This window comes from Micromonospora sp. NPDC004704 (assembly GCF_053601675.1).
The window spans coordinates 56,616-114,286 of record NZ_JBSGCD010000019.1 but is presented as its reverse complement, the minus strand read 5'-3'; the positions used below and the strand labels follow the sequence as shown (position 1 = coordinate 114,286).

General features: G+C 70.7%; 49 protein-coding genes (2 of these 49 cut by a window edge). 27 read left to right on the top strand and 22 right to left on the bottom strand.

What is annotated here, in order from left to right; genetic code table 11:
- Positions 1–196 carry the beginning of a hypothetical protein gene (locus ACWEFB_RS24205; RefSeq protein ID WP_452288880.1) on the bottom strand. Its footprint begins 686 nt before the window's first position, so the window shows 196 of its 882 coding nt (coding positions 1–196); the start codon lies at positions 194–196; the stop codon falls past the left edge of the window.
- Positions 197–366: 170 nt separating this feature from the next.
- Between ACWEFB_RS24205 and ACWEFB_RS24200 the strand changes: the two genes are divergently transcribed.
- The 6 genes from ACWEFB_RS24200 to ACWEFB_RS24175 all read left to right on the top strand — a co-directional run bounded on the left by ACWEFB_RS24200 (position 367) and on the right by ACWEFB_RS24175 (position 9,316).
- Complete coding sequence (locus ACWEFB_RS24200) at positions 367–1,347, top strand: TIGR03621 family F420-dependent LLM class oxidoreductase (RefSeq protein ID WP_452288878.1); 981 nt, start codon at positions 367–369, stop codon at positions 1,345–1,347.
- A gap of 356 nt (positions 1,348–1,703) precedes the next feature.
- Complete coding sequence (locus ACWEFB_RS24195; RefSeq protein ID WP_452288876.1) at positions 1,704–2,951, top strand: cell division protein DivIVA; 1,248 nt, start codon at positions 1,704–1,706, stop codon at positions 2,949–2,951.
- 282 nt (positions 2,952–3,233) lie between these two features.
- Positions 3,234–5,474 (top strand): hypothetical protein, encoded by a 2,241-nt coding sequence (locus ACWEFB_RS24190; RefSeq protein WP_452288874.1) that lies wholly within the window; start codon positions 3,234–3,236, stop codon positions 5,472–5,474.
- A gap of 12 nt (positions 5,475–5,486) precedes the next feature.
- Positions 5,487–6,671: a low temperature requirement protein A gene (locus ACWEFB_RS24185; RefSeq protein ID WP_452288872.1), complete on the top strand. Its 1,185-nt coding sequence runs from the start codon at positions 5,487–5,489 to the stop codon at positions 6,669–6,671.
- Positions 6,672–6,850: 179 nt separating this feature from the next.
- On the top strand, positions 6,851–7,870 hold the full coding sequence (locus ACWEFB_RS24180; protein ID WP_452288905.1) for an AI-2E family transporter: 1,020 nt from the start codon (positions 6,851–6,853) through the stop codon (positions 7,868–7,870).
- A gap of 117 nt (positions 7,871–7,987) precedes the next feature.
- Positions 7,988–9,316 carry a hypothetical protein gene (locus ACWEFB_RS24175; RefSeq protein WP_452288870.1) on the top strand — a complete coding sequence of 443 codons (1,329 nt, stop codon included), beginning with the start codon at positions 7,988–7,990 and terminating at the stop codon, positions 9,314–9,316.
- Between the two features lie 49 nt (positions 9,317–9,365).
- On the opposite strand, the gene ACWEFB_RS24170 is transcribed toward ACWEFB_RS24175, so the two are convergent.
- Genes ACWEFB_RS24170 through ACWEFB_RS24150 form a run of 5 tightly spaced genes read right to left on the bottom strand, consistent with a single transcriptional unit; the run spans position 9,366 to position 14,793 of the window.
- Positions 9,366–10,655, bottom strand: coding sequence for a Coenzyme F420 hydrogenase/dehydrogenase, beta subunit C-terminal domain (locus tag ACWEFB_RS24170; protein ID WP_452288868.1), 1,290 nt, complete (start codon positions 10,653–10,655; stop codon positions 9,366–9,368).
- Positions 10,652–11,953 (bottom strand): polysaccharide pyruvyl transferase family protein, encoded by a 1,302-nt coding sequence (locus ACWEFB_RS24165; RefSeq protein WP_452288866.1) that lies wholly within the window; start codon positions 11,951–11,953, stop codon positions 10,652–10,654. Before ACWEFB_RS24165 ends, ACWEFB_RS24170 begins: the two co-directional genes overlap by 4 nt.
- 22 nt (positions 11,954–11,975) lie before the next feature.
- Positions 11,976–12,614, bottom strand: coding sequence for a PIG-L deacetylase family protein (locus ACWEFB_RS24160; protein WP_452288864.1), 639 nt, complete (start codon positions 12,612–12,614; stop codon positions 11,976–11,978).
- Positions 12,614–13,486 (bottom strand): sugar phosphate nucleotidyltransferase, encoded by an 873-nt coding sequence (locus ACWEFB_RS24155; RefSeq protein ID WP_452288862.1) that lies wholly within the window; start codon positions 13,484–13,486, stop codon positions 12,614–12,616. Before ACWEFB_RS24155 ends, ACWEFB_RS24160 begins: the two co-directional genes overlap by 1 nt.
- A complete protein-coding gene (locus ACWEFB_RS24150; protein WP_452288860.1) occupies positions 13,486–14,793 on the bottom strand; it encodes a methyltransferase domain-containing protein in 1,308 nt (435 codons plus the stop codon). Before ACWEFB_RS24150 ends, ACWEFB_RS24155 begins: the two co-directional genes overlap by 1 nt.
- 178 nt (positions 14,794–14,971) lie before the next feature.
- Between ACWEFB_RS24150 and ACWEFB_RS24145 the strand changes: the two genes are divergently transcribed.
- From ACWEFB_RS24145 to ACWEFB_RS24125, 5 genes are all read left to right on the top strand, one after another.
- Complete coding sequence (locus ACWEFB_RS24145; protein WP_452288858.1) at positions 14,972–16,012, top strand: NAD-dependent epimerase/dehydratase family protein; 1,041 nt, start codon at positions 14,972–14,974, stop codon at positions 16,010–16,012.
- Entirely contained in the window at positions 16,009–17,178 is a 1,170-nt protein-coding gene (locus tag ACWEFB_RS24140; RefSeq protein ID WP_452288856.1) for a methyltransferase domain-containing protein, read from the top strand. Before ACWEFB_RS24145 ends, ACWEFB_RS24140 begins: the two co-directional genes overlap by 4 nt.
- Before the next feature lie 59 nt (positions 17,179–17,237).
- Positions 17,238–18,152: a glycosyltransferase family 2 protein gene (locus ACWEFB_RS24135; protein ID WP_452288854.1), complete on the top strand. Its 915-nt coding sequence runs from the start codon at positions 17,238–17,240 to the stop codon at positions 18,150–18,152.
- Complete coding sequence (locus ACWEFB_RS24130; RefSeq protein WP_452288852.1) at positions 18,152–19,663, top strand: lipopolysaccharide biosynthesis protein; 1,512 nt, start codon at positions 18,152–18,154, stop codon at positions 19,661–19,663. Before ACWEFB_RS24135 ends, ACWEFB_RS24130 begins: the two co-directional genes overlap by 1 nt.
- A gap of 158 nt (positions 19,664–19,821) precedes the next feature.
- Positions 19,822–20,307, top strand: coding sequence for an HIT family protein (locus ACWEFB_RS24125; protein ID WP_452288850.1), 486 nt, complete (start codon positions 19,822–19,824; stop codon positions 20,305–20,307).
- A 66-nt stretch (positions 20,308–20,373) separates the two neighbouring features.
- Here ACWEFB_RS24125 and ACWEFB_RS24120 read toward each other — a convergent pair whose 3' ends face one another.
- Together ACWEFB_RS24120 and ACWEFB_RS24115 are read right to left on the bottom strand one after the other, a co-directional pair.
- Positions 20,374–24,057 (bottom strand): PQQ-dependent sugar dehydrogenase, encoded by a 3,684-nt coding sequence (locus tag ACWEFB_RS24120; protein ID WP_452288848.1) that lies wholly within the window; start codon positions 24,055–24,057, stop codon positions 20,374–20,376.
- A 573-nt stretch (positions 24,058–24,630) separates the two neighbouring features.
- The gene (locus ACWEFB_RS24115; RefSeq protein ID WP_452288846.1) at positions 24,631–28,314 is read right to left on the bottom strand and encodes a PQQ-dependent sugar dehydrogenase; all 3,684 of its coding nucleotides are present in this window, start codon (positions 28,312–28,314) and stop codon (positions 24,631–24,633) included.
- Between the two features lie 460 nt (positions 28,315–28,774).
- Between ACWEFB_RS24115 and ACWEFB_RS24110 the strand changes: the two genes are divergently transcribed.
- The 6 genes from ACWEFB_RS24110 to ACWEFB_RS24085 are packed head-to-tail and all read left to right on the top strand — an operon-like array spanning position 28,775 to position 35,082.
- Positions 28,775–30,064: a glycosyltransferase family 4 protein gene (locus ACWEFB_RS24110; protein ID WP_452288844.1), complete on the top strand. Its 1,290-nt coding sequence runs from the start codon at positions 28,775–28,777 to the stop codon at positions 30,062–30,064.
- On the top strand, positions 30,012–31,028 hold the full coding sequence (locus ACWEFB_RS24105; protein ID WP_452288842.1) for a Wzz/FepE/Etk N-terminal domain-containing protein: 1,017 nt from the start codon (positions 30,012–30,014) through the stop codon (positions 31,026–31,028). The genes ACWEFB_RS24110 and ACWEFB_RS24105 overlap by 53 nt, the downstream gene beginning before the upstream one ends.
- A 35-nt stretch (positions 31,029–31,063) precedes the next feature.
- On the top strand, positions 31,064–32,416 hold the full coding sequence (locus ACWEFB_RS24100; protein ID WP_452288840.1) for an O-antigen ligase family protein: 1,353 nt from the start codon (positions 31,064–31,066) through the stop codon (positions 32,414–32,416).
- Positions 32,417–32,441: 25 nt separating this feature from the next.
- Positions 32,442–33,284 carry a glycosyltransferase family 2 protein gene (locus ACWEFB_RS24095; RefSeq protein ID WP_452288838.1) on the top strand — a complete coding sequence of 281 codons (843 nt, stop codon included), beginning with the start codon at positions 32,442–32,444 and terminating at the stop codon, positions 33,282–33,284.
- Positions 33,281–34,123, top strand: coding sequence for a glycosyltransferase family 2 protein (locus ACWEFB_RS24090; RefSeq protein ID WP_452288836.1), 843 nt, complete (start codon positions 33,281–33,283; stop codon positions 34,121–34,123). The genes ACWEFB_RS24095 and ACWEFB_RS24090 overlap by 4 nt, the downstream gene beginning before the upstream one ends.
- Positions 34,120–35,082, top strand: coding sequence for a glycosyltransferase family 2 protein (locus ACWEFB_RS24085; protein WP_452288834.1), 963 nt, complete (start codon positions 34,120–34,122; stop codon positions 35,080–35,082). Before ACWEFB_RS24090 ends, ACWEFB_RS24085 begins: the two co-directional genes overlap by 4 nt.
- Positions 35,083–35,116: 34 nt before the next feature.
- Here ACWEFB_RS24085 and ACWEFB_RS24080 read toward each other — a convergent pair whose 3' ends face one another.
- Complete coding sequence (locus ACWEFB_RS24080; RefSeq protein WP_452288832.1) at positions 35,117–35,938, bottom strand: alpha/beta hydrolase; 822 nt, start codon at positions 35,936–35,938, stop codon at positions 35,117–35,119.
- A gap of 82 nt (positions 35,939–36,020) precedes the next feature.
- Positions 36,021–36,347, bottom strand: a complete 327-nt coding sequence (locus ACWEFB_RS24075; protein ID WP_452288830.1) for a hypothetical protein — start codon at positions 36,345–36,347, stop codon at positions 36,021–36,023.
- Positions 36,348–36,527: 180 nt separating this feature from the next.
- Here ACWEFB_RS24075 and ACWEFB_RS24070 point away from each other — a divergent pair, with 180 nt between their 5' ends.
- Positions 36,528–37,643: an FG-GAP-like repeat-containing protein gene (locus ACWEFB_RS24070; RefSeq protein WP_452288828.1), complete on the top strand. Its 1,116-nt coding sequence runs from the start codon at positions 36,528–36,530 to the stop codon at positions 37,641–37,643.
- Here ACWEFB_RS24070 and ACWEFB_RS24065 read toward each other — a convergent pair.
- Positions 37,633–37,941, bottom strand: coding sequence for a hypothetical protein (locus ACWEFB_RS24065; protein WP_452288826.1), 309 nt, complete (start codon positions 37,939–37,941; stop codon positions 37,633–37,635). The two genes, ACWEFB_RS24070 and ACWEFB_RS24065, sit on opposite strands and share 11 nt — an antisense overlap.
- Between ACWEFB_RS24065 and ACWEFB_RS24060 the strand changes: the two genes are divergently transcribed.
- Positions 37,940–39,034: an Ig-like domain-containing protein gene (locus ACWEFB_RS24060; protein ID WP_452288824.1), complete on the top strand. Its 1,095-nt coding sequence runs from the start codon at positions 37,940–37,942 to the stop codon at positions 39,032–39,034. The two genes, ACWEFB_RS24065 and ACWEFB_RS24060, sit on opposite strands and share 2 nt — an antisense overlap.
- On the opposite strand, the gene ACWEFB_RS24055 is transcribed toward ACWEFB_RS24060, so the two are convergent.
- The 4 genes from ACWEFB_RS24055 to ACWEFB_RS24040 all read right to left on the bottom strand — a co-directional run bounded on the left by ACWEFB_RS24055 (position 39,024) and on the right by ACWEFB_RS24040 (position 43,401).
- Positions 39,024–40,700, bottom strand: coding sequence for a 3-hydroxyacyl-CoA dehydrogenase family protein (locus tag ACWEFB_RS24055; protein WP_452288822.1), 1,677 nt, complete (start codon positions 40,698–40,700; stop codon positions 39,024–39,026). The genes ACWEFB_RS24060 and ACWEFB_RS24055 overlap by 11 nt on opposite strands.
- A gap of 86 nt (positions 40,701–40,786) precedes the next feature.
- A complete protein-coding gene (locus ACWEFB_RS24050) occupies positions 40,787–41,698 on the bottom strand; it encodes an alpha/beta hydrolase (RefSeq protein WP_452288820.1) in 912 nt (303 codons plus the stop codon).
- The gene (locus ACWEFB_RS24045) at positions 41,695–42,747 is read right to left on the bottom strand and encodes an alpha/beta fold hydrolase (protein ID WP_452288818.1); all 1,053 of its coding nucleotides are present in this window, start codon (positions 42,745–42,747) and stop codon (positions 41,695–41,697) included. Before ACWEFB_RS24045 ends, ACWEFB_RS24050 begins: the two co-directional genes overlap by 4 nt.
- A gap of 117 nt (positions 42,748–42,864) precedes the next feature.
- Positions 42,865–43,401, bottom strand: coding sequence for an FHA domain-containing protein (locus ACWEFB_RS24040; RefSeq protein ID WP_452288816.1), 537 nt, complete (start codon positions 43,399–43,401; stop codon positions 42,865–42,867).
- A 214-nt stretch (positions 43,402–43,615) separates the two neighbouring features.
- Between ACWEFB_RS24040 and ACWEFB_RS24035 the strand changes: the two genes are divergently transcribed.
- Both ACWEFB_RS24035 and ACWEFB_RS24030 read left to right on the top strand, forming a co-directional pair.
- Positions 43,616–45,115, top strand: a complete 1,500-nt coding sequence (locus ACWEFB_RS24035) for an aldehyde dehydrogenase family protein (RefSeq protein ID WP_452288814.1) — start codon at positions 43,616–43,618, stop codon at positions 45,113–45,115.
- An 81-nt stretch (positions 45,116–45,196) separates the two neighbouring features.
- Positions 45,197–45,856 carry a class I SAM-dependent methyltransferase gene (locus tag ACWEFB_RS24030; RefSeq protein WP_452288812.1) on the top strand — a complete coding sequence of 220 codons (660 nt, stop codon included), beginning with the start codon at positions 45,197–45,199 and terminating at the stop codon, positions 45,854–45,856.
- 206 nt (positions 45,857–46,062) lie between these two features.
- Here ACWEFB_RS24030 and ACWEFB_RS24025 read toward each other — a convergent pair whose 3' ends face one another.
- Both ACWEFB_RS24025 and nucS read right to left on the bottom strand, forming a co-directional pair.
- A complete protein-coding gene (locus ACWEFB_RS24025) occupies positions 46,063–46,749 on the bottom strand; it encodes a hypothetical protein (RefSeq protein ID WP_452288810.1) in 687 nt (228 codons plus the stop codon).
- A 186-nt stretch (positions 46,750–46,935) separates the two neighbouring features.
- Positions 46,936–47,595 (bottom strand): endonuclease NucS, encoded by a 660-nt coding sequence (gene nucS, locus ACWEFB_RS24020; protein WP_326562868.1) that lies wholly within the window; start codon positions 47,593–47,595, stop codon positions 46,936–46,938.
- Positions 47,596–47,731: 136 nt separating this feature from the next.
- Between nucS and ACWEFB_RS24015 the strand changes: the two genes are divergently transcribed.
- The 4 genes from ACWEFB_RS24015 to ACWEFB_RS24000 all read left to right on the top strand — a co-directional run bounded on the left by ACWEFB_RS24015 (position 47,732) and on the right by ACWEFB_RS24000 (position 51,093).
- Positions 47,732–48,349 carry a DUF4126 domain-containing protein gene (locus tag ACWEFB_RS24015; RefSeq protein ID WP_452288808.1) on the top strand — a complete coding sequence of 206 codons (618 nt, stop codon included), beginning with the start codon at positions 47,732–47,734 and terminating at the stop codon, positions 48,347–48,349.
- A gap of 69 nt (positions 48,350–48,418) precedes the next feature.
- Positions 48,419–49,348: a polysaccharide deacetylase family protein gene (locus ACWEFB_RS24010; RefSeq protein WP_452288806.1), complete on the top strand. Its 930-nt coding sequence runs from the start codon at positions 48,419–48,421 to the stop codon at positions 49,346–49,348.
- Between the two features lie 63 nt (positions 49,349–49,411).
- Entirely contained in the window at positions 49,412–50,257 is an 846-nt protein-coding gene (locus tag ACWEFB_RS24005) for an ABC transporter ATP-binding protein (protein ID WP_452288804.1), read from the top strand.
- Positions 50,257–51,093, top strand: coding sequence for an ABC transporter permease (locus ACWEFB_RS24000; RefSeq protein WP_452288802.1), 837 nt, complete (start codon positions 50,257–50,259; stop codon positions 51,091–51,093). The genes ACWEFB_RS24005 and ACWEFB_RS24000 overlap by 1 nt, the downstream gene beginning before the upstream one ends.
- Before the next feature lie 97 nt (positions 51,094–51,190).
- On the opposite strand, the gene ACWEFB_RS23995 is transcribed toward ACWEFB_RS24000, so the two are convergent.
- Complete coding sequence (locus tag ACWEFB_RS23995; RefSeq protein WP_452288800.1) at positions 51,191–52,039, bottom strand: 3-hydroxyacyl-CoA dehydrogenase family protein; 849 nt, start codon at positions 52,037–52,039, stop codon at positions 51,191–51,193.
- A gap of 120 nt (positions 52,040–52,159) precedes the next feature.
- Positions 52,160–53,761 (bottom strand): UDP-N-acetylglucosamine 1-carboxyvinyltransferase, encoded by a 1,602-nt coding sequence (murA, locus tag ACWEFB_RS23990; protein ID WP_452288798.1) that lies wholly within the window; start codon positions 53,759–53,761, stop codon positions 52,160–52,162.
- Here murA and ACWEFB_RS23985 point away from each other — a divergent pair.
- Positions 53,760–54,332: a cob(I)yrinic acid a,c-diamide adenosyltransferase gene (locus ACWEFB_RS23985; RefSeq protein WP_452288796.1), complete on the top strand. Its 573-nt coding sequence runs from the start codon at positions 53,760–53,762 to the stop codon at positions 54,330–54,332. The genes murA and ACWEFB_RS23985 overlap by 2 nt on opposite strands.
- A 17-nt stretch (positions 54,333–54,349) precedes the next feature.
- On the opposite strand, the gene ACWEFB_RS23980 is transcribed toward ACWEFB_RS23985, so the two are convergent.
- From ACWEFB_RS23980 to ACWEFB_RS23970, 3 genes are all read right to left on the bottom strand, one after another.
- Positions 54,350–55,114, bottom strand: a complete 765-nt coding sequence (locus ACWEFB_RS23980; protein ID WP_452288794.1) for a DedA family protein — start codon at positions 55,112–55,114, stop codon at positions 54,350–54,352.
- An 81-nt stretch (positions 55,115–55,195) separates the two neighbouring features.
- Entirely contained in the window at positions 55,196–55,915 is a 720-nt protein-coding gene (locus ACWEFB_RS23975) for a response regulator (protein WP_452288792.1), read from the bottom strand.
- Positions 55,912–57,099 carry a sensor histidine kinase gene (locus tag ACWEFB_RS23970; protein WP_452288790.1) on the bottom strand — a complete coding sequence of 396 codons (1,188 nt, stop codon included), beginning with the start codon at positions 57,097–57,099 and terminating at the stop codon, positions 55,912–55,914. The genes ACWEFB_RS23975 and ACWEFB_RS23970 overlap by 4 nt, the downstream gene beginning before the upstream one ends.
- A 121-nt stretch (positions 57,100–57,220) precedes the next feature.
- Here ACWEFB_RS23970 and ACWEFB_RS23965 point away from each other — a divergent pair, with 121 nt between their 5' ends.
- Positions 57,221–57,671: the 5' portion of a class I SAM-dependent methyltransferase gene (locus tag ACWEFB_RS23965; protein ID WP_452288788.1), read on the top strand. The gene runs 206 nt beyond the window's last position; the window shows 451 of its 657 coding nt (coding positions 1–451); its start codon is at positions 57,221–57,223; its stop codon lies beyond the right edge, outside the window.

Here is a 57,671-nt window from a genome sequence, read left to right as displayed (position 1 = left end):
CGTACTCGGGCCCGGAGAGGTGGTGCTGGGCGTCCGGCGGGAAGTGCGGCGCGAACGCCGACTCGGCCATCTCCCGCGCGAAGGCGACCAGGGCCATCGAGTGCGGGGTGGGCGAGTAGACGAACAGGTCCCCGCCGAAGAGCCTGCGCCGCCGCTCGTCGTCGGACATGGGCGAATCGAAGTACACCACCGTCATCGCGGCCTCCTGCGAAGAGATCCCAGCCGGGGGTCACGGTATGCCGCACCGGGGCGAAGCCGAAAGGACTTCGGGGCCGCTCGGGGCCGGCTGTCGAGAATCCGACTGGGCCTCGGTCCTGGCCACACGGACCGCGCGTACGGGTCGGCGCCCCGCCTACAGTCGGAGGAATGCCCCCACCTCCGGACCGTACCGGCGTCGCCGGGCCACGGCCGTTCCGGTTCACCGCCTCGATGCCGGCGCTGAACCGGCCGGTGCCGCAGTGGCGCGACGAGATCCGCCGGATCGAACAGCTCGGCTTCAGCTCGGTCTCGGTCTCCGACCACTTCACCGGCGGCTGGGCGATGGATCCGCTGGTGGCGATGACCGTGGCGGCCGAGGCCAGCACCCGGCTCCGGGTGCTCGGCATGGTCTTCTGCAACGACTTCCGGCACCCGGTGCTGCTGCACAAGTCGATGGCCAACCTCGACGTCTTCTCCGGCGGGCGGGTGGAGGTGGGGCTGGGCGCCGGCTGGTTGCGCGACGACCACGACGCCGCCGGCCTCCCGTTCGACCCGCCGGGCGTACGCGTCGACCGGCTGGCCGAGGCGATCGAGGTGATCACCGGTCTGTTCGGCGACAAGCCGGTCAGCTTCGCCGGCCGGCACTACCAGCTCACCGAGTTGGACGGGCTGCCCAAGCCGGTGCAGCGGCCCCGGCCACCGTTGCTGGTCGGCGGCGGCAGTCGCCGGGTGCTGGAGCTGGCCGGGCGGACCGCCGACATCATCGGGATCAACCCGAGGCTCGCGCCGGACGTCGATCCGCTCGCCGCGGTGGCGGAGATGAGTCCGGAGCGGATGGACCGCAAGGTCGCCTGGGCCCGGGACGCGGCGGTCGCGGCCGGTCGGGACCCGGCGGCACTGGAGGTCCAGCTACGGATGTTCGACGTCCGGGTCACCCACCGGGGGGTGGAGCACCGGTCCACCTCCAGTCACGCCGCGCTCGCCGATCCGTCCGCGCTGGCCGCCTCGCCGTCGGTGCTGCACGGTTCCGTGCCGGAGTGCGTGGACCGGTTGTTCGCGCTCCGCGAGCGGTTCGGCATCAACTACCTGCACCTGGGCGGCAACCTCGACGCCGCGGCTCCGATCGTCGCGCGACTCGCCGGCCGTTGACCGGGATCGCCCGGTCCGCGTCGGCGCCACCGGTTCGGCTACGCAGTGCTATCCACGACATCGCCTCGACGACCATTTCGAGGGGCGGGGATTTGCTTTTCGTCCGCTTCGATCCGCGCCCATTCGATCGTCGCGACGTACTCGGGAAGCGGTTAGCGCGTCGTTCGGGAAAGGAGCGACGACCGGTGCGTTCGGTCGTCGCGCGGGCGGCGCGACGGCCGGCGGCGGCCCCGGGAGCTGCCAAGATCACACCAGGGTACGCCAGGCCGACGACTCCTCGTTGACCATGTGAACGGGGCGTGATAACGCCGGTCAGCTCTTGCGAAGGACCCCGGTGTGTCTGCCAGTATGTCCCAATGCCCCAGCAGCAGTCCTCCCCTCTTACGTTCTTCGAGAACGCGAACTCGCAACCCGACTTCACGGTGGCCCTCCGCGGCTACGACCGCGAGCAGGTCAACGGCCACCTCGGGCGGCTGACCGCGGCGCTGGCCCAGTCCGAGCAGGCCCGCGCCGAGGCCGAGCAGCGGATGAACGACGCCCAGCGTCGGCTCCGCCAGGCCGAGCAACGGCTGACCTCGGTGGAGCAGAAGCTCACCGACACCAACAAGCAGCTCGAAGAGAACAGCCGGCCCACCCTCTCCGGGCTCGGCACCCGGGTCGAGCAGATCCTCCGGCTCGCCGAGGAACAGGCGAACGACCACCGCAGCGAGGCCAAGCGCGAGTCCGAGGGCATCCTCTCCGCCGCCCGGCTCGAGGCGCGCGAGATCACCGACAAGGCGCGGGCCGAGGCCGCCGCGATGAAGGCCACCGCGGAGCGGGAGGCGGGCACCGTCCGTACCACCGCCGAGCGTGAGGCCGCCGAGGTCCGGGTGCAGGCCCGCCGCGAGGCGGACACGCTGCGCGCCGACGCCGACCGGGAGACCAAGCAGCTCCGTACGGTCACCGCGCACGAGGTGGCCGAGTTGAAGTCCACCGTCGAGCGGGAGGTCGCCACCCTGCGCGCCACCGCCGAGCGGGAGATCACCCAGCAGCGTGCGAAGGCGGCCCGCGAGGCCGAGGAGAAGCGCGCCGAGGCGACCAAGCTGCTCACCGACGCCCGGGACAAGCGGGACAAGGACCTCCAGGCGCTGGAGCTCCAGTTGGCCGAGCGCCGGGAGAAGTCCGAGCGCGAGGAGTCCGAGCGGCACGCCGCCCAGGTGACGCAGACCCAGAAGCTGGTCGGCGAGGCCGAGCAGCGGGCGCGGGCCGCCCAGGAGCGGGCCAAGGAGATCGAGCAGCGGGCCGAGGCGCGCAGGATCGAGTCCGAGCGCAGCGCGCAGGAGACGGTGGAGAAGGCCAAGGCGCTCGCCGACAAGACCCTGAACGAGGCTCGGGCGGAGTCGAACCGGCTACTGAACGAGGCGCGTACCGAGGCGGACCTGACCACGCAGGCGGCTCGCCGCGAGGTCGAGGACCTGACCCGGCAGAAGGACGCGGTCACCTCGCAGCTCGGGCAGATGCTTTCCGGTCTGGCCGGCATCGTGCCGGTGGCACCGGCTGCCGCCGCCGCGGCCGCGAAGACGGACGACGCGGAGGAGCGGAAGACCGCCGACGCCGCGAGCTGACCGGGTTCCGTCAGGCGCGGGTTCGTCGGGCAGATTGTCGGTCCGGGTCCGACCCGTTTTCGGGTGGGACCCGCCGAGCGGGGCAGGAGAGTGCGCGGGGCCGTACCGGATTGTGCCGGTACGGCCCTGCGGCCTGTCCGGACTCCGGCACAGGTCAGTGGATCAACCCCGGCCTACTCCAACGAAACGGACACCCCATACAATTAGGAAGTACCTGCTTCCATCCCATCGGGCCGGACGGTATTCGCCGCGCCGCGCCACAGCGCATGTGAGGATGGGGACATGTCGCACGGCGAGGAACTGTTCGCCCTTGGTGGGGAAGTGGCTACGGAGCCCAGCTTCGAGTCGGCCCTGCGAGGCTATGACAGACGACAGGTGGACCGGTACGTCATCCGCGCGGAGAACGAGATAACGACTCTCGCCGCCGAACGCGAACAGGCGTTCACCCAGATCCACAAGCTCGCCGGTCAGGTCGAGCAGTTGCAACGCGACCTCACCGAGGTACGCCGCCAGGCCGGCACGGTGGACCAGGCGTCCCTGCTGCACGTCGGCCCGGTGGTCGGGCAGATCCTGTCCCTCGCCCACGAACAGGCCGAGTTCACTCTCGCGCAGGCGACGAGCGAGGCCGAGGAGCACCGGGGCGAGGCCAACCGGATCCTCACCGAGGCACGCGACCACGCCGCCACCGCGCTGCGCGACTTCGAACTCGCCCTCTCCTCCCGCCGGCGCGAGGAGGAACAGTCCGCCGCGGCCCGGAAGGCGAAGGTGGACGCCGCTGTGGCCGCCGCGACCGAGCAGGCCGCCCGGCTCCAGGAGGCCGGGAAGTCGGCGCACGAGCAGGGGCACCGGGAGGGCGCGCAACTGCGCCAGGCCGGCGAGGCCGCACTGGCGAAGGCCCGGCAGGAAGCCGAAGCGACCCTGGCCAAGGCGCGCAAGGAGAGCGAAGCGACCCGGCTCAAGGGCAAGCAGGACGGTGAGGCGGCGCTCGCGAAGGCCCGGCAGGAGAGCGAAGCGACCCTGACCAAGGCCCGCCAGTCGAGCGAGTCGATGCTCGCCAAGGCCCAGCAGGAGGCGGCCCGGCTGCGCGAGGTCGCCCAGGCCACCCTGGCCAAGGCCAAGCAGGACAGCGAGGCCCACCTGGCCAAGGCCCGCCAGGACGGGGAGACCACGCTCACCCAGGCCCGGCAGGAGGCCACCCGGCTCCGCGAGGCCGCCCAGGCCACCCTGGCCAAGGCCAAGCAGGACAGCGAAGCCGCGTTGAACAAGGCCAAGCAGGACAGTGAAGCCCAGTTGGCCAAGGCCCGGCAGGAGAGCGAGACACTGCTCACCCGGGCCCGACAGGACGGCGAGGCGGCGCTCGCCGAGGCGCAGCGCCAGGCCGCCCAGCTTCGCGAGGCCGGCGAGACGGCGGTGGCGAAGGGCCGGGAGGAGGGTGCCCGGCTGCGGGAGGTTGGCGAGGCCGCCCACGCCAAGGCCCAGGCGGAGGCCCAGCGGGTCACCGAGCAGACCACGGAGATCGTCCGGCGGTCCCGGGTGGACGCCGACGCGTACGTGGAGCAGGTCCGTACCCAGACCCAGCGTGAGCTGGACGGCTGGCGGGCCAGCGTCGACCACGAGATCGAACAGCGCCGGGCCACCATCGACGAGGAGATCGCCGGCCGGTGGAGCGCCGCGGAGCAGGAGCTGGCCGCCCGGCGTACCGCCTCGGAGCAGGAGTTCGCCCAGTGGCGGACCAACATCGAGCAGCAGCACGCCACCCAGCGCGCGGAGCTGGAGCGGGAGGCCGAGGAGATCCGCCGCGCCGCCGACGAGCACGCCACGCAGGTGCAGCGGCAGGCCGAGGAGCACCTCGCCACCGCCCGGCAGGAGGCCGAGGAGCACGCCGCGGCGTCCCGGCGGCAGTTCGAGGAGTACACCGCCACCGCGCAGCAGCACCTCGCCACCACCCAGCAGCACCTGGCCACCACCCAGCAGGAGGCCGCCGCCGGACGGCAGCAGCTCGCCGAGGTGATGCAGGAGATCGCGAAGGCGCAGCAGCAGCTTGCCGACCTGCGGCAGGAGACCGTGGCGTCCCGGCAGGAGTCGGACAACATCCAGCGCCGGCTGGCCGAGGCGAATCAGCAGCTCGCCGGCGAGCAGCAGCGGTTGACCGGTACCCAGCGGTCGGCCGAGGAGGCCGAGCAGCTCGTGGTGGAGGCCGGCGCCGACGTGGCGCGGGCGGCGGACAGCGCGGTCGACCGGCCGGCTCCCCGGACCAGTCCCACCGCTCCGGCGGAGGCTCCGGTCAACGCGGACGCGATCACCAGCGATGTGAACGGCGAGCCGACGGTGGCGGCGGTGCCCGGTGAGGGTGGCCGGGAGGCGACCGCCACGAAGATCACGAGCACCGGTGACAGCGGCAAGCTCAGCGCGAAGCCGACCACGGACGACCACGCCGCCAAGCCGACCACGGACGAGCGGAGTGCGAAACCGAAGAAGGTTTCGGTGGACGCCGAGCAGAAGGTCTCGGTCGAGTCCGAGTAACGCAGCACCGAGATGAGGGTCAGCACCAAGGCGGCACTGGAGCGCGACCCGGAGGGATCCCGCCGGGTCAGCCTGCTGGAGCTCTTCTTCGACCTGGTGTACGTGGTGGCGCTGGCCCTGATCTCGCGTCACCTCGCGGCGCACCACACCTGGATCGGGGCGTTGCAGTCGCTGCTGCTGCTGATGGCGATGTGGTGGGTCTGGTCGATCACCGCGTTCCTCACCGACCTGTACGACCCGCAGCAGATCTCGATCAAGCTCATCACGGTCACGGTGATGCTGGGCAGCCTGCTGATGGCGTCCACGCTGCCCCGCGCCTTCACCGAGTACGGCCTCGTCTTCGCCTGCGCCTACGTGGGGATCCACTTCAGCCGTGGGCTCTTCCTGGTGCCGCTGCTACGCGGTCAGCAGGCGCAGGGACGGGCGATCCGGATCTTCTTCTGGTTCGCCCTCTCCGCCGTACCGTGGATCCTCGGCGGACTGGTGGACAGCGAGACCAGCCGGGCCGGGCTCTGGGCCCTGGCGCTGGCCCTCGACTACGGCGCGTTCAGCCTGGGGTATCCCACGCCGTTGCTCGGCCGGCTGCCGAAGACCCAGTACAACGTCACGGCGGAACACCTCGCCGAGCGGTACCAGCAGTTCATCATCATCGCCCTCGGCGACGCGATCCTCGTCATCGGGCTCACGTTCAGCCGGACCGAGTTCGACCTCGGCCGCTCGCTCGGATTCGTGGTCTCGTTCACCACCACCCTGCTTCTCTGGCGGATCTACTCCCACCGGGCCGGTGAGGTGCTGCCGCTGGCCATCGGGTCGGTGGTCGAGACCCGACGGTTCTTCCAGGTCGCGCCGTACACCCACCTGGCCATGGTGGGCGGCATCGTGGTCACCGCCGCAGGTTTCGAGATCGTCCTGCACGACCCCGTCGGGAACACCGGCTGGGGCATGGTCCTGGTGCTGCTCGGAGGGCCCGCACTGTTCCTGGTCGGGCGGTCCCGGTTCGAGTACGAGGTGTTCGGGCGGGTCTCCCTGTCCCGGATCGTGGCGCTGCTGATCCTCGGCCTGATGACCCCGGGGATGATCTTCCTGCCGCCGGTGGCCATCGCCACCGGCGCGATGCTCGTGCTGGCCGGGATGGCGGCGGCGGACACCGCCCGGAGTTGGGGTCGGGTGCCGGAGCAGCCCTCGCCGCCGGTGTGATCGAACCGGCCGATAACCTCCCAGGGCAGACAGGTCGAGTACGGGAGGGGCCGGTGGCGGTCGAAGAGCCGACGGCGGAGGTCGAACGGGCGGCACCGCCCCCGGAGCAGCGCCGGGCGGACGAACCCGGGGAGCCCGAACACACCCCCGGTGGCCGGTACGGGCAGCCCGGTCGACCACTGCGCCGCAACAGCTTCCTGATCGGGTTCACCGGCGGCCTGGGCCTGGTCGTGGCGTACACGACCTTCCTCGCCGTACGCGGTGCGGCCTCGATGTTGATCCTGATCTTCATCGCGCTCTTCCTCGCCATCGGGCTCAACCCGGCGGTGGCCCGACTGCGCCGTTGGGGGCTGGCGCACGGGCTCGCCGTGACCGTGGTCGCGTCGACCGTGCTGCTGGTGCTCGCCGGTGGGATCTTCGCGCTGGTCCCGCCGGTGGTGACCCAGACCGGTGAGTTCCTCGAACAGGTCCCGACGTACGTGGAGGAGTTGCGGCGCAACGCCACGGTCAACGACCTGGTCGAGCGGTACGACCTGATGGACCGGATCCAGGCCGCGGCGAACCCGGAGACGATCAGCCAGGCGGTCGGCGGCGTGTTCGGCGGCGCCCAGTTCATCTTCGGCGCCATCTTCAACGTGCTGACCGTGCTGGTCCTGACCATCTACTTCATGTCCGCCTTCGACCGGCTCAAGACGCTCGGGTACGCCCTGGTGCCGGCCAGCCGCAGGAACCGGGTCACCCTGATCACCGACGAGATCCTGGCCAAGGTCGGCGCGTACATGGTCGGTGCGCTGGCGATCGCCGTACTCGCCGGGCTCTGCACCTTCGTCTTCGCCATGATCGTCGGTTTGGCGTACCCGTTCGCCCTGGCCGTCGTGGTGGCCGTCTGCGACCTGGTTCCGCAGATCGGTGCGACCCTCGGCGCGGTCATCGTCAGCCTGGTCGGATTCGCCACCGACCTGCCGGCGGGAATCGCGTGTCTCGTTTTCTTCGTCATCTACCAGCAACTCGAAAATTACCTGATCTACCCGAAGGTGATGGAGCGCTCGGTCAAGGTGAACGACGTGGCGGCCATCGTCGCCGCGCTGGTGGGGGTGGCTCTCTTCGGGGTGATCGGCGCATTGGTGGCGATCCCGGCGGTGGCGGCGATTCAGCTGATCCTGCGGGAGGTGGTGCTGCCGCGGCAGCAGCGGAGGTGACCCGCCAACGGACGGGGTGAGCGAACGCGATTGTTGTCCACAATTTGTCAGAATCAACAATTCCTTCACTTCCGCACCCGCTTGTAGGATCATTCTTGATCTCTGAGGGGGGCGTTGATGACCGGTGTCGAATCGCTACCACCGGCACCCCCGGAGGAGCCGGCGCCGCGATCACCCCGGCGCGGTCCCCTGCTCGTGGTGGTCATCGGGATCTGTCTCGCCGTGGTCATCGGCACCGGTTACCTGATCGTCACGCTCGCCGGGCCGGGACGGGACGGACCACTCGTGCTGGACCAGCCGAACACCGTCCTCTGGGGACAGACGATCAACCGCCCGGTCGAGATCGCGGCGGACCACGTCACCCTCCGGCGGATCACCATCCGTGCCGGCGGCGCTGCCGCCGTTCGGATCCGCGACGGGGTACGCAACACCGTCATCGAGGACACCCGGATCGACTGCGCCGACAACCGGACCGACGGCATCGTGCCCGGCGGCTACTCGGCTGTCCGGGTCCGGGTCGACGGGTGCCGTCAGGCGTTCGAGCAGCGCGCCGACGCGCCCGCGACGATCCTCGACTCGACCGCGAACGGCCGACCCTTCGCCCGGGAGGAGCGCAAGCCGGCCACCGTCGCACCCAGCCCGATGGACTTCGACACCGACCCACCGGCCGCGGGCGAGAGCGTCACCGGCGCGCCCACCCCGATGAGCTACTGGCCGGGACCGGACACCACCGGCGTACCTGCCGGGACGGTGCTGCGGCCGTCCAGTTCACTGGACCTGCGCGAGCCGGGCGTGGTGATCAGCAACCTCGACATCACCGGGTGCGTGACCGTACGGGCGAGGAACGTGACCATCCGGAACTCGCGGATCACCTGCGACAGTTCCACCTTCTCCATCCGGACCTACGACACGGCCAGCGACCTGGTGGTGGAGAACGTGGAGATCAACGGCATGGGGAAGAACTCGGCCGCGGTCTGCTGCGCCAACTACACCCTGCGCCGGGTGAACATCCACCACGTCATCGACGGTCCCCGGCTCAGTGCGAACACCGCCATCATCGACTCCTGGATCCACGACCTGTCGCGGGTGCCGGACTCGCACAACGACACCCTCCAGACCACCGGCGGCAGCAACATCGTGGTCCGGCACAACCGGTTGGAACCGCACGACCCGAACACCAAGGACCCGTCGAACGCCTGCATCATGATCGGTTCGACCACCAGCGACTCGGTGAACAACCTGCTGGTCGAGGAGAACTACTGCAACGGTGGCAACTACTCGATCGGGGTCAGGGACGACCTGGTCGGGTCGAACATCGTGATCCGTGGCAACCGGTTCGGGCGCGACTTCCGCTTCGGCGTCATCGCCCGGTCCGACCAGGCCGGCATCACCTGGGACCGGGGCAGCAACGTCTGGTTCGACAGCGGACAGCCGGTGGTCCGCTGACCCGTCCGCTCAGTCGTGCAACGAGCAGGTCAGTCGTGCAACGAGCAGGTCAGTCGTGCAACGAGCGGTGCTGGTCCCGGTACGGGGTCAGGTCGGCCGGTTCGCGGAGCCGCTTGCGTTTGATCCGGCGCACCGTACCGACGGTCGACTGGAGCTTCTCCCTGGTGGAGAGGTGCCGGAACCACATCCGGGCCATCGGCAGCCGGCGCAGCCGGGGGGTCATCAGGCCGGCGGCGCGCAGCGTACTCATCCGTCCCCAGACGGCACCACGGGCCCGGAGCAGGTTCGGCTGCGACGCCGGCAGGATCTCGGCCGCCACCGGCTCCAGCACCAGCGCACCGGCCGCGATGGCCGCCTCGACCAGGCGTACGCCCCGCTCGGTGCGGGCGAGCACCAGGGAGCGCCCCGGATCGTCGCCGGTCGGCCTGTACCACGGGTCACCGACAGCCACGTCGGCGAACTCACCGGTGTGGTCCGCGCAGAGGTAACAGCGCCACTGCCGGTGCTTCTGGAGGATCTCGCCCCAGGACTGCTCGTAGGTGAGCGTCCGCTCCTGCCCCGGCGGGTCGTCCACCATCCGGGTACGGGCCAGCCCCGGCCACCCGTTGCCCCGGTAGTGCACCGACTCCGCCCGGTCCGGGTCGGTCACCCCGAGCTTGCGCATCATCTCCAGGGTGCCCTCGGTGCTCGGGGTGCCGGCGCAGAAGACGGCGATGGTCAGCCCGACCCGGGCGTCCAGCGCGGGCCGGACCCGGCGGGCCATCCGTACCGCCGCGACGTCGCAGGGCTTGCCGATGAACACCGACGGGGTCTCGCCCGACTCGATCAGGTCCAGCCGGTCGGCCGGGCTGGCCGGGGCGTACCGGGAGCCGGCGTTGGCGAGCAGTTCGTCGCGGCTGCGCGACAACCGGGTCTCGTTCAGGTACGGCACGTCCGCTCGGGCGCCGATGTGCAGCGTCCCGGCCATCCCCTCGTACTCCAGGCAGTACGCGGCCAGCGCGGTGGCCACCCCGCCGCTGGACCCGGCGAACCGGATCTGCGGGTCTCCGGCGTACCCCTCCCAGATCTTGCGGACCGGGCCCCAGGCGGCCCGCAGCTCGGGGATCTCACCCGGTGCGGGCGCGCTCGCCTCGTGTTCCAGCTTGACGCCGGGGCAGCAGGCCAGCGCGGCGGCGGCGCCGGTGCTCGGGCCGCCGACGGGCGTGATCGGGATCGGTCGGCGCCCCTGGTCGAGTACGTCGACCATCCGGATCTCGTCCGGGGCGAGGTACGCGCAGACCCCGCACCCGGTGCAGAGCTTGTGCGCGGCGACGTCGTGTACGGTCTGCGGCCGGCTCACCGGCGCGCTCCCGTGGTACGCCGGGCCCGCTCGGCGCGGGCGACGGCGACGATCTCGTCCATCTGCTCGCCGGCCCGACCGATCGCCGCCGGGATCCGTTCGGTGAGTTCGACCGCGGTCTCGGCGCGGGAGGTCCAGGACCTCCACAGCGCGTCGAGCAGGTCGTCGTCGGCGAGCTTGCGGGCGTCGGCCACGTGCCGTTCCTGGCCCACGCTGGCGAAGACCCCGCGCGCCTTCAGGCTGTACGCGATGTTCGCCACCGGTACGCAGGAGGAGAGGGCGGCGATGGTGGCGTGCATCCGCATCCCGCAGAACCAGGTGGTCCGGGCGATCACCCACTTGCTCTGGTGCGGGTCGAGACCGGCCGGGCTGACCGTGATCCGGTCGCCGTACCTGCCGACCAGCGCGGCGTGCAGCCGCTCGCTCGCCGTGGTGTCGTCGTCGGCACCGTGCGGGCTGCGCACGTGCGGCACGATGATCACGCGGGTGTCCGGTTCGTCGAGCAGGCGTTCACACAGCCGGCGGGCCACCTCGGCGCTGTCCGCTGCCAGGCCGAACTGGGTACGGCCCTCGGCGCGGGCCATCAGGCCGCTGATGTTGATCCCGATCACCGGACCGGGGGCCGCGTCGAACCACCGGTTCAGGGTGTCCAGGGCGGGCTGGTCCGGCTGGCGCGGCTCCAGCGCGAAGGCCACGTCGACCCCCTCCCGGTGCCGGGTCGGGTCGAGGTCGGCTCCGAGCAGGTCGCTCAGGGCGACGTAGCTCTCCGGGTCGCGGGCCCAGGCCATCGCGGCCCCCCGGATGAGCGCAGCGGCCTCGGCCCGGATCCGGTCCGAGCGGAACGGCCCGTAGGTCTGCGGCAGCAGCACCAGCGGGCGGCGGCGCAGCAGGGTGAGCCGCTTCGGCCAGGCCACCGTACGGAACCGGTGCTCGCCGTAGATGTCGCTGAAGCTGTCCCCGCCGCTGACGTCGAGCACCACGTCGGCCCGGTCGATCTTCGCCACTCCGGAGTTGCCGAACCCGCCGAGCGCGGCGCTGACCCGCATGTTCAGGTACGACTCGGGGCGGTGGTACCGGCGCGAGTGCCGGGCGCCGGCGAGCGAGATCGACACCGGTCGGCCGCCGACGAAGGCGTGCCCGGCCCGCTGGCCCCAGCCGTCGTCGAAGACGGTGACGTCGGCCTGCGGCTCCCGGGCCAGCAACCCGCCGAGGGTGGCCGCGCGCAGCGCGCCCACGCCGAGGTTGAGGTGGGATCCGGGTACGCCGAACAGGCAGGCGGAAAGCACCTCGCCGCTCATCGGGCCGGCTCGCTGTGCTGGGTCATAACTCGATTACCGCTTTCTCACACCGGAACGCCTCGGCGTACCGGGATCGGCATTCCATGCCCCGCAGCCGGGCCAGCCCGAGGAAGACCTCGTCGTCCCACCAGTCCCGGTCCTTCTGGGACGGGTAACTGGTGTGTAGCAGCTCCACCTTGCGTCGGGCCTGCTCGTCCGTGAGCGGCAGGTAAATGTTCCGCCGGCCCAGGTCACCGTCCCACTTGGGGATTTCATAGTGCAACACCGACGCGCGGCGAAATGAGGTGGGTACCAGTTCGGCCAGGGTCCGGTGGTCCTGGTGGGCGTCGTCCGGGGCCGGCGCCACCACCAGGTCGGGGCTGGTCGCGGCGGCTGCCGCATTGACGATCTCTTTCGCCTGCGCCCAGTGCGCGGGCACCCGGCCGTCGGGGAGTTGGTGCAGGTCGAAGTCGATCCGGGCGGTGGGCAGGAAGGCCCCGGCGGCCGAGCGCGCCTCGGCCTGCCGGTCCGGCGTGCCGGTGAGCAGCAGGTAGTGGACCCGCAGGCCGGGGTTGGCCGCGCCGAGCGCGAGCAGCAGCCCGCCGGCGCCGATCTCGATGTCGTCGGGGTGCGCCCCGACCAGGACCAGCGATCGGACCTCGCCCAGCCGCAGCGACCCCATCAGTGGATCAACGCGGGGGTGCCGGGACCGGCATGCTCGGCCGGGGTGTCGATGTGGCCGTCGAACGGGGCCGGGCTCGGCGGACCGCCGTGCCGGTGTGCGTCCCAGAGCATCCACGGGCAGCGGGCGGAGTGGTAGAGCTCCTCCAGCTCGGCCCGGTCCTTGAAGGTGTCGGCGGCCCGCCAGAACCCGTTGTGGCGCTGGGCCATCAACCCCCGCCCGGGCAGCAGCCGGTCGAAGGCGTGCGGGACCATGTCCTCGCCCTCGCGCAGTTGGTCGAAGATTCCCGGCCGGAGGATGAAGTAACCGCCGTTCTCCCACTGCATCAGCTCGCGGATCGGCCGGACCCGGCGTACCTGGTCGGACTCGTCGATGTCGATCACGTGGTGGGTCGACTGCACCGGTACGGCGAGCAGGCTGGCCGTGGCGGTCGAGGCCCGGAACCGGTCGATCATCGCGGGCAGGGGCGCGTCGGTGAGCGTGTCGGCGTAGTTGGCCAGGAACATCTCCTCGTCCTGGACGTGCCTGCGTACCCGCATCAGCCGCTCGCCGATGGTCGCGCCGAGCCCGGTGTCGATGAAGGTGATGTTCCAGTCGGTGATGTCGGTGGCGAACAGACGTACGTCCCGACCGCCCATGGTGAGGGTGAAGTCGTTGGAGAGCGTCTCGTCGTAGTGCAGGAAGTAGTCCTTGACCGCCGCGGCACCGTACCCCAGACAGAGAATGAAGTCGGTATGTCCGAAGTGGGCGTAATATCGCATGACGTGCCAGAGCAGCGGCCGGTCACCGATCATCGCCATCGGTTTGGGCGCCGACGCGGCACCCTCCCGCATGCGCATTCCCAGTCCGCCGCAGAACAGGACGACCTTCATCAGACCACCTCAAGCTCCGGGATGGGGTAGACGAGCCGGCCGCCCCACTCGCGGACGTACGCCAGCTGGGTGGAGATCTCGGTACGCAGGTTCCAGGGCAGGACCAGGACGTAGTCGGGACGGTCCTGCGCCAGCCGTTCCGGCGCGTGGATCGGGATGTGCGTCCCCGGAAGGAATCTGCCCTGCTTGTACGGACTCCGGTCGACCGTGTACGCCAGCAGGTCCGACCGGATACCGCAGTGGTTGAGCAATGTGTTGCCCTTGCCCGGCGCACCGTACCCGACCACCCGCTTGCCCTCGGCCCGCGCGGTGAGCAGGAAGTCGAGCAGGTTGCGCTTGATGGTGAAGACGGCCTCGGCGAAGCCACGGTGCCCGTCGAGCGTGTGCAGCCCGGCCTCGGCCTCCGCCTCCAGCACCGACTTGACGTTGCTCGACGGTTCCCACCCCAGGCTCGACGGCACCCAGGCGGAACCCTCCACCGTCCCGGAACGGCCCGGTTCGGCGGCGACCGCCGTGGCCGTGGACAGGGTCGCCGGCCGGGCGTGCACCCGCAGCGAGCCACCGTGCGAGGAGAGTTCCTCGACGTCGGCGACGGCCAGCCCGGCGGTGGCCAGCGCACGCTGCGCGGTGAGCAGCGAGAGGTACTGGTAGTGCTCGTGGTAGATGGTGTCGTACTGCCGGCGTTCGATCAGCCGGAGCAGGTGCGGGAACTCCAGCGTCACCAGCCCGCTCGGCTTCACCAGCGCGGCCAGCCCGGCGGTGAACCCGATCAGGTCCGGCACGTGCGCGTAGACGTTGTTGCCGGCGACCAGGTCGGCCCGGCCGTACCGGGCGGCCAGGTCGCCACCGGTCCCGGCACCCAGGAAGTGCACCTCGGTACGGATCCCCTTGGCGCGGGCCACCTCGGCGATGTTCGCCGCCGGCTCCACCCCGAGCACCGGGACGCCCCGGGCGACGAAGTGCTGGAGCAGGTAGCCGTCGTTGCTCGCCACCTCGGTGACCAGACTCTCCGGACCGAGGCCGAGCGTATCGATCATCGCGTCGGCGTACCGCTTGGCGTGCGCCACCCACGAATCGGAATAGGAGGAGAAATAGGCGTAGTCGGAGAAAATGTCCTCTCCCGGCACGTATGCCGGCAGTTGCACGAGCAGGCAACTGGAACAGATCCGTACATGCAAGGGGTAGAACGTCTCGGCGCTGTCCAGCCGCTCCTCGGTCAGGTAGCTCTCGCAGAGCGGCGACATCCCCAGGTCCACGAACGTCTCGGTCAATGCCGTGCCACAGAGCCGACATTCCGCAATGGTCATGCGATCCACCCCGATTGTTCGCCACCTCGCGCGGCGCCCGCCAGCACGCTTCGGCCACGCTAGTTCCGGCGCTTTCCGACCGGGGCTTTCAGTAAAAAGTCCGACACTACTCAGTGGTGATCACCCGGCCCTCATAAACTCTGCCTTCTCACCCCCGCGGACCCTCGGGAGCTTTGCCGTGCGCGTTCTCGTCACCGGTCATCACGGCTACCTCGGCAGTGTGCTGACTCCGCTGCTCCAGGCCACGGGCCACCAGGTCACCGGTCTCGACACCGACCTGTTCGCCGACTGCCTGCTCGGCCCGGCGCCCGCCGAGGTGCCGTCCCTCCGGCTGGACCTGCGCGACGTACGGCCGGAGCACCTGGCCGGCTTCGACGCGGTCTGCCACCTGGCGGCCCTCTGCAACGACCCGATCGGCAACCTCAACCCCGAACTGACGTACGACGTCAACCATCGGGCCACGGTCCGACTGGCCGAGGCGGCCAAGGCTGCCGGGGTGACCCGGTTCCTCTTCTCCTCGTCGTGCAGCCTCTACGGCGCCGGACTGGACGACCGGCCGCTGGACGAGAACGCCGGCTTCGCACCGGTCACCCCGTACGGCGAGTCGAAGATCCTCTCCGAGCAGGGCCTGACCGCGCTGGCCGACGACAGCTTCTCCCCGGTCTTCCTGCGCAACGCCACCGCGTACGGCTTCTCCCCCCGGCTCCGTGGCGACCTGGTGGTGAACGACCTGACCGCGAGCGCACTGCTCACCGGCGAGGTCCGGCTCCTCTCCGACGGCACCGCCTGGCGCCCGCTGGTGCATGCCGAGGACATCTGCGCCGCGTTCCTGGCCCTGCTGGAGGCACCTCGCGAGCAGGTGCACGGCAAGGCGTACAACGTCGGCGTCAGCACCGAGAACTACCTGATCCGGGACGTCGCCGAACTGGTCGCCGAGGTGGTCGACGGATCCACCGTCACGTTCGCCGGTGGCGCTTCGGCGGACTCCCGCAACTACCGGGTGAGCTGCGACCTGATCGCCGCCGAGGTGCCCGGCTTCCAGCCCCGCTGGACCGTACGCAAGGGCATCGAGGAACTGGTCGAGGCGTACCGGCGGCACGGGCTGACGATCGAGGTGTTCCGCGGCGAGCGACACCAGCGGTTGCGCCGGATCCAGGCCCTCCAGGGCGCGGGCCGGCTGGACGCGCGACTGCGCTGGGCCGCCGGCGTGCCCGCGTGAGCCGGACCTGCGACGCGTGCGGCGGCGCCGCCCTCGTCCCGTTCGCCGACCTCGGTGCGATCCCGGTGTTCTGCGGGGTGCACTGGGCCAGCCGGGAGGAGGCGCTCGCCTCGCCGTTGGGCGGGATGGAACTGGCCTACTGTCCCGAGTGCGCGTACGTGCGCAACCTCGCCTTCGACCCGGCCGCACTGGTCTACGACACCACCATGGACACCAACCTGCACCACTCCCCGGCGTTCCAGACCTTCTCCGCCGAGTTGGTCAAGCACCTGGCCCAGCGCTACCCGCTGGCCGGCGCGACGGTGCTGGACATCGGTTGCGGCCAGGGTGAGTTCCTCCGCGAGCTGTGCCACGTGGCGGGATGCCGGGGCCACGGTTACGACGCGATGTACGCCGGCCCGGTCGGACCGGACCCGTCCGGCGCGACCTTCCACGCCGGGCACGCACCACTGGACGACAGCACGCCGGTCTTCGACTTCGTCACCTCCCGGCACTGGTTCGAGCACCTGGACGACCCGTACGGCTTCCTGGTCCGCCTCCGGGAACTGGCCGGCGCCCGGCCGGTACGCGGCTACCTGGAGGTCCCCGATGCCTGCTACGACCTCGCCACCGCAGGGTGGGAGGTGATCTATCCGCACGTGTCCTACTTCGACGCCTACTCCCTGCGCCGGGTGGTCGAACGGGCCGGGTGGCGGGTGACCGACACCGGTCCCCTCTTCTCCGGCATGTTCCGGTTCGTGGAGATCGCGGTGAACGTACCGGCCGACGCGGATTCACGGGATCTGCCCGGTCCGGCGGACCGGGACCGGCAACTGGAGTCGATCGCCGGTTTCGCCGCCCGGCACGCCGCCGAACGGGAGCACTGGCGGTCCACCATCGACCGGCTGCTCGCCGCCGGTGACCGGCCTGTGCTCTGGGGTGCCGGTTCGCGCGGCGTGCAGTTCCTGCACCTCGCCGACCCGGACGGCCGGCTCGCCGCGGTGGTCGACGTCAACCCACGCAAATGGGGCAGATACCTGCCGGTGACCGGACACGAGGTAGGCTCCCCTGCGAGCCTGACCGAGCTGGGCACCCGTGCGGTGATCATCACCAACCCCGCCTACCGGAACGAGATCGGCGCCGCGCTCCGCGAACTCGGCGTCGAGGCCGAACTGATGGTGGCCTGATCAACGGGCACCGGATCACACCGACATTCATCCACGATCACTCGAAGCTGAGGAGAGTGATGGACGGAGCGCCCCGGGTGAGTCTCGGCGTTCCCCTCTACAACGCCGAGCGGTACCTCGAAGCATGCCTGGACGCGCTGCTCGCGCAGGACTACCAGGACTTCGAGATCATCGTGAGTGACAATGCCTCCACCGACCGGACCTGGGAGATCTGCCAGCGCTACGCCGCGGCCGACCCACGGTTCCGGCTCTTCCAGAACCCGCGCAACTTCGGCGGCCACGTCAACTACGCCCGGGTCGCCCAACTCGCCCGGGGCGAACTGTTCAAGTGGGTGGCGTACGACGACGTCTGCCTGCCGACGTTCCTGAGCACCTGCGTGGCGGCGCTGGACGTCGCAGGGTCACAGGCCGTGCTCGCCTATCCTCGTACGGTGCTGATCGACGAGGAGGGCTCGGTGATCGGTCCGTACGCCGACCGGCTGGACCTGCGCGATCACCGCCCCTGGCGACGGGTCGCCGGGGTGGCCAGCAACATCAACCTCTGCCACGCCCACTTCGGTGTCTTCCGGCTCGCCGCCCTGCGCCGCACCGGCATGATCCGGCCGTTCCTCTCCTCCGACTACACCCTCGTCGCCGAGGTCGCCCGACTCGGCGAGATCCACGAGGTGGACCAGCCGCTGTTCCTGCGCCGGATGCACGGCGCCTCCAGCCGGCAGGCCAAGGACTCCACCCCCGCCTCCGCCCTCTCCTGGTACGCACAGGACAGCGGCAAGGTCCGAGCACCCAGGCAGCGGATGCTGCTGGAAACACTGCGTACGCTGCTGACCGGCGACGACCCCCTGGGTACCCGGATCAGCTCCGCCTTCGCCTTCCTCGGCGCCTGGTGGGCCCGACGGGTCCGGGTGCTCCTCGGCCGCTGGCGCCGCCGGCTCAGCCGCCGATCGAGGGCCAGCACGGCCAAGGGAAACGCCTAGTGGTCAGCACAACGCCCGACGCACCCGTCGAGTCCCCGCCAGCCCCATCGCGTGGCCGGGTACGGTCGGCGATCGGTTGGTCATACCTGCTCACCGCCGGCCGGGTCGGTTCCTCGATCGTGGTCACGTTCCTGCTCGCGAAGCTGCTCGGGCCGAACGAGTTCGGGCTGGTCGCGATGGCCACGGTCTTCATCACCATCGCCCAGACGATCATCCAGCAGGGGCTGGTCTCGGCGATCGTGCAGCGGGACAAGCTCACCCCCGAGCACCTCGACGCCGCCTTCGGCGTGACCCTGCTCGCCGGCCTCGGCGTAGGGGCGCTCACCGCCGCGCTCAGCCCGGTCTGGTCGCTCATCAACGGCAGCCCGGACGGCTTGACCGAGGTCTGCCTCGCACTCTCCCCGCTCGTCCTGCTCCAGGGACTGGCCATCGTGCCGGAGGCGGTGCTCCGCCGCGACCTCCAGTTCCGGTCGGTTGCCATCCGTACCCTGCTGGCCGCCGCCATCAGCGGCGTCGTCGGCATCTCGCTCGCCCTGGCCGGCGCGGGCATCTGGGCCCTGGTGGCGCAGCAACTGGCCACCTCCGTGGTCAGCCTGATCGTGCTCTGGACGGTCTGCCCGTGGCGACCGAGCCGGCGGCCCCGGCTCGGGGCCATCCGCGACCTGTGGGCCTTCTCCGCCCACTCCGCGAACGCCGGGCTCGGCCTCATGCTCAGCTCCAAGGCCGACATCATCTTCACCGGCATCTTCTTCGGTCCGGTCGCCACCGGCATCTACCGGCTGGCCGCGCGACTGCCGGACATGCTGGTCGACGTCACGGTCCGGTCGCTGCAACAGGTCGCGCTCCCGTCGCTGTCGCGCCTGCAGGAGGATCGGGAGGCGTTCGCGGTCCACCTGACCAAGCTGCAACACCTCGGCGCGATCGCCGGCCTCCCGGTGCTCGGGGTCCTCGCCGCCACCGCGAACCCGTTGGTGGGATTCCTCGGCCCGGAGTGGGCCGGCACCGAGATCCCGCTCCGGCTGCTCTGCCTCTTCGGCGCGATCAACGTGTACGGCGTCCTGCTCGGCCCGGCGTTGCAGGCGATCGGGCAGCCCGCGAAGCTCGCCGCGATCCTCTGGACCCGGGGCATCCTCGGGGTGGCGACCCTGGCCGCGGTCGGCACCCTGCTCGACGGGCGCAACGACGTCACCGAGGCCAGCGCGGTCGCCATCGCCGGAATCGCCATGCAACTGGTGGTCAACGCCGTCTCCGTCTGGGTCACCGTCCGCCGGGCCATCGGTGCCTCGGTGATCCGGTTCCTCGTGCCCACCCTGCCGGCGCTGCTGGCCGCGGCCGGCGCCGCCCTGACCCCGCTGGTCACCGACCGGATCGGGGTCAACGACCTCCATCCGCTGCTCGGCGTGTTCGTCCTCGGCGCCGCCGCCGGCCTGGTCGCCGCCACCCTGCTGCTGAGCACCGACCGCCGCGCCCGCCAACTGATCTTCACCCGCCTCCGCCGCCCCACCCGCTGACCCCCCAACGCCCGCCGCGCCCCGCGCCCCCGCGCCCCGCGCCCCGCGCCGTGGCGCCTCTTGTAGAGAAAAAGGGGAAATCCGGGGCAGCGAAAGGACTCTCTCTCTACAAGAGTGGTCACCGACGCGGCGGCGGTGCGGGTGGGAGGCGGCGGGGAATGGGTGGCGGGGATGGGTGCTATTCGTGTGGGAACGAGCGGCGGTTCGATGCGCTGCCAATACGGGAACGGATCGGTGCGGACGAGCACTGGCGGGTGGCGCACGCGTTCGCCACGGCGCTGCCGGGCTGGCTGGTGCTACTCCCCCGCCGGCACGTGACCACGATCGCCGATCTCACCGACGCCGAGGCGGCCGGCCTCGGTACGTGGCAGGTGCGGCTCTCCCGCGCCCTGCACGCCGTGACCGGCTGCCGGAAGACATACGTGGTCCAGTTCGCCGAGGCCGAGGGGTTCGGCCACGTGCACTTCCATGTGGTGCCCCGGATGGCCGACCTGCCGGCGGACCAGCGTGGGCCAGGCGTGTTCCGGCTACTGGGCGCGGACGAGGGTGCACGGGTAGGCACCGAGCGGATGGACGAACTGGCCGAGGCGCTGGCCGGACACCTGTCGGGTCAGGCGGGTCCTGCGGGTCAGGCCGGAAGCTAGGAGAGGGCCCCTCCCACCGTTTCCGGATGGGAAGGGCCCTCTCTACTGCTCGGGGCGGAAGACGATCTACTCGGGGCGGAAGACGATCGCTGTGCCGTTGACCAGGATCGGCTGGTTGTACGAGTGCTGTACCGCCGCCGTACCGGCCGGGTTCTCGATCCCGACCGTCGCCCCGCCGCCCAACTCGGTCGGCTTGGTGGTGGCCAGGTCGGCGTAGTGGAACGCGATCTCGCCGTTGACCGAGAGGATCGCCTCGGCCGTGATCCGGGCCGACGACGACCCGTACATGCCGATGTTGCGCCACTCGACCACGAACCTGCGGTCCGCGCCCGTACCGATCGCGGCGGTACGGATCGTGCTGTCCGCGCGGATCACCAGGTCGTCCCAGAACGGGTACACCGCCCCGTTCGGAACCGCCGCGTCCGGTACCGCCGTGTTGATTGGTTGGGCGCCGCTCGGGTTGACGAACGAGAGGAACCCGTTGCTGGACACCCAGGCCGAGCTGTACGTCTGCCCGTAGAACGGGAAGGCGAACGGCAACGTCACCTCGCCCACGGCGTCGTCGCCGGTCAACGGCAGCAGGGCGCCCTCCGCCGGCACGAACGGCCGGGTCTCGGTCGACTTGGTGTAGTCGCCGTCGCCGGTCGGCGGCGGCTCCTCCGGCGGGGCGGCCAGCGACAGGTTGACCGTGTGGGTGCTGCCGGCGACCACGGTCACCGAACCCGACCCGGTCAGGTCACCGGTGGCCGTGCCGGCAACCGAGTACGTTCCCGGCGCCACCCCGGTCAGGGTGTACGACCCGTTCGCCGCGGTGGTCGTCGACCGGCCGCCCGGCGACAGGGTCACCGTCGCACCCGACACCGCCGTACCGCCGGCGGCCCTGGTGACGGTGCCGGTCACGGTGCCGGTGGTCGGCGGTTCCGGCTCCGGGGGAGGGCCGCCGTTCGGCGGGGTGAAGATGACGGCCTTGCCGTTGGCCAGCAGCGGCTGGTTGATGCCGTACTGGACGGCGACGGTGCCGGCGGCGTTCTCGATGCCGACCGTGGCGCCACCGCCGAGTTCCGCCGGTTTGCTGGCGGCCAGGTCGGCGTAGTTGAAGGTGATCTGCCCGGTCTCGGAGATGAGCGCCTCGAAGGTCACCCGGGCCGACGAGGAGCCGTACATGCCGCTGTTGCGCCACTCCACCACGAACTGGCGGTTCGGTGCCGTGCCGACCACACCGGTCCGCACCGTGGAGTCGGCCCGTGCGAACAGGTCGTCCCAGAACGGGTAGATCGAGGCGTTGGGTACGCCCGGTTCCGGGATCGGGGAGTTGACGCCACGGGGGGACGGTCCGGGATCGGTGAACGAGATCTTGCCGTTCACGTCGACCCAGGCACTGGTGTAACTCTGCCCGTAGAACGGGATCGGGAACGGGAGCGTGACCTGGGTGACCGCCTCGTCCCCGGTCAGCGGCAGCACCGCGCCGTCGACCGGGACGAACGCCCGGCCGGTGGCGGTGGTGCAGGTGTAACCGAAGGCGTCACCGCAGTCCCCGTCGCCGTAGTCGGCCGTGTAGGTCGCGGCGTAGGTGGTGTCGGTCGCCGGAGCGGTCACCACGTGCGTCCGGGCCCCGCCGTCCGACCAGCGGTCGAAGTCGAACGTCGAGGCGCCGACCGCCTGCGGCGTCGGTGCGCTCACCGTGTTCGTCGAGCCGACGATGACCTGCCGGGTCGCCGGGGTGGTCACGTCCGCGCCGTTGACGTTCAGGGTCAGCCCGCTGGGGCTGCTGGCCAGGTTGAGATTGACCGTACGCGGGTCGAGGCGGACCGTCGTGCTTCCGCTCAGCCCGCCGCTGTCGGTCGCGGTCAGGGTCAGTTCGAGGTACGACGGGAACTCGTGGTCCGGTGCCACGAAGGAGCCGGACGCCACCCCGGTCAGGTTCTGCACCGGGTGGGTGTGGCAGTTGTCGGTCGCGTAGCAGTGCCGGTTGATCAGTTCCCAGTGCAGCGCGCCCGGTCCGAGGTTGCCCTCCTGCGGGTCGCTGGCGTGTCCGGAGAAGTTGACGGTCTGCCCCACCTGCCAGTTGAACGAGGAGAGGGGCGTGTCGATCACCGGCTCGGGCGCGTTGGTACCGACCCTGATCTGGATCGTCTTGGTGTCGCTTGCGCCACCGATGTCGGACACCCGCAACCGCGCGGTGTACGTACCCGTGCTGGTGTACGTGAAGCTGGTCCTGGCGGCGGTCGAGTCGACGGTCCCGTCGTTGGTGAAGTCCCACTGGTAGCTGAGGATGTCACCGGGGTCGGAGTCGGTCGAGCCGGACGCGTCGAAGTTCACCCGCAGCGGCGCGTTGCCGGAGACCGGGGTCGCGTTGATCACCGCGGCCGGGGGTTGGTTGCCCGAGCTGTAGTGGAAGCGGCGGACCGTGCCACCGGTCAGGTCGACGTAGTAGAGGTCCTGGTCCGGCCCGACCTCCAGGTCGACGGGGCCGGAGACGGTGCTGGAGAACGGGATGATGCTGGCCGGGTCGGGCTCGCCGTTGGCGCCGGCGCGCATGGCCCAGATGCACTCGCGGGAGTAGTCGGCGAAGAACAGCGCCCCGGCGTACGACGCCGGGTAGTTGCCGCCGGTCGCCGGGTAGAAGGCGACGCCGGACGGTGCCGAGCCACCGGTCGGGCACCCGTCCCCGGCGGCCACCACCTGGCTGTGCGCGTACGTGTAGTACGGCGGGGTGACGGTGCCGGCGGGGGCACTGTAGAGGCTCTCGCAGAGGGTGAGGTTGGCCGAGTTGTAGCCGCCCTGCGTCGCGTTCCCCTCGTAGCAGGGCCACCCGTAGTTGCGCAGCGGTCCGGCGGCCGGGTTGGGGATCTTGTTGATCTCCTCCCAGGTACGCCAGCCGACGTCGCCGATCCAGACGTCGCTGGTGCCGGGCCGGAAGGTCCACCGGGTGGGGTTGCGCAGGCCGTGCGCCAGGATCCGCCGGTTGTTCGGGTCGGTGCTGTTGGCCAGCGGGTTGTCCGGCATCGCCGCGCCGGTCGCCGGGTTGATCCGGATCAGGGTGCCGGAGAGCCCGGTCGGGTCGCCGGAGGTACGGATGTCCTGCGAGCGCAGGGCGCCGCCCTCGCTGGTGGGTGGGGTCTGCGGGCCGCCGGCCGGCGCCGGCGGGTCACCACACGGGTTGGTCGGGTTGCCGGACTGCCCGTAGTCGGTGAAGGTGGCCGAGGCGCCCTCGCCGCCGGTGACGTAGAGCGCGCCGTCCGGGCCGAAGTTGAGCTCGCCGATCGAGTGCGACTCGATCTGCTGGCACCAGTCGTGCAGGAGCACCTGCTCGGTGCCGGTCATCACGTTGCCGTTGGCCTGCAACCGGGAGACCCGGGCGCTGGTTTTGCAGTTGCCGGTGACCGGGCAGGTGTCGTTGTACGTCGGTGCGCTGCCCCCGATCGCGCCGTCGTAGCTGTAGCTGACGTAGACGTACGGGTCGGCCGGGAAGTTCGGCGGCAGGGCCAGGCCGATCAGGCCGAGGTCCTCGTAGTCGAGGACGTTCGTCCGAAGGTCGGCGAAGATCGTGGCGGTGGTGTCGGAGGTGCTGTCGTAGACCTTGATCTGGCCGTTCTTCTGGGCGATGAAAACCCGTCCGTCCGGCGAGAAGACCACTTTGGTCGGTCGGGTCAGCCCGGTGAAGACCACCTGCTCGGTGAAGCCGGGCGGGATCGCGGACGCGGGCTTTTCGGCGTCGAGTAGTAACCCGGTCACCACAGTTGAACTCATGACCAGCGCTAACACCATTGACAGTGCGCGCCGGAATAGCTTCGGCATCGCTGCTCTCCTATCTCACGGCGCGGTACGGCAATGTCCGCGGAAACATCCGGCGGATACCGAACCTCCGCTTGGGGGCCGCCGTCAGACTGTCAGTCGGGGGTTCACTGTTCGCCCCCTTAGCGGCCTGAATTGGCGCCCGGTCAGTCGAACCACGTTGTCCGGTCGACCCGCTGAAAACGCGGCTCCACTTCGGACCGGCGTCACTATATCGACATCGGCGATCGGCGCCGTCCAATAAGGACGGTCAGCGCGGGACCACCCCCCGCCACCTGCGTCACTTACCGTGTTGCTGTTGGCACATTTCCGTGACTTCCGGGTTATCCAGTCCGGAGGTTTCCGAAACTTCGTACTTCTCCGACCCGGACCGGCGTACACCCTCGCCCACCTGGTGACCGCCGAAATGATGCCGCCTAAGAAGTACCGGAATCAATCACGACGGACTGTCGGTTCGCCGACCGACCGGGGCAGCCAACCGGATCGACTTAACGAACGGTCAGCTGCCCTGGTCGGCCGAGTATCGAATCAGTCGACCGGACGGAACACGACGGCGGTACCGTTGGCCAGCGCCGGCTGGTCGAACGAGTGCTGGACCGCTGCCGTACCGGCCGGGTTCTCGATTCCCACCGTCGCGCCACCACCCAACTCGGCCGGTTTCGTGCCGGCGAGGTCCGCGTAGTTGAACGCGATCTCACCATCGACGGAGAGAACCGCCTCCACCGTGATCCGGGCCGACGCCGACCCGTACATCCCGACGTTGCGCCACTCCAGCACGAACTTCCGGTCCGCGCCCGTACCGATGTCCGCGGTACGGACCGTGGTGTCCGCGCGGATCACCAGGTCGTCCCAGAACGGGTACAGCGCCGCGTTCGGCACCGCCGCGGCCGGCACCCCCGTGTTGACCGGCTGGGGGCCGCTCGGGTCGGTGAACGAGAGGAACCCGTTGCTGGACACCCACGCCGAGCTGTACGGCTGACCGTAGAAGGTGAACGGGAACGGCAACGCCACCTGGGCCACCGAGTCGTCACCGGTCAACGGCACCAGCGAACCCTCCGCCGGGACGAACGCCCGGGTCTCGGTCGATTTGGCGTAGCCGCCCTCCTCCCCCAATAGCAGGGTCAGCGCGAGGTTGGCGGTGTGCGTACCGCCGGCCGTGACGGTGACCTGGGTCGAGCCGGAGAGCAGCCCGCCGAGAGCCGAACCGGAGACGGTGTAGGCACCCGGTGCCAGTCCGGCCAGGCTGTAGGAGCCGTTCACCCCGGTCGTCGCCGTCCGCCCGCCGGGCGTGAGGGTGACCGTCGCCCCGGCCACCGGCAGACCGGTGCCGAGCGCCGTCACCACCCCGGACAGGGTGCCGGTGGTCGGTGGCGGGGTGACACCCGGCGGGGTGAAGACCACCGAGGTTCCGTTGCGCAGCACCGGCTGGTTGGTGGAGTGGCTCAGCGCCACCGCACCGGCGCCGTCCTCGATCGCCACGGTCGCCGAGTCGCCCTGCTCCCGCCCGTTCCCGGCCAGGTCGGCGTAGCTGAAGGTGATCTCACCCTGCTCGGTGAGCACCGCCTCGAAGGTGATCCGGGCCGAGGAGGAGCCGTACAGGCCACTGTTGCGCCACTCGACCACGAACCGCCGGTTCGGCGCCGTACCGAGGACCGCGGTACGCACGGTGGAGTCGGCCCGTTGCACGAGGTCGTCCCAGAACGGGTAGATCGCCGCGTTCGGCGGATCGGCGCTCGGCACCGGACCGTTCACCGGTGCCGCCGACGCCGGATCGGTGAAGGAGAGGAAACCGTTGGTCGACACCCAGGCGGTGCCGTGCGTCTCCCCGTAGAGCGGGAAGCCGAACGGCAGGCTGACCTGGGCGACGCCCTCGTCGCCGGTGAGCGCGAGCACCGTGTCGTCGGCCGGCTCGAACGGTCGGGTGGTGGTCGTGGCGCAGGTGTAGCCGAAGCTGTCGGCGCATCCCTCGGTGCTGGTGTACGCCGCCGTGTAGGTGGCCGCACCGGCCGGCGCGGTGATCACGTGCGTCGCCGCCCCGCCGTCGGACCAGCTCGCGAACGTGTGCGTCTGCGAGTTGGCGCTCTGCGGGCTGGGCGCGCTGACCGTGTTGGTCGAGCCGACGATCACCGTACGGGTGAACGGGGTGGTCCCGGCCGTCGGCCCGACGCTGAGCTGGAGCCCGGCCGGGTTGCTGGCGAAGGTCAGGTCCACGGTCTGCGGGTCGAGCCGGCGGACCACCGTGCTGGACAGCCCGTCGGCGTCCGTGGCGGTGAGTTCCAGCTCCAGGTACGAGGGGTACTCGTGATCCGGTGCCACGAACGAGCCGGACGTCACCCCGGTCCACTCCTGGAGCTGGTGGGTGTGGCAGTTGCCCACCGACTCGCAGTGCTCCATCCGCAGCCGCCACCGCAGCCCCGCCGCCGGCACCGAGCCCTGCTGCGGGTCGGTGGCGTGGCCGGCGAAGCTGAGCGTGTCGCCCACCTTCCAGGTCGTTCCCGCGGTCGGGGAGTCCAGCACCGCGGTCGGTGCGCTGTTGCCCGGCTGGATGGTCACGGTCGTGCTGGCCGAGACGCCCAGGGTGTCGGTGACGGTCAGCCGCGCGGTGTGGGTCCCGGTGCCGGTGTAGGTGAAGCTGGCGGTCGGGGTGGTGGCGTCGACCGTGCCGTCGTCGGTGAAGTCCCACCTGTAGGTCAGCCGGCCCTCGTCCGCCGGGTCCGGGTCGCCGGAGCCGGTGCCGTCGAAGGTGACCGTCAGCGGGGCGGTCCCCGAGGTGGGCTGTGCGGAGATCACGGCGGTCGGGGGCTGGTTGCCGGGGAAGTAGCGGATCCGCCGGACCGTACCGCCGCCCAGGTCGACGTAGTAGAGCTCGTCGCCCGGACCGATGGCCAGGTCGGTCGGGTTCGCCGCGGCCTGACCGAACGCCTCGATGTTGGTCGGGCTGGGCAGCCCACCCGGGGTGGTCGGGCGCATCGCGTAGATGCAGTTGCGCGAGTAGTCGGCGAAGAACAGCGCACCGGCGTACGACGCCGGGTAGTTGCCGCCGCTGGTCGGGTAGAACGCCAGGCCGGAGATCGCGTCACCACCGGCGGCGCAGTTCTCCCCCGGCACCACGGCCGCGCTGTGGTTGTACGTGTAGTAGGGCGCGGTCTGGCCGGCGCCACTGTAGAGCGTCTCGCAGAGGTTGAGGTTGGCGTTGTCGTAGCTCGACATCCGCCCGGCGCCCTCGTAACAGGGCCAGCCGAAGTTGGTCACCCCGCCGGTCGGGCTGACCAGCCGGTCGATCTCCTCCCAGACGTTCCAGCCGACGTCGCCGAGCCACACCTCGTTGGTGCCGGGGCGCATGGTGAACCGGAACGGGTTTCGCATCCCCTGCCCGACGATCCGGCGGGCGTTGAGGTCGGGCGAGGCGATCAGCGGGTTGCCTGCCGCGGCGGCACCGGTGGCCGGGTTCAGCCGCAGCACCGCGCCGTCCAGGCCGGTCGGGTCGCCGGTGGTCCGTACGTCCTGGGCGCGCAGCGCGCCGCCCTGCGCGGTCGGCGGGGTCATCGCCCCACCCGGCGGGTCGCCGCACGGGTTGGCCGGGTTGCCGAGCTGCCCGTAGTCGGTGGCGCTGAAGCTGGCGCCGTCACCCGCGCTGGCGTAGAGCATGCCGTCGGCGCCGAAGCGCAGGTCACCGACCGAGTGGCTGGGGTACTGCTGGCACCAGTCGTGGATCAGCACCTGCTCGGTGCCGGTCATCACGTTGCCGCTGGCCTGGAGGCGGGAGAGCCGGCCGGTGACGATGCAGCGGCCGTTGTTGGCGTCACCGCAGGTGTCGTTCCAGACCGGGGCGGTCTGCCCGGGCGGCGCGTCGTACGTGTAGAGCACGTACACCCACGGGGTCGTCGGGAAGTCCGGCGGCAGCGCCAGCCCGAGCAGTCCCCGGTCCCACTGGTTGTGCACGTTCGTGGAGAGGTCGGCGAACACGGTCGCGGTCGGGTCGGCCAGGTCGTCGAAGACCTTGATCCGCCCACCCTTCTCCGCCACGAAGATCCGCCCGTCCGGGGCGAACTCGATGTTCGTCGGCTGATTGAGTCCGCTGAAGACGATCTGTTCCTGGAATCCGCTGGGCAGCGTGACCGCCTCCGCCACGGTTGCCCGCAACGGTGCCAGCACGCTGCCCAGCAGAGCCCCCACCAGGGCCAGTCGCATGACTCGACGCAGACGCGTCATCGCACCCCTCCCCACACCCCCACCGGAGTACGCGGGCCGCGTACCGCGTGCGGTCGCCGGTGCCAGCCGGAGGACCGCAGGCACAGGGTAGCCAGCACATCAACATTTACAAATGCCCTCTTCCGACTCCCGACTCAAGCCGACTGAGCGGCCCTTTCGACCGGATGGATGTTTCAGCAGGCCGGCCGGGAAACGGCAGGTGATTGCCAGTGCCGACGTAACCCGTACGTACTGATGAAGTCCGGATGAACGCATGAAAGAGCAATCGGCCGATCGGCCTCCGCCTTGTAATTAAGTCGACATCACTCGCGAATCGCCGCTGCTTGCCCATCCTGCGTCGGTAGGGAAATCTTTCGGTAGAACAGTCTCCCGGTGCCTCGGGGGCCACCCGGTCGCGGCGTCCGTACGCCGCGACCGTCCATCGGAAACGTCGTCCGAGCTGCGCGGATCGGAGTCGGGGATGGCCAGCCCACGTCCACATGTCGTCATCGTGGTGGTCAACCTGCCCGTGGAACGGGACCGCCGAGTGATCCGGGAGTGCCTGGCGCTGGAAGCCGCCGGTTACCGGGTCACCGTGATCTGCCCACGCGGCCCGGGGCGGTTGACCCATTTACCCGGATCCGCGAGCACCGCGATCCGGTCCTTCCCCCAGCCGCTTGCCGGTTCCGGGGTGCTCTCCTTCGCCGCGGAGTTCGCCTGGGCCCTGATCGCGGTCACCACCCGACTGCTCGGGATCATGCTGCGCGAGCGGGTCGACGCCGTACAGGCGTGCAACCCGCCGGACGTGTTCTGGCCGGTCGCCCTCCTGATGCGGGCCCTCGGCCGGCCGTTCGTCTTCGACCACCACGACCTGAGCCCCGAGTTGTACGAGTGCAAGCCGGGCTCGCACCGGCCGGCCGTACTGCGGGTCCTGCGACTGTTCGAGAAGCTCTCCTGGCGCTGCGCCTCGGCCGTGGTCTCGACCAACGAGTCGTACCGCGAACTCGCGATCAGCCGGGGCGGATGCGATCCGGAGCGGGTGGTGGTGGTCCGCAATGGACCCACCCTGGCCGAGGTCGGACCGGCCGTCACGGAGCCGGCGATCGGTGCACGGGACCGGCACACCATCGTCTACCTCGGCGTCATCAACCCGCAGGATCACGTCGACGCGGCGGTGCTGGCCGCGGAGCGACTGGTCGGACTGCGCGGCACCGAGGACTGGCGGATGGTGGTGGCCGGCGACGGCGACAGCCTGCCGGAACTGCGCCAACTGGTCAGCCAACGCGGTATCTCCGATGTGGTCCGGTTCACCGGATGGCTGGAGGCCGACGAGGTCGACGCCCTACTGCGGTCGGCTTCCATCGCCATTCAGCCGGACCCACCCACCCGAATGGCTGAATTGTCGACGATGGCGAAAACCGTGGAATACGTCGCCCGCGGACTTCCGGTGGTCGCGGTGGACCTGCTGGAGACGCGGCGTACCGCCGAGGACGCCGCCACCTACGTGCCCACGGGCTCCCCCGACGAGCTCGCCAAGGCCCTTGACCAGCTACTCGGCGACGACTCGGCCCGCGCCGCAATGAGCGTGGTTGCCCGGCGTCGGTTCACCGAGCAGCTAGCCTGGGACCATCAGGCGAAGGCGTACATCCGACTCTGGGATCAGCTGCTTCGGCGCAATCCGCGGAGTTACAACTCGGTTTCACCCAAAATCGGGACGGATGCCGCACGCCAGACCGGGCCCCAACATGGTACGAAAGAGGCGGTCCCGTGAGTCCGGACCAACCTCGCCATTTCTCTGCCGCATCCGTTCGCGCACCCAAAGGGGTCGATCGATGGACCTTCTCGACCTGCTGAAACTCATGTTTCGGCGATGGTATGTCACGACACCGGTCGTGGTCCTGACCCTCGCGGCTGCATTCACCCTCAGCGTCGTGATCCAACCCGAGTACAAGACCTCGGCCGCGGTCCTGCTCGTCCCACCGACGACCAGCCCCGCCGCGCCCGCCCCGAACGCCAGCCCCCAGCCGGGTAACCCGTGGCTGCGGGTCGGCGAGAACGCGATGGCCCAGGCGGTCCAGATCTCGATCTCCGCGCACGAGGCCCGGGCCAAGGTCGAGGCGGCCGGCGGCAACAGCGAGTACGAGGTCGGGCTGGTCAACCGCAGTCCCATCCTGACCATCGACGTGACCGCCGCCAGCCACGGCGAGGCGCTGGCCACGGTCACCGCGGTGACCAAGCTGGTCGGCGACGAGGTCGCCGGCAAGCAGGCCGAGTACAAGCCCAAGGCCGGCGAGCAGATCACCACCCAGGTGCTCGACCCGGGCCTGAACATCGTCCAGTCCCGGTCCAACGTGCTCCGCGCCCAGATCGTGGTGATCGCGATCGGCCTCCTGCTCGCCGCCGCGGCGGCCGTCGGCTACGACGCGATCGTCCGCCGCCGGGAACGCGCCCGGCTGGCCGACCGGCACGGGACGCGCCCGTCGATGGCCTGGAACGCCGGGCAGGCGACGGTCGGCGGCGCCCGACGGCCGATCCCCGGGCCGAAGGGCAGCATGGACTCCAGCGACGCCACGCAGGTGGTGGGCAACCTCGGCGTCCCGGCGCCGACCTCCGGCACCGGTGACCGGTCCAGCGGCGCCCCGCACATCTCGGCGGACTTCGTCCGCGCACCGCAGTCCGACGACACGATCCTGCTCACAGCGGTCCGCCGTCCCGCCGACGACACGGGCAAATAACCACGCCCCGATGACGTACCGACGGAGCGGATGACGTGCCCACGTACCTTTCCTCGCGACGATCCGCCACGGTGTACGACGGCGTCACTCCGGGCGTACGCCACTTCCCGGACGCGACCGCCGTACTGATCGCCTCCGTCCTGCTCGCCTACCTGCTGCCCGCCCGGCTGATCTTCCCGCCGCTGACCACGCTCGGTCGGCCGGGCGTCATCATCGGGTTCTTCCTGATCGTCTGGTGGGGCCTGACCCGGCTGCATCCCACCCTGGTCACCCGGGGCCAGCAGCCGATGCGCTGGGCTCTCGCGTTCTATCTGGCCACGATGGGTGTGTCGTACATCGCCGGCGAGGCGCGGGGCATGTCGGTGCTGGAGGCGAACAGCGCGGACCGGACGATCCTGATGGCGTTGGCCGGGGCGGGTGTGATGCTCGCGGCGGCCGACGGGGTCCTCACCCGGGAACGGATCGACCACGTGCTCCGGGCGCTGGCCTGGGGGGCGACGGTGATGGCGCTGTTCGCCCTGGCCCAGTTCATCCTCCGGGTGGACTTCACCACCTACCTCAAGCTGCCACCGCTGCTGACCTTCCAGAAGGACCTGATCGGCTTCGACGCCCGCGGTGGCGGCGGGCTGGTCCGGGTCGCCGGTACGGCCGGGCATTACATCGAGTTCAGCGTGCTGATGGTGATCGGGCTGGTGGTCGCGATCCACTACGCCCGCTTCTCCGACAACCGGCGCGGGCGGCAGATCTACGGCACCCTGGCCATGATCCAGGCGGCGGTCATCCCGATCTCGCTGTCCCGTACCGGGGTGCTCGCCCTCGGCGCCGCGATCCTGCTCTTCATCCTGGTCTGGCCGCTGCGCACCACGTTCAACGTACTGGTGATCGGGTTCTTCCTCGCGGCGCTGATCCAGGTCGGCAAGCCGGGGCTGCTCGCCACCCTGCGCGCACTGCTGTTCGCCGGTGAGAACGACCCGAGCGTGCAGGGCCGGCTGGAGGACTACGCGTTCGTCGCGCCGTACATCAAGGAACGGCCGTGGTTCGGCCGGGGCGTCGGCACCTGGTTACCCGAGCTGTACCAGTTGCTCGACAACCAGTGGCTGGTCACCCTGGTCAGCACCGGCATCGTCGGGGTCGCCGGGTTGGCGATGTTCTTCCTGGTCGGGATCGTGGTCGCCGGCCGGGTACGCCGGTTCGCCGCCAGCGAGCGGGACCGGGACCTGGCCGCCGTCCTGGCGGTGACAATCGGCGTGGCGGCGGTCTCCGCCTTCACCTTCGACGCCCTCTACTTCACGACCTACTTCATCACGGTGCATCTGCTGCTCGGCCTCGCCGGGGCGCTGTGGCGGTTGACCAGGGCCGAACGCATCAACTCCAGCGGGGCGTCATGACCGAGCGAACCACCGAGGTGTACGCGTGACCGGTATCGACATTCTCATGATCACGTACGACCGGCCGGAGTACGTCCGGCTCTCGCTGCCGCACCTGCTCGGCACCTGCCCACCGGACGCCCGGGTCTGGCTCTGGCACAACGGCACCGACCGGGCGACCCTCGACGCGGTCGAGGAGTTCCGCCACCACCCGAGGGTGCACCGGTTCCACCACAGCGAGGTCAACGCGGGGCTGCGTGAGCCGACCAACTGGCTCTGGCGGGAGGCGACCGGCGACTACCTGAGCAAGGTGGACGACGACTGCCTGCCCGACCCGACCTGGATCTCGACCCTCCGCCGGGCGCACGACGACGTACCGCAGTTCGGGGTGATCGGCACCTGGCGGTTCCCGGACGAGGACGTGGACGACAGCCTGGTCGCCGCGAAGCTGGCCGAGTACCCGGGCGGGCACCGGCTGCTGCGCAACCACTGGGTGCAGGGCAGCGGTTACCTGCTCAAGCGCGAGGTGATCCGCCAGGTGGGTCCGCTGGCCGAGCAGGACACCTTCACCACCTGGTGCCTGCGCGCCGCCCGGCTCGGCTGGGTCAACGGCTGGTACCACCCGTTCCTGCCCGAGGACCACATGGACGATCCGCGCAGCCCGCACACCATCTACCTGACCGACGCCGACTTCATGGCCCGCCGCCCCCTGTCGGCGAAGCGAACCGGGGTCACGACGGTCGCCGAGTGGACCGAGCAGATGCGGCACTCCGCCCGGGTGGTCCAGGCCGCCCCGCTCGACCTGCGGGAATACCAGGGGTGGCGGCGGCGACGGCGTACGGTCACCCGCCGGATCCGGCTCGCCCTGACCGGACGGGCACCCTGGTGACCAGCGTGGTGATCGCCGCACACAACGAGGCGGCGGTCCTTCCCCGGTGCCTGCGCCGGCTGCTCGACGGTGCCGCCCCGGGCGAGTTCGAGGTGCTCGTGGTGGCCAACGGCTGCACCGACGCGACCGCCGAGGCGGCCCGGTCGGTGCCCGGCGTACAGGTCGTGGAACTGGTCGAGGCGTCCAAGTCGGCGGCGCTGAACGCCGGCGACGAGGCCGCCACCCGGTTTCCCCGGATCTACCTCGACGCGGACATCGAACTCACCGCGGCCGGTGCCCGGACCCTCGCCTCGGCGGTCGCCGCCGATACCCTGCTCGCCGCCGCCCCGGCCCGGCGGCTGGACGTGTCCGGCCGCCCGCTGGCGGTACGCGGCTACTACGCGATCAACTCGCGGCTGCCCGCGTTCCGGGACGCGCTCTTCGGTCGTGGCGCCATCGTCCTCTCCGCCGCCGGCCGGTCCCGGTTCGACCGGTTCCCCGGCCTGGTCGCGGACGACCTCTTCCTGGACTCGCTCTTCGAGGTGGGCGAGAAGCGGGAGATCGGGGCGGTGACCACGGTGGTGGCCACCCCGCGGCAGACCCGGGACCTCCTCCGCCGGCTCGGCCGGGTCCGCGCCGGCAACGCCGCCATGCGGGCCACCGACAATCGGGTACGCCGAGCCCGGCGCGCCTCCTGGCTGGTCGACGTGGTGCTGCCGCGCCCGTGGCTGCTGCCGGCCGGGGTCTGTTACGCGGCGCTGACCGTCCTGGCCGGGATCGCCGGCCGACGAACCGCCACCCAACAGGGCTGGGGACGGGACGAGTCCAGTCGCACCCCGGTGGAAGGAACCTCCCGATGAGCCCGGCGGTCAGCGTTGTCATCGTCTCGTACCAGACCCGTGACCTGATCCTGCGTGCGTTGGCCACCCTCCGTACGGCGAGCCCGTCCGGGTCGTACGAGGTGATCGTGGTCGACAACGCGTCGACCGATGGTTCGGCGGACGCGGTGACGGCGGAGTTTCCCGAGGCACGGGTGGTCCGGCTGGCCCGCAACGTCGGCTTCGGCAGGGCGGTGAACGTCGGTGCGGCCCGTGCCCGGGGCACCTGGATCCTGCTGCTCAACCCCGACACCGAGCCGGTCGGCGACGTCATCGGCGAGTTCGTCGCGTACGCCCACGCGCACCCGGAGCACCGCGTCTACACCGGCCGTACGCTGCACGAAGACCACACCGACGACGGGCGCTCGGCGTTCGCCCTGCCCTCGCTCTGGGGCTACGTCTGCTTCGCGACCGGGCTCTCCACCGTGTTCCGCCGGTCCCGGCTGTTCAATCCGGAGGAGTTGCCCGGACTGGACCGCTCGGTGCCCGCACCGGTTCCGGCGGCGTCCGGTTGCCTGCTGCTGTTGCAGCGCTCCCTCTTCGCCGAACTGGGCGGCTTCCTCCCGGACTACTTCATGTACAGCGAGGACATCGACCTGTGCCACCGGGCCACCCTGCTCGGGGCGTCCCCGGTCCTGGTGCCCGGTGCCCGGGTGGTGCACGTCGGCGGTGCGTCCTCGACCGGCGTCGGCAAGCGGGTGATGCTGCTCCGGGGCAAGGCCACGTACCTGCGGCTGCGCTGGCCACGGCGGCGGGCGGCGGCCGGACGGGTGCTGCTGGCCACCGGGGTGGCGGTACGCGCGGCCGGTGCCCGGCTCACCGGACGGGCGGGTTACTGGCGCGAGGTCTGGGCCGAGCGTCGTACCTGGCTGGCCGGCTGGCCGGCCGGGGCGGAACTGCCCGCGGTGGAGGTCGTCGAGCCCCGGGCCAGCGCGAACTGACCCGGACGACCGCCACTGGCGTACCCGGTTCGGCTCAGCCCGCCGCACCCGGAGTCTGATCGGTCGGGCGCGGTCCCGCCGGCCGCTCACCGAAGGCCGCCACCGTACGGTCGGCGTACGCGCTGGCGTCGCCGGAGGTCATCGGACCGTCCCAGGTGGACGGCAGCGGGACCGGTACGGCCGGGTTGACCCGCCGGACCACCTCGTCGAGTACGGTCTCGGCGTCGCCGACCCAGAGGTGCTTGGCACCGGGGACCCCCACCACCTCGGCCTGCGGGATCACCCCGAACCGGCGGCGTGCCTCGTCCGGGCGGAGGTAGTCGTCGAACTCGGGGACCAGGGCGGTGAGGGGCTTGCCGGACTCGGCCCAGACGGTCAGGTCCGCAGGGGAGGAGAAACGCAGCGGTGGGGAGAGCAGGATCGCCCCGGTCACCCCCGGGTCGCAGCCGTATCTGAGGGTCAGGTCGGTGCCGAAGGACCAGCCGAGGAGCCAGATGTCGGGCAGTTCGGCGAACTCCGCGTACTCGATCGCGGCGGCGACGTCGTACCGTTCCGCGACGCCGTTGTCGAAGGTGCCCTCGCTGGTGCCCTGCACGCTGCTGGTGCCCCGGGTGTTGAACCGGAGCACGGCCAGGTCGGCCAGGGCGGGCAGCCGCCAGGCGGCCTTGCGCAGCACGTGGCTGTCCATCATCCCGCCGTGGGTGGGCAGCGGGTGCAGACAGACCAGGGTGGCCACCGGTGGCCGGTCGGCCGGCAGGGCCAGCTCGCCGACCAGGCGCAGCCCGTCGGCGGTGTGCAGTTCGATCTCTTCCCGCCGCGCGGGCAGGATGGACGACGCGCGGATCGCTGTGCTCACCGGTCAAGTCTCGCTCGATCGGGACGATCACGTCAGCCGGGACGGGCGGAGCGTGACGAAGATCCCCGATCGGGTACGCGGATCAGCCGTACCTGGGAGCGCTGCGCGAGCGTTCGACGGTGGGGGCCCGCCGCTCGCGTGCCCGCCAGCAGCCGCTGTGCCAGTGCCGGCGGTCGGTGAGGTCGCCGCGACCGTCAGCCGGCCATGCCACCAGGTGCGCCGTGCCGGGCACTATCTCCTGCTGGCAGCCGGGGCAACGGTAGGTTTTGACTGCGCCACCGGCGGTGATGGCACGCACCTGCCAGTCGCCGTCACGCCAGCTCTGCACTGCCTCGACGCCGCGCCGGGCTCGCTCGCCGTCCAGTGGGGCGGGGTCCTCGGCGCGGGGTCGATTACGACGGGGGCTCACGTTGACCAAGAGTACGGGGCTTCCGGCGGGACCGGCTGTATGTGGTGTTATGCACCCTTTTCACTAGACAAGGTGAATGTCAGATCAAGGTCAGAAAGTACCGCTTATACCCATTGACGCCTAACGTCCTGGATAGAGGTCGGCTCTGCGGGGGTTGACCCGTGTGGCGAGGAGATCTTCATGTGGGGAAAGCGCTTAGCGGTGGTGGCCATCGCGTCGACCGTTGCCGCCGTGGGTGGGGTGGCACCCGTCGCCTGGGCCGGAGGTCAGGGTGAACCCATGGTCGGGGACCTCAACCGCGACGGGTTGGTCGACCAGGCCATGTTGGAGAGCGCCCCGTCACTCACCCGCGCCCCGTTGCTCGACTGTTCGGTCTCCGTACGCCTGGCCAAGTCCGGCGGCGGGTACCTGCCGCCGACGCGGTACCCGTACCTGACCCTGGACGGAGCGGAGGCAAGCTGCCCCGACCTGGGGGTGGCCGTCGACCTCGGCGGGGACGACAGCATCGAACTCGTCCTCGCCTGGTTCGGGGGCCGTCCCCACCCGATGGAGCACGACCTGCTGATCCTGGAGAACTTCAAACCCTCGGCCGGCTTCGACGCGATTTTCCAGCCCAGCTTCATCGGGCTGGCCGACTTCAACGGCGACGGCCGCCAGGACGTCTACCAGTGGACCGACCAGGGCGACGGGTTCAGCACCTACCTGAACACCCCCGACGGCGGGCTGACCCCGGGCCCGATCGCCTGGTGCTCCGGCCGCCCGCAGTACGCCCTCGCCGATTTCAACGGCAACGGGGCGATGGACGTGGTCATCGCCTACGTGGAGGGCTGCGCGGACTACTTCACCGGAGTGGTGGCGATCCGGGACGACGGGGTGGCCTGGCATCTGCAGGGCGACCCGTACGGGGACCACTCGTGGACGGTCAGGGTGCAGAACACCAACGGCGACCGCATCCCCGACGTGGTGACCAGGGACACCGCGACCGGTGAGGTCACGTACTTCGTCGGCAACGGCGACGGCAGTTTCGTCAAGACCCCCAAGGCGGCCGCGGACAAGGTCAGCGTGAGCAACCGGAAGAAGACGAACATCCAGGTCCTCACCAACGACGCCGCCAGCCGGCAGGCGAAGATCACGATCGTCACCGCGCCGAGGTACGGCACGGTACGGGTCACCAGCGACCGGACCGTGGTCTTCACCCCGAACAGCAAGACCGGGAAGACCGATCGGTTCGTCTACCGGCTGACCGACCAGGGCCGCAGTTCCGAGGCTGCGGTCTCGGTCAGAATCACCAACTGAGCCGGGTACGGATCGATCCGGCACGGTCGGCCGTCCGGCCCACCGTGGCCGGGTACAACTCGGGTACGGGGCGCCTGGCCCCGTACCCGTCGCCGGTCTGCCCGGACGCGGCCAGTCCCGATCGGCGCACCGGATGATGCCCGGCTGACCGGCCGGTCAGGTTGAAAGACAGATCACCGTCAACGCGTACCGAATCGGCCCCCGAACCGGCATCGTCGGTGAGCAGCCGGTCACTGACCGGCATCTCGGGGAACCAGCCGGTCTGCGGGGCCGGCACGAAGCGCGGAGGCAACCTCATGTGGAGGAAGCGGATCACGGTACTGGCGGTCGCGGCGGCGATGGCCATGGTGGGTGCGGCACCGGCGGCGATCGCCGGTTATCAGGGTGAACCGCTCTACGGTGACCTGAACGGCGACGGCATCGTCGACCGGGCGGTCCTGACCGGTGGCGGTCCGGGGCAGTGCGGTGTCCAGGTGGCGCTCGGCAACGGTTCGGGCGGGTACGGCACCGCCACCACCCACCTCTATGACAACCCCGACAACGAATACGACCACTGCCCGGACATGGGAGTTGTCGTCGACCTCGGCGGTGACGGCACGGTGGAACTGGTGCTGGCCTGGTTCGACGGCCGGCCGCCAGGGGTGGACAGCGACCTGCTGGTGCTGCGCAACTACCAGCCGGTCGCCGGGTTCGACGCGATCTACCAGCCCAGCTACATCGGGCTCGCGGACTTCAACGGCGACGGCCGCCAGGACGTCTACGAGTGGACCGACCAGGGCGACGGCTTCCTGACCTACCTCAACACCGCCTCCGGCCAACTCGTGCCCGGACCCGTGAAGTGGCCGTGCGGCTGGGACCCCGACTACGTGCTGACCGACTTCAACCGCAACGGCGCGACCGACGTGGTGATCAGCTATGCCGGGGGCTGCGAGTACGAGACCGGGGTGGTCGTGGTGCTCGACAACGGCACGGTGGTCGACCTGGAGGGGGACCCCGTGGGCGACTCCTACTGGAGCATCGCGGTGCTCGACGCCAACGGCGACGGCATCCCGGACATACGGACCACCGACGACTCCACCGGCGAGGTCACCCACTTCATCGGCAACGGTCGGGGCGGCTTCGGCGCGGCACCGCTCGCCGACGACGACGTGGCCTCGACCAAGGGCACCAAGAAGGTCGACATCCCGGTGCTGGCGAACGATCTCGCCACCAACGCCGCGAAGATCACCATCGTGACCCAACCGAAGTACGGCAAGCTCCAGATCACCAGCCGTCGTACGGTCCTCTACACCCCGAACGGCCAGCACACGCAGGCCGACAGGTTCGTCTACCGGCTCACCGCCGACGGCAGGAGCGACGTCGCCGGGGTGACGATCCGGGTCAAGAGCTGACGGTCCCCTCCCGGAAGCCCCGGCCGGTCCCCCGGCCGAGATGACCGGCGGTCACCATCTGCTCCAGCAGCGGCGCGGGGGCCAGCCCCGGCTCCCGTGCCGCCCGATAGACGCCCCGCTGGATCTCCAGCGCCACGTCCAGCCCCACCCGGTCGAGCAGTTCGAACGGGCCGACCGGGTACGCGCATCCGAGCCGCATCGCGTGGTCGATGTCCTCGGCGGTCGCGTACGACGCCTCCAGCATCTTCACCGCGTCGTTCAGGTACGGGAACAGCAGCGCGTCGACCACGAAGCCGGCCCGGTCGTCGCTGACCACACCGGTCCGGCCGAGCGCCACGGCGACCGCCCGACCGGCGGCGACGGTCCCCGCCGAGGTCCGGACGGTACGGACGATCTCCACCAGTTGGCGGTCCGGCGCCGGGTGCGGGAAGTGCAACCCGATCACGTCGGCCGGGCGACCGGTCGCCATCGCGAGGTCGATCACCGGGCCGGTGGCGGCGGTGGTGGCGAGCACCGCCCCGGGCCGGCAGACCTTGTCCAGCCGGACGAAGAGCGCCCGCCGGTCCGCCGGGTCGCCCTCGGTCGCATCGACCACCAGGTCCACCTCGGCCAGTCGGACCAGGTCCGGATCGTCGTCGCCGGACACGACCACCACCCGGTAGCCGGCCGCGGCGAACACCTCGGCCAGCGCGGTGGCGAGCGGACCGGGACCGACCAGGCCGACGGTGCCCGGCGCGTCGACGCCGGCCACCGGCTCGACCGCCACCGGCGTCAGGTCATCGGGTACGACCGCAGCCGAGCCCGGCCGCTGGTAGGTGTAGAAGCCCCGACCGGACTTGCGGCCGAGCAGCCCGGCGGTGACCATCTGCCGGATCAGCGGTACGGGTGCGTGCCGGCGGTCCCGACCCCCGCGCCGGTACATCGTGTCCAGGATCTCGTACGCGGTGTCGAGGCCGATCAGGTCCAGCAGGGCCAGTGGCCCCATCGGCAGCCCGCAGCCGAGCCGCATCGCCGCGTCGAGGTCCTCGCGGGTCGCGTACCGCGCCTCGAACATCGCCACGGCCTGGTTCAGGTAACCGAAGAGCAGCGAGTTGGCGATGAAGCCGGCCCGGTCGCCGATGGTCACGTCGACCTTGCCGAGCCGGGCGCAGAGCGCCTCGACGTCGGCCACCACCTCGGGGGCGGTGACCACCGTCCGGATCACCTCGACCAGCTTCATCACCGGGGCCGGGTTGAAGAAGTGCATCCCGACGACCCGTGCCGGCCGGGTGGTGGCGACGGAGATCTCGGTGACGCTGAGCGAGGAGGTGTTGGTGGCGAGGATGGTGTCCGGCCGGCAGATCCGGTCGAGTTCGGCGAAGAGGCGCCGCTTGAGGTCGAGCCGCTCGGGCACCGCCTCGATGACCAGGTCGACGTTCTCCAGCGCGGCGAGTCCGACGGCGAAGGTGACCCGGCCCAGGAGCGCGTCGCGCTGCTCGGCGGCGAGCTTGCCCCGGGCCACGGCGCGGTCGGTGGAGCCGGTCAGGGTGGTCCGCCCCCGCTCCAGCGCCTCCTCGGAGATCTCCACCGCCAGTACGTCGATCCCGTTGCGGGCGAACACCTCGACGATCCCGGCGCCCATGGTGCCCAGGCCGATGACGCCGACGTTGGTGATCTCGCGTGCCACAGCCGCCTCCACCGCTTCCGGGCCGCCCGGTGGGTGAACGGCCACTAAGTTTCTGCGGGCGAGTCTGCCACGGGTCGCCCTGCGGGTCAGCCGCCGGTCCGGACCGCCGCCTCGATCGCCGCGGCGCCGCCGTCACCGAGGGCGATGGTGTAGTGGTTCACCCCCGGCACCGTCTCCTCGACCGTGCCGGGCAGCCAGTGCGCGGCGTACCCGGCCGGGTAGAGCGGCTTGTCCGGCTCGTCGAGCATTCCGCGCGGCGCCCGCAGGAAGACCGCCGGCACCGGCAGCGCGGACGGCTCGACGCCGGGGTAGGCGTACTGGTCGCGGGCGTCCCGTACGGCCGCCTCCAACCGGCAGGCCGGGCGCAGCTCGGGGGCGGTGCCGACCAGGTCGTAGTCGACGTACCGCTGCATCGCCGGAGTCCAGTCGGCGAAGGACGGGTGCTCCCGCCACATCGTCAGGTACGTCTCCCGGTCCGGGAAGGTCCTGGTCAGCCGGGTGAACGCGGGTCCGACGGTCGCCGAGATCAGCGCCGTGACGGCCTGCTCGTCCGCGCCCGCGTCCAGGCCGGGCGGGGCCGGCAGCGGCGCGCCGCCGTCGACCAGCACCAGCCGCCGGACCAGTTCAGGATGGGTTCGGGCCAGCTCGACGGCGACGAAGCCGCCCATCGAGTGGCCGAGCAGCACGACCGGGCCGCCGCCGTACGCCTCGATCACCCGGACCAGGTCGGCCGCGTGCCGGGCCATCCCGTACGGGCCGGGCAGGTCGCGGCTGCCGCCGCGTCCCCGCAGGTCGACCGCGACCAGCCGGTGGTCGGCACCGAGCCGCTCACCCACCACCGACCAGGCCAGGTGGGACGAGGTGATTCCGTGTACGGCCAGCAGCAGCGGCCCGTCGCCGCCCCGCCCCCACTCACCGACGGTCAGCTCCCCGCCGTCCACCGGCACGGTCCGCCGGGCGTACGGCGGTGTGCCCTCTGGCGCCCCCGCTCCGGTCACAGGATCAGGTCCAGCAGTGCGGCGGCGAACTCGGACGGGCGCTCGACGTGCGGCGAGTGGCCGCACTCGGGGTAGACGATCTCGCGGTACGCCCCACCGGCCGCCGCGTAGCGCTCCAGCACCGCCCGGGTCTGCCCGACCATCGGCTGCGGCGGGCACTCCTGCTCGCCGGGCCAGCCGGGGACGAGGCCGAGGGAACCGAGGTACGCCAGGTCGAACAGGGAGGTGTCCGAGACGATGGCATCGGCGTCGCCGCGTACCCAGGTGATCGGTGGCTTGACCGCGACGGCGACCAGCTCGTCGGCGACCCGGAAGTGGTTCGGGGCCATGGTGTTGAGCACCCCGCGACGGCCCGGAGCGACGCCCGGCCAGGTCTCGGTGGTGGTCGCGTCGCCGGGGTAGTTCGCCTCGCCGATGGCGGTGCTGAGCATGCTGTCCAGCAGGAGTTCCTCGTCGTCGCCGAACGTCGCCGGGTCGGCCACGTACGCGGTCCGCATGACGTTGCGGGGGCTGGTCGGCGCGTCCACGCCCCGGTCCTTGGCGGCGATCCTGGCCACGAAGTCGGGGTTGGCCGTGCCGGCCCCGGTGCCGGCAAAGTCGGCGCTGGTCGGGGTGCCGTCGAGGTCCCGGGTGCCGCCGAACCCGTACGGCGACAGCGGCGATTCCAGCAGCAGCGCGCGGATCCGGTCCGGGTGGTCGACCAGGAGTTGCATGGCGACACCGGCGCCCATCGAGTGGGCCGCCACCACCGGCCGGGCGCCGGGGGCACCGAACAGGCCCGGGGCGTCGAGCAACGCGGCGACGTCGTCGGAGAAGTCACGCAGGCCCCGGGTGGCGTCCACCGGGGCGGTGTCGGTCGCGCCGTAACCGCGCAGGTCGGGTGCGACCACCCGGAGCGTGGGCGGCAGGTGGCGCAGCAGCGGTTGCCAGAAGTCGGCGGACGAGCAGTTGCCGTGGATCAGCAGGACCGGGCTGCCGTCCGCCGGCCCGGCGACGAGCACGTTCTGGGTGATGCCCCGGGCGGTGATGTTCACCTGTTCGGTTTCCATCCCCGCGATGGTGCCACTCCTTCGGGAGCCCTGCAGTGTGGCGTTCCCACACAAGGCGGTGGGAGCGCCATGGCGGCCCCACCCGCACCACCTCAGTCCATCGATCCGGACATTTCGCTAGTTGAGTATCAGCAGGGCCCAGGCCGCCCACCCGGCCAGTACGGCACCCCCGCCGAAGATCCAGAACAGCCGGGCGGGCCGGGGTCCGGTCGACATCATCTGGGTCGGGGCGCCGAGCGCGGCGGCGGTCGACGACGCGGACGCCTCGTCGACCACCCGGAGCGCCGGGGGCGGGAAGTTCGGGGTGTACCGGATCGCGCCCACCGGGTCGGTCAGCGCCGCCGCCGGGTCGAAGAACCGCAGCTCGACGTGGCCGATCCGGACCCGGTCGCCGTCGCGCAACTCCCGTACCTGGGAGATCCGCTGGTCATTGAGCCAGGTGCCGTTGGTCGACCCGCAGTCGGTCAGCAGGGCGCGACCGTCGACCAGTTCCACCGTGGCGTGCCGCCGGCTCACCTTCCGGTCGTCGATCACGATGTCCACCCCCTCGTCGCGGCCGATCCGACGGGTACCCGGCCGCAGCCGGAAGCTCGCCCCGCGCAGCGGGCCGTTGGCCACCGTCAGCAGTGGAAGAAGATTCAGCTCGTCCGACATCGACTCTCCACACCCGTACGTCTGCGGGCCGGCATCCCCCACGGTGCCGGCCACCGCGCCCCCCTTGGCGCACGGGATCAGCCTGACATCGAGCGGCTCCCATCTCCATTGCCCCCAGGATGGACTTCCTCGTCCGCCGGGTTAATTCGGCTCACCGGTTCGGTGGGGGCCCGGAGACTTACCCGTGAGTAATTTTCAGGTTTACACTTCCGACATGACGGCTCCGTTTGGTCCCGGCGTACCGGTGATCGACCACGGCGAGTTGGTTTCCACCCACCCGGCCACCGGCGCGGAGGTGGGCCGCTTCCCCGTGGCCGGCGCCGACGACCTGATCCAGCGGGTCTCCCTGGCGCGCGAGGCCGCGACCTGGTGGGCCGGGCTGGGCTTCGCCGGCCGCAGGGTACGGCTGCTGCGCTGGCGGGCGCTGCTCGCCCGCCGGATCGACGAACTCGCCGCTCTGGTGCACGCCGAGGGCGGCAAACCGGTCGCGGACGCGATCGTGGAGATCGCCTCGGCCATCGAGCACGTCGACTGGGCGGCCCGCAACGCCAAACGGGTGCTCGGCCGGCGGCGGGTCCGCTCGCGGCTGATCGTCGCCGAGTTCTCCGGCCGACTCGAATACCAGCCGTACGGGGTGATCGGCGTGATCGGCCCGTGGAACTATCCGGTGCTCACCCCGATGGGTTCGATCGCGTACGCGCTCGCCGCGGGAAATGCCGTGGTGCTCAAGCCGAGCGAGTACACCCCGGCGGTCGGGCAGTGGCTGGTCGACACCTTCGCCGAGGTGGTGCCGGAGCAGCCCGTACTCCAGGCGGTGCACGGGCTCGGCGACGTCGGGGCGACACTGTGCCGGGCCGGGGTGAACAAGGTGGCGTTCACCGGTTCCACCGCGACCGCCCGCAAGGTGATGGCCGCGTGCGCGGAGTCGCTGACCCCCGTCCTGCTGGAGGCGGGCGGCAAGGACGCGATGATCGTGGACGCCGACGCCGACCTGGACGCGGCGGCCGACGCGGCGGTCTGGGGTGCGCTGACGAACGCCGGCCAGACCTGCATCGGGATAGAACGGGTCTATGCGGTGGAGGCCGTCTATAACGACTTCGTGGCCAGGGTGGTGACGAAGGCGGAAAAGCTCACCGTGGGGTCGGATCCCGAGGCACATCTCGGCCCGATCACCATGCCCGGACAGCTCGACGTGATCCGTCGCCACATCGATGATGCCCTGGCCAGAGGCGGTCGCGCGGTGCTCGGCGGTGCCGACGCGGTGCAGCCGCCGTACGTCCGGCCGACCATCCTGGTGGACGTGCCGGAGGATGCCCTGGCGGTCCGCGAGGAGACCTTCGGACCGACCCTCACCATCAGCCGGGTGGAGAACGCCGATGTTGCCGTGACCAGGGCAAACGCGGTTCCGTACGGGCTCGGCGGCTCGGTGTTCGGCAAGCGCCGGGCGGTCGAGATCGCCGGTCGACTGCGCTCCGGGATGGTCGCGGTGAACTCGTCGTTGACCTTCGTCGGGATGTCCACACTGCCCTTCGGCGGGGTGGGCGACTCCGGTTTCGGGCGGATCCACGGCGACGACGGGCTGCGCGAGTTCGGCCGGGCCAAGGCGATCACCGTACGACGTGGACCATCCCTGCTGCCGTCGACAACCTTCGAACGAACCCCGGCACAGGTCGCAAAAATCGCAAAAGCCGTCAAGATTATGTACGGTCGGTGACCCTTACCGAACCGATCGTGCTCAACGAATAGGCGTTTCGGATATACCGGCCCAAGCCGACCGACCCCTACATTCCGTCGAGTGGGCATACACGGATTGCGGTCGCGCCTGGTCGAGAGCGAAGACTCGTTCGCCGCCCGGCGCCGTAGCCGACGAGCGGACTGGCTGGTCGAAACGTTTCCCGACCTCGCCCAGATGTCCGTCATCGACCTCGGCGGCCGCGTCGAAACCTGGGCCCGCGCGACCGTCCGCCCCAAGCACGTACATGTGGTCAACCTGGAGAAGCCGCCGTCCGAGATCCCGGCCTGGGCCGAGGTCGACCACGGCGACGCCTGCGCACTTCCTCCCGGCATCCTGGACCGCCGCTACGACCTCGTCTTCTCCAACTCGGTGCTGGAACACGTCGGCGGCCACGAACGCCGGGTACGGTTCGCCGAGACGGTGCACCTGCTCAGCAACGCACACTGGGTGCAGACCCCGTACCGGTACTTCCCGATCGAGCCACACTGGATCGCCCCGGGCATGCAGTTCCTGCCGGTCCGCCTCCGTACCCTGATGGCCCGCAAGTGGCCGCTGGCCCACTCCCCGGCCAAGAACCACGAGGCCGCGATCCGCCAGGTGCTCTGGACCGAGCTGGTAGACCGCTCACAGATGCGCCACTACTTCCCCCGCTCCCGCATCCGCATCGAACGCCTAGCCACCCTCCCCAAATCCCTGATCGCCATCCTCGGCGCCCCCTAACCCACCCAACCCCCCACCCCACCCGCCTCGGCGCGTTGATCATGAAGTTAGCGACAGGTTCCGGTCGATTTCCTGTCGCTAACTTCATGATCGACGCGTAAGACCTCGGGGTACGCCGCACCGGCTTCGAACGCTAAGGCCACAAGCATTGGCTCTGGTCTGGCCCTGCTGCCAGCACCGAGACTGAACCCGTCACCCGAACACGTCTACGCGTCCGGGCAGTCGTGGATTCCTTGGGAGACCGGGTGCCAGGCGCCGTGGTCCTCGCGCGCACTCAGCCGGTCTGCCTGGCGGGCGGCACGCACCAACTGCTCGGTCGTGCAGGGGACGGCGGCCAGGAACACCGCGCCGACGTGGTGGCAGAACATCGGACCGTAGTCGAGGGGCTGCACCGGTTCACCCGCGAGGATGGCGAGATCCTCCGTGCTCCAGCCCAGCGGCCCGGCCACCGCCTGCAACTGCGACAACCGGTGCCAAGCCCCGCCCAGCATGCCTCTGATGGTGCTGATCGACAGCCCGACGAACGGGAACTCGTATACCCCGAAGCCGCGGTTACGCATAAGGCCGTGCAGGATGGCCGGGAAGGGGTCCTGGTCCGCCGGGTCGCGGGCCGGCCAAGGCTCGGGTGCCGCGCCCTCAACCGGCAGAGCGAGCAGGAACTCGCGCAGGGCCGCGAGCTGCGGGTGGTTGCAATATGTCACGCGGTAGGTGAACGCGCGCATGACTTTCCTATCGCGATCCGGCGGCAGCAGGTCCCCCGGCACGGGATTGCCCCCGACCACGAGCACGTCGGCCACGGGTAGGCCGAGCTCAGCGGCAAGCGTCTCCATTCGCGGCATGTCGTAGCCCCGACCCTTGCCCAGCAGATCGTGCAAGACCTCGGCCCGCCTCATGGCGGTCACCGTACGGTGTCGGGTCTCGAACACGCTCTGGCCCCAACCGCGAACGTGGCACCGCCGAAGACGCGTACATCGAATTTGATGTTTCCACATCATCTTTGATGTACGCCCAAACCGCGTAACTTCGTCTAGGCGCGGAAACCGGCCGGCCGGAACCAGCCGGCCGGCACCGACTGGAAGCTAGAACAGGGTCAGCTCGTCGCGTTCGATGCCGCGCAGGCGGTCGTAGTTGACGGCCACGCACCGGATGCCCCGGTCGGTTGCGAGCACCCGGGCCTGCGGCTTAATCTCCTGGGCGGCGAAGACGCCGTGCACCGGGGCGAGCAGCGGGTCGCGGTTGAGCAGCTCCAGGTAGCGGGTCAGTTGCTCCACGCCGTCGATGTCGCCGCGCCGCTTCACCTCGACCGCCACGGTGGCCGATGCCCCGTCGCGGCAGAGCAGGTCGACCGGGCCGATCGCGGTCGGGTACTCCCGGCGGATCAGCGTGAACCCGTCGCCGAGGGTGGTCGGGTTCGCCGCCAGCAACTCCTGGAGGTGCGCCTCCACCCCGTCCTTGCGCAGGCCGGGGTCGACCCCGAGCTCGTACGAGGTGTCCTGGAAGACCTCCTCCAGGGTGATCCGCAGTTCCTCGCCGGCCTTGTTCACCACCCGCCACACGCCGGGTGCCTCTTCCAGCTTGCAGGGCGGACTCATCCAGTTGAGCGGCTTGTACGCCCGGTCGTCGGCGTGGATCGACACCGACCCGTCCGCCTTGACCATCAGCAAGCGGGTGGCCAGCGGCAGATGCGCCGAGAGTCGTCCCACGTAGTCCACCGCGCATCGCGCTATCACCAACCGCACCCGACGAGGGTAGCGGAGAGCCCTGCCGCCGCCCGCCGCGCACGCCGCGCGAGGCCCGCCGAACGGAACGAGCCGCCGCCGCAAGCCCCAAACCGCCCGTTGGGCGGAAGTGGCGCGTCGATGAGATGCTGACGACGTGCTGGAAGCCCTCACCGGTACGGGCCTGGCCGCATCTTCCGGCCTGAACGCGTACATCCCCCTGCTGCTCATGGGACTGTTGTCCCGGTTCACCGGTCTGATCGACCTGCCCAGCGGTTGGCAGTGGCTGTCCAACGGCTGGGTGCTGGCGATCCTGGCGGTGCTGCTCGCGGTCGAGTTCGTCGCCGACAAGGTGCCGGTGGTCGACCACGTCAACGATCTCGTGCAGACGGTGGTCCGGCCGACCGCCGGCGGGTTGGCGTTCAGCGCCGGCTCCAGCTCGGAAACCGTGACGGTCACCGACCCGGGGAGCTTCTTCTCCTCCAACCAGTGGGTGCCGATCGTGACCGGCATGCTGATCGCGTTCGGCGTACACGCGGTGAAGTCGGCGGCCCGGCCGCTGATCAACGCCAGCACCGCCGGTTTCGGTGCCCCCGTGGCCAGCACCGCCGAGGACGCGACCAGCGTGGTCGTGTCGCTCGTGGCAATCGTCCTGCCGGTGCTGGTGCTGGTCTTCCTGGTCGGCTTCGCGATCCTGGTGCCCTGGTTGCTGCGCCGCCGACGGGAGCGCAAACGGGAACGGGACGCCGCCCGAGCTGCCGGTTTCCGCGTCTGAGTAGCACCAACGGGTGAAGGGCTCCGGATAGGGCCATGAACATTCCTCACTTCTGGAATGATCTGCCCGGTGAGTCGACCCCGGTCCCGGCTACTGCTGGGCGTACTGGTGGCGGTGGCCGTCCTCGGCACCGCCACCGCCGCCGTCGGACTGACCGGAACGCTGTCGCCCCCGGACCGCGCGCCGTCCACCGGCGGCGCACCGGGCCCCGACACGCACGCGATCGGCCCCGCCGGCACCCCGACCCGAGCCACCACCAAGCCCGGCGCCAACCCGAGCACCGGCGCGCCGGGCGGCACCGTCCCCGGCGCGACGCGGGCGGGGACCAGGCCACCGGTGGTCAACAACGGACCGCGTACGGGCAACCGGGTCGCGCTCACCTTCGACGCCGACATGACCGACTCCATGCTCTACAGCCTGCGTACGGGCAAGGTGAAGTCGTACGCCAACCTGAAGATCATCGACCTGCTGGAACGGGAAGAACTGCCGGCCACCTTCTTCCTGACCGGTAAGTGGGTCGAGCGCTACCCCGACCTGACCCGTCGACTGGCGGCGAATCCCCGGTTCGAGCTGGCCAATCACACGTACGGGCACCTGGCGTTCACCGGGGACTGCTACGACCTGCCCCGGGTGCCGGCCAACAGCATGACCGAGGACGTGGCGAAGACGTTCCGGGTGATCGAGCCGTACGGCGGCCGGCAGACCCGCTACTTCCGCTTCCCCGGCCTGTGCCACGACACGGCGGCCCTCTCCGCGCTCGCCCCGCTCGGCCTGACCGTGGTCGACGGGGACGTGGTCAGCGGGGACCCGTTCGCCACCGCCTGGCAACCGATCGTCAGGGCGGTGCTCGACAAGGTACGTCCCGGCTCGGTGGTGATCATGCACGTCACCGAGGCGAACGCCGCGATGACCGACGAGGCGCTTCCGCACATCCTGGCCGGCCTGCGGGACCGGAATCTGGTCCCGGCGACCCTCTCCGAGGTCCTCAGCGGATCTTGACCCACTCCGGATGGCCGGACCCCAGCTACCCACCGTTCGTCACCGGCGCGCATAGTGTTCGTCATGAGTGACCAGCTCGCGATCTCCGTACGGGGATTGCGCAAGTCGTACGGCGAGCACGTCGCCGTCGCCGGTCTCGACCTGTCGGTCCGGGCCGGCGAGGTGTTCGCCCTGCTCGGCCCGAACGGTGCCGGCAAGACGACGACGGTCGAGATCCTGGAGGGCTACCGGCGCCGCGACGGCGGCGAGGTCAACGTCCTCGGCGTCGACCCGAACACCGCCGGGCGGGACTGGCGATCCCGGGTCGGCATCGTGCTCCAGGGCACCGGCGAGTTCGACGACCTGACCGTCGGCGAGGTGGTCGACCACTTCGCGGCGTTCTATCCGAATCCGGACGATCCGCGCCAGGTGATCGGCCGGGTCGGGCTCACCGACAAGACCCGCGCCCGTACGCACACCCTCTCCGGCGGTCAGAAGCGCCGGCTCGACGTGGCCCTCGGCATCATCGGCCGCCCCGAACTCCTCTTCCTCGACGAGCCGACGACCGGATTCGACCCCGAGGCGCGGCGCGAGTTCTGGGAGCTGATCCGCGATCTCGCCGCCGCCGGCACCACCATCGTCCTGACCACCCACTACCTGGACGAGGCGGAGTCACTCGCCGACCGGGTGGGCGTGATCACCGCCGGCCAGCTGGTGGAGGTCTCCACCCCGGCCGAGCTGGGCAACCGGCAGCAGGCGTTGCCGGTCGTCTCCTGGCGTACCCCGGACGGGACGCCGCAGCAGGCGGAGAGCGCGACGCCGACGGCCCTGATCGCCGAGTTGGCCGCGCGGTACGGCGGCGAGGTGCCCGGCCTCACCGTGTCCCGCCCGACCCTGGAAGACGTCTACCTGCGGATGATCGGACAGTGATGAGCACCACCACGGAAGCCGCCCCGGTAGCGGTGCCCCGCCGGACCGGCCCGATCGAACTCGGCCTGCGGCAGGGGCGGCTGGAGCTGCGCCAGTTCCTGCGCAGCCGCGAGTCGGTGGTCTTCACCATGCTCTTCCCGGTGGTCCTGATCCTGATCTTCGCGTCGATCTTCTCGGGCGAGATCGGCGGCGGCGTCAAGTTCACCCAGTACTTCGTCACCGGCATGATCGCCACCGGCCTGCTCACCGTCGGCTTCCAGAGCCTGGCCATCCAGATCCCGATCGAACGCGACCGGGGCGTGCTCAAGCGCCTGCGCGGCACCCCGATGCCGAAATGGGTCTACTTCGCCGGCAAGACCATCATGGTCGCCGTCATCGGCATCGCCGAGACGGTCCTCCTGCTCGCCGTCGCGGTCCTGCTGTTCGACCTCAAACTGCCGGACACCGCCACCAAGTGGTTCACCTTCGGCTGGGTCTCCGCCCTCGGCATCACCGCCTGCACCCTCTGCGGCATCGCCTTCTCCTCGCTGGCGCGCAGCGGCCGGAGCGCACCCAGTACGGTCACCCCGGTCGCCCTGATCCTCCAGTTCATCTCCGGCGTCTTTTTCGTCTTCACCGACCTGCCGACGTGGATGCAGCAGGTGGCGGCGATCTTCCCGCTGAAGTGGATGTGCCAGGGCCTGCGCTCGGTCTTCCTGCCCGCCTCGTTCGGCGCCCAGGAGCCCGCCGGCTCGTACGAGTTGGGCAAGGTCGCCCTCGTCCTGGCCGCCTGGTGCATCATCGGCCTGATCCTCTGCCTACGCACCTTCCGGTGGACCACTCGCCGCGACGGGTGAGTGGTTGCGGTGGGGGGGTTGTGGCCTGCCGTGCCCGGCTCCGAGCGGTCAGGCTTGATCTCTCCGCCGGGCACGGCAGGCCACAACCCAAAATCAATCAGTACGAGTAGAAACCCTTGCCGGTTTTCCGACCCAGGTCGCCGGCGGTGACCATGCGCTGGAGCAACTCTGGCGGGAAGAACTTCTCGTCGCCGGTGTCGGTGTAGATGTTCTTGGTGGCATGCAGGAGCACGTCCGCGCCGGTCAGGTCGGTGGTGGCGAGCGGGCCCATGGCGTGGCCGAAGCCGAGCTTGCAGGCGACGTCGAGGTCCTCGGCGGAGACGACGCCGGACTCGACGAGCTTGACCGCCTCCATGACCAGGGCGGTGATCAGGCGGGTGGTGACGAAACCGGCGATGTCCCGGTTCACCACCACGCAGGTCTTGCCGATCTCCTCGGCGAAGGCGCGGGCGGTGGCGAGCGTCTCGTCGCTGGTCTTGTAGCCGCGTACCAGCTCACAGAGCTGCATCATCGGCACCGGTGAGAAGAAGTGGGTGCCGACGACCGACTCCGGCCGCTTTGTCACCGCCGCGATCTGGGTGACCGGGATCGCCGAGGTGTTGGTCGCGAGGACCGCGTCCGGCCGGCAGATCCGGTCCAGTTCGCGGAACACCTCCTGCTTGAGTTCCAGCCGTTCGAACACCGCCTCGACCACCAGGTCGGCGTCGGCCGCCGCCGCCAGGTCGGTGGTCGGGGTGATCCGGGCCAGGGTGCTCTCCACCTCACCGGCCTCGATCCTGCCCTTGGCGGCGAACCTGTCCAGCGAGGTACGGATGCCGTCCAGGCCGCGTTGGGTGGCCGCGTCGTCCAGGTCGCGAAGCGTCACCTGCCAACCTGCCAGCGCCGCCACCTGTGCGATGCCCGAACCCATCAGTCCGGCCCCGATGACCGCGAGTCGACCCGCCATCCGCCTGCTCCTCCCCTGGTACGCCTGTCCTCACCGCACTCTATCCGTCGACCTGAACGACACCTCAGGCGACGCGGACGAGCAGCGGGCGGGGACGAGCAGCGGGGGTGGAGCAGGGGGTCAGAGGGAGAAGTTCTGCTCGGCGGGGGCGGTGGTGCGTTCGACCTCGACGCCGAGGGCACGCAGGTCCGCGACGAAGTCCGGGTAGCCCCGGTCGACGTGGTGCACGTGCGATATCTCGGTCACCCCGTCGGCGCAGAGGCCGGCGATCACCAGGCCGGCGCCGGCCCGGATGTCGGTGGCCCGGACCGGGGCGCTGGAGAGGCGCTCCCGGCCCCGGACCACGGCGTGGTGCCCGTCGGTCTTGATGTCGGCGCCGAGCCGGGCCATTTCGTTCACGAACATGAACCGGCCGTCGAAGATGTTCTCCGTGATCAGCGAAGCGCCCTCGCTGACCGAGGCCATCCCGATCGCCATCGGCAGCAGGTCGGTGGCGAAGCCCGGGAACGGCAGGGTGACCACGTCGACGGCGGTCGGGCGCCGGTCCATCCGTACCCGGAAGGCGTCGGTCCGGGTCTCGACCAGGCCACCGGCGGAGATCACCTTGTCCAGGGCGATCTCCAGGAAGCTGGGGCTCGCACCGGTCACGGTCACGTCCCCCTGGGTCATGGCCGCCGCGAAGGCCCAGGTGCCGGCGACGATCCGGTCGCCGACCGTACGATGTTGCACCGGGCGTAACTCGCTGACGCCCTCGATCCGGATGGTCGAGGTGCCGGCTCCCTCGATCTTGGCTCCCATCGCCGAGAGCATGGTGCAGATGTCGACGATCTCCGGCTCGCGGGCCGCGTTGTCGATCTCCGTGATCCCCTTGGCCAGCACGGCGGCCATGACCAGGTTCTCGGTCGCGCCGACGCTGGGGAAGTCCAGCCAGATGGTCGCCCCGCGCAGCCCGTTCGGGGCCGAGGCGATCACGAAGCCGTGCGAGCCGGAGATCTCCGCACCCATCCGGGCCAGGCCCGACACGTGCATGTCCAGGCCCCGGGAGCCGATCGCGTCACCACCGGGATGGGCCACCCGGACGTAACCGCGCCGGGCCAGCAACGGGCCGAGGACGCAGATCGACGCACGCAGCCGGCGTACCAGGTCGTAGTCGGCGTCGGTGCCCGGTTCGGCGGGCACGTCGATGGTCACCGTCCGGGCCCGGCCGGGCAGTGCACCGAGGTCGACCGCCGCCTGGGCCTCGCCGCTGGCCGTCGAGGCGACGTCGCGGACCGGTCCGGCGCCGTCCACCGGCGGCACCTCCACCGGTACGCCGTCGGCCACCCCGACCACCGGGATGCCCTCGATGGTCCCGGTCGAGGTGCCGTTGTCCTCGCCGAACGAGACCTCGCAACCGAGCCGGCGCAGCACCTCGCCCATGATCGCGATGTCGGTGATCCGGGGGACGTTGGTGATCACACTGCGGCCGGGCGCCAGCAGCGCCACCGCCATCAGCTTCAGCGCGGAGTTCTTCGCGCCCACGACGTGCACCTCACCGGCGAGCCGGGCGCCACCGCTGACCCTGATCACGTCCACGTCGGCAATCGTAGGGTCGGCCGCCACCTCTGCGGTCACCCCGGCCGGCGGCCAGTCCCCCGGCAGCCCGCCGGTCGGGTCGGTTCCGTCACCGGTCACCGTCTGGGTGGGCGGCTCGCCGTCGGACCTCCGTACGCTGTCCGTCATGGCCGTTCACCTCACCCGCATCTACACCAGGACCGGCGACGCCGGCCAGACCAGGCTGAGCAACAACGAACTGGTCGAGAAGACCGATCCGCGGATCGCCGCGTACGCGGACGTGGACGAGTGCAACGCGGCGATCGGGGTGGCCCTCGCGCTCGGCCAACTCGACGACGGTCTGCGTACGGTGCTGGCCGCTATCCAGAACGACCTCTTCGACGTCGGCGCCGACCTGGCCACCCCGGTCGAGCCGAATCCGGCATATCCGCCGCTGCGGGTGACCGAGGAGTACGTGACCAGGCTCGAAACCTGGTGCGACGAGTACAACGCGGAACTGGGCAAGCTCGACTCCTTCATCCTGCCCGGCGGCACCGCGGGAGCGGCTCTGTTGCACGTCGCACGCACGGTGGCCCGGCGCGCCGAACGAGCGGCCTGGGCACTGGTGAACCACGATCAGGAACGAACCAGCATCCTTCCGGCAAAGTATCTCAACCGGCTATCCGATCTGCTCTTCATCCTGGCAAGAACGGCCAATCCCGACGGGGATGTGCTATGGGTCCCCGGCGGCCGGAGGTGACGCCGGGCGCACGCTGATCACCACCGGGACGGGTCCCGCTCCGACCGAGCCGTACGGGTGTCCGGGCGGGTACGCCGCCCCTGGTCCGGGCCACGCCGCCGCAGTGGCGACCGGGCATGCCGTACCCGTCCCCGGCATCCTGTGGCGGACTCCCGGTCACGGCGGGCACGGCCCCGACCCCGACGGCGGTGGGCCCACACGCCGGCGGTGACCAGCCCGGCCACGGCCACAACGATCACCACCACCGTGCCGATCAGTCCGCCCATCCGCAGGTACGACGCCCCGGCGAGATAGCCGATCAGGAAGATGCCGGGCACCCAGACCAGCACCGCGGCGGCGTCGTACACCGCGAACCGCCGGTACGGCAGCCCGGCCACCGCCGCCATCCGGGGCACCAGGGTCCGGACGTACGGCGTCCACCGGCCGAGCACGATCGCCGGGCCGCCCCCGGCGGTCAGCAGGCGCTCCGCCCGCTCCCACCGCCCGGCGTCGATCCGGCGGCCGAACCGACCCCGCCGCAGCCGGGGCCCCACCAGCCGCCCCTCCAGGAAGCCGAGGTGGTCGCCGAGCATCGCCGCCAGGCTGGTCACCACGAGGGCGGTGGCCGGGTCCAGGTCACCGGCACGGGCCAGGAAACCGACGGTGAGCATCGTGGTGGCCGCCGGCAGGACCATCCCCGGCAGCACCGCCACCTCGGCGGCCAGCACGACCGCTGCGGTCAGGTACAACCAGCCGGTCGACAACCCGGCGAGCCAGTCGACAAAGGCGCTGATGATCTCCACCCAGCTACCCTGACGCCCACCGGTACGCCGCCACGTCGGTCAGCCGGCCGCCGGGCCTCCTCCGGGTGGCCGGAGGCAGCCCTAGGGGGCGCCCACCACCGGGTCGGGGTCGGGCTCCTCGACCAGGTTGAACCCGTCGTCCACCAGCCCGAGCCGGTGGGCCACCACGGCGGCCTGCACCCGGTTGCGCAGCCGTAGCTTCTCCATCGCGGCCGAGACGTGGGTCTTGACCGTGGTGACGCCCAGGTGCAGCCGGCCGGCGATCTCGGCGTTGGAGAGCCCGACCCCGACCAGGGCCAGCACCTGCCGCTCCCGGTCGGTGAGCAGGCGCCGCTGCCCGACGGGGACCTGCTCGGCGTCCCGCTGGGCGTCCTCGCGGTGGGCGGACAGGGCGCGGCCGACGATGCGGGCCAGCACCGGCGGGGCCAGCAGCGACTCCCCGTTGGCCGCCCGCCGGACCGCTTCGATCAGCGCCTCCGGCTCGCCGTCCTTGACCAGGTAACCGATCGCACCGGCGCCCAGGGCACCGTAGATGTCGGCGTCGTCGGCGAACGTGGTCAGCACCAACACCCTGGCGGCCGGGTGATGGTCGAGGATCCGCCGGGTCGCCTCGATCCCGTCCATCCTCGGCATCCGCAGATCCATCAGCACCACGTCGGGGTGCAGCCGTTGGGCCAGGCGTACCGCCTCCGATCCGTCGGCGGCCTCCCCGACGATGTCGAAACCCCCGGCCGTACGCAGCAGCAGGGCGACTCCGGCGCGGACCAGCGCCTGGTCGTCCACGACGAGTACGCGGATCATGCGGTCTCCTTGACCGGTAGGTGAGCTGTCAGCCGCCAACCCCCATCGGCGGCGGGACCGGCGGCCAACCTACCCCCGAGCAGCCCGACCCGCTCCCGCATGCCGGCCAGGCCGTGCCCCGACGGCGGCAGCTCCGTACGGACCGGATCGGCCCGTACAGAGCCGCTGTCGAGTACCTCGACCAGCAGGCCACGCTCCTCCCGGCACAGCCGCACCGACACCGAACTGCCGGGTCCGGCGTGTTTGAGCGCGTTGGTCAGCCCCTCCTGAATCACCCGCGCCGCGGTCGTACGCACCACCAGCGGCGCCCCGGCCACCAGTTCGGCACCCGCCAGCCGAACCTCCAGCCCGCCCGCCTCGACCTGGCGGACCGCGTCCCGGAAGATCTGCTCCGGCTCGACCAGCACCGTGGTCGCCTCGACCGCCTCCGGGTCGCGCAACACCTCCAGCAGCTCGCGCAGCTCGTCGAGCACCCGACCGGCCGTACCGCGCACCTCGCCGAGGGCCACCACCGCGTCGTCCACCTTGCCGGTGTGCCGGGCGGCGAACTGGGCCGCGCCGGCCTGCAACGCGATGGCGCTGACATGGTGGGCGACGATGTCGTGCAGGTCCCGGGCGATACTGGTCCGCTCGGCGAGCCGGGCCGCCCGGTTCTCCGCCGCCTGCCGGGTCTCCGCCTCCCAGGCACGCTCCTCGGCGACCAGGGTGGCGTCCCGCTGCCGGCGCAGGTACCGGCCGAACACGATCGGCGCGCCGACCAGTGCCGCGATGGCGAGCACCCGTACCGTCGCCTCCTTGTCGGTGAGCCCCAGCTGCTCCCCGCCCGGGTCGACCACGTCGATCAGCGTCGCGACGAGGGCCAGCAGGAACGCCGTGGCGCTGCCCAACCAGCGCGAGCGGTAGCCGACCACGGCCAACGCGACCGCCAGCCCCAGCTGGGTGATGACACTGTTCGGTGGGGCGACGGCGTCGGCGACCACCAGCAGGGTCGCCTCGACCGCCATCGTCGGCCACGGCCAGCGCCGCGCCCCGAACAGTGCGAGCCCGGTCGCGGTGGCCAGGCCGGCGACGACCGGGTTGTCCTGGATCTCGGCCCAGCCGAGCAGGCCGTTGGCCGCGACCAGCGCGAGCCCGACCAGTCCGAGCAACAGATCCGGACCCCACCGCCACCGCCCCGTTCGCACCCGCCAACGATACGTAGCGGGCGTGGGCAGCCGGTCCGGCCACCGGCCGGTCCGCCTCCTCCGGGTGGCCGAAGTTCCGACCATCCGGACGACCGGGTACGGGCGGTCATCGCCTATTTTGGTGGCCGTGGCCAATGAGAAATTAACGTTCCTGACCCAGTTTGTCCGTCAGCCGATGGCGGTCGGTGCGATCGCGCCCAGCTCACGGGCACTGGCAGACAAGATCACCGCACCGGTTCCGCGTACGGGCGATCCGGTGGTGGTCGAACTCGGACCGGGTACCGGCTCCTTCACCGGCGAGATCCAGCGCCGGCTCGGCGGGCGCGGCCACCAGCTCGCCATCGAGATCAACCCCGACTTCGCCGGTGCCCTGAGTCGGCGCTACCCCGCGGTGGACGTCATCTCGGACGACGCCCGCAAACTCCGTGACCTGCTTGCCGCACGGGGCCACCGCCAAGCGGACGTGATCGTGAGCGGCCTGCCCTGGGCCGCCTTCAACAACGACCTGCAGCAGAACCTGCTCGACGCGGTCGCCGACGGGCTCGCCGACGACGGCGCGTTCACCACCTTCG

Excerpts from the sequence above, each read along its gene's own strand:
- ACWEFB_RS24200 (WP_452288878.1), top strand. The coding sequence starts at position 367 with ATGCCCCCACCTCCGGACCGTACCGGCGTCGCCGGGCCACGGCCGTTC.
- ACWEFB_RS23975 (WP_452288792.1), bottom strand. The coding sequence starts at position 55,915 with ATGATCCGCGTACTCGTCGTGGACGACCAGGCGCTGGTCCGCGCCGGA.
- ACWEFB_RS24000 (WP_452288802.1), top strand. The coding sequence starts at position 50,257 with ATGAGCACCACCACGGAAGCCGCCCCGGTAGCGGTGCCCCGCCGGACC.
- ACWEFB_RS23985 (WP_452288796.1), top strand. The coding sequence starts at position 53,760 with ATGGCCGTTCACCTCACCCGCATCTACACCAGGACCGGCGACGCCGGC.
- ACWEFB_RS24105 (WP_452288842.1), top strand. The coding sequence starts at position 30,012 with ATGCCGCACGCCAGACCGGGCCCCAACATGGTACGAAAGAGGCGGTCC.
- ACWEFB_RS24060 (WP_452288824.1), top strand. The coding sequence starts at position 37,940 with ATGTGGAGGAAGCGGATCACGGTACTGGCGGTCGCGGCGGCGATGGCC.
- ACWEFB_RS24085 (WP_452288834.1), top strand. The coding sequence starts at position 34,120 with ATGAGCCCGGCGGTCAGCGTTGTCATCGTCTCGTACCAGACCCGTGAC.
- ACWEFB_RS24150 (WP_452288860.1), bottom strand. The coding sequence starts at position 14,793 with ATGACCATTGCGGAATGTCGGCTCTGTGGCACGGCATTGACCGAGACG.
- ACWEFB_RS24040 (WP_452288816.1), bottom strand. The coding sequence starts at position 43,401 with ATGTCGGACGAGCTGAATCTTCTTCCACTGCTGACGGTGGCCAACGGC.
- ACWEFB_RS24005 (WP_452288804.1), top strand. The coding sequence starts at position 49,412 with ATGAGTGACCAGCTCGCGATCTCCGTACGGGGATTGCGCAAGTCGTAC.
- ACWEFB_RS24195 (WP_452288876.1), top strand. The coding sequence starts at position 1,704 with ATGCCCCAGCAGCAGTCCTCCCCTCTTACGTTCTTCGAGAACGCGAAC.
- ACWEFB_RS24190 (WP_452288874.1), top strand. The coding sequence starts at position 3,234 with ATGTCGCACGGCGAGGAACTGTTCGCCCTTGGTGGGGAAGTGGCTACG.
- ACWEFB_RS24135 (WP_452288854.1), top strand. The coding sequence starts at position 17,238 with ATGGACGGAGCGCCCCGGGTGAGTCTCGGCGTTCCCCTCTACAACGCC.
- ACWEFB_RS24175 (WP_452288870.1), top strand. The coding sequence starts at position 7,988 with ATGACCGGTGTCGAATCGCTACCACCGGCACCCCCGGAGGAGCCGGCG.
- ACWEFB_RS24160 (WP_452288864.1), bottom strand. The coding sequence starts at position 12,614 with ATGGGGTCGCTGCGGCTGGGCGAGGTCCGATCGCTGGTCCTGGTCGGG.
- ACWEFB_RS24070 (WP_452288828.1), top strand. The coding sequence starts at position 36,528 with ATGTGGGGAAAGCGCTTAGCGGTGGTGGCCATCGCGTCGACCGTTGCC.
- ACWEFB_RS24185 (WP_452288872.1), top strand. The coding sequence starts at position 5,487 with ATGAGGGTCAGCACCAAGGCGGCACTGGAGCGCGACCCGGAGGGATCC.
- ACWEFB_RS23995 (WP_452288800.1), bottom strand. The coding sequence starts at position 52,039 with ATGGCGGGTCGACTCGCGGTCATCGGGGCCGGACTGATGGGTTCGGGC.
- ACWEFB_RS24165 (WP_452288866.1), bottom strand. The coding sequence starts at position 11,953 with ATGAGCGGCGAGGTGCTTTCCGCCTGCCTGTTCGGCGTACCCGGATCC.
- ACWEFB_RS24110 (WP_452288844.1), top strand. The coding sequence starts at position 28,775 with ATGGCCAGCCCACGTCCACATGTCGTCATCGTGGTGGTCAACCTGCCC.
- ACWEFB_RS24065 (WP_452288826.1), bottom strand. The coding sequence starts at position 37,941 with ATGAGGTTGCCTCCGCGCTTCGTGCCGGCCCCGCAGACCGGCTGGTTC.
- ACWEFB_RS24035 (WP_452288814.1), top strand. The coding sequence starts at position 43,616 with ATGACGGCTCCGTTTGGTCCCGGCGTACCGGTGATCGACCACGGCGAG.
- murA (WP_452288798.1), bottom strand. The coding sequence starts at position 53,761 with ATGACGGACAGCGTACGGAGGTCCGACGGCGAGCCGCCCACCCAGACG.
- ACWEFB_RS24120 (WP_452288848.1), bottom strand. The coding sequence starts at position 24,057 with ATGAGTTCAACTGTGGTGACCGGGTTACTACTCGACGCCGAAAAGCCC.
- ACWEFB_RS24115 (WP_452288846.1), bottom strand. The coding sequence starts at position 28,314 with ATGACGCGTCTGCGTCGAGTCATGCGACTGGCCCTGGTGGGGGCTCTG.
- ACWEFB_RS24045 (WP_452288818.1), bottom strand. The coding sequence starts at position 42,747 with ATGGAAACCGAACAGGTGAACATCACCGCCCGGGGCATCACCCAGAAC.
- ACWEFB_RS24155 (WP_452288862.1), bottom strand. The coding sequence starts at position 13,486 with ATGAAGGTCGTCCTGTTCTGCGGCGGACTGGGAATGCGCATGCGGGAG.
- ACWEFB_RS24125 (WP_452288850.1), top strand. The coding sequence starts at position 19,822 with ATGGGTGGCGGGGATGGGTGCTATTCGTGTGGGAACGAGCGGCGGTTC.
- ACWEFB_RS24025 (WP_452288810.1), bottom strand. The coding sequence starts at position 46,749 with ATGAGGCGGGCCGAGGTCTTGCACGATCTGCTGGGCAAGGGTCGGGGC.